The sequence below is a fragment of the Paracoccus sp. J56 genome, assembly GCF_019633685.1.
Classification (GTDB): Bacteria; Pseudomonadota; Alphaproteobacteria; order Rhodobacterales; family Rhodobacteraceae; genus Paracoccus; species Paracoccus kondratievae.
The window spans coordinates 111,405-167,015 of sequence record NZ_JAFL01000004.1; the positions used below are offsets into that span (position 1 = coordinate 111,405).

Sequence of the window (55,611 nt, forward strand, 5' to 3'; positions counted from 1 at the left end):
GCCCGATCGAACACACCGCACAATTGGCCGAATATATCGCCTCGGGTGAAAAGCCGCGCGAGAAATGGCGCATCGGCACCGAGCATGAAAAATTCGGCTACCGCCATTCCGACCATATGCCCCTGCCCTATGAGGCCCCGGCAGGACAACCCTCTGTCAAAGCCATGCTGGAGGGGTTGCAGGCGCGCTTTGGCTGGACCCCGGTACTTGAGGCGGACAACATCATCGGGCTGGAGCGTAACGGCGCCAATATCAGCCTGGAACCGGGCGGGCAGCTTGAGCTGTCGGGCGCGCCCCTGGAAACCATTCACCAGACCTGTGACGAGGTGAACCAGCACCTGGCCGAGGTCAAAAGCGTCGCCGACGATCTGGGCGCGGGCTTTATTGGTCTGGGCACAGCCCCGATCTGGTCCCAGGAACAGATGCCGATGATGCCCAAGGGCCGCTACCGGCTGATGACCGACTATATGGGACGGGTCGGGACGCTTGGTACGCAGATGATGTATCGCACCTGCACCGTGCAGGTGAACCTCGACTTCGCGTCCGAGGCCGATATGGTGCAGAAACTGCGTGTGGCGCTGGCGCTGCAACCCGTCGCCAATGCGCTTTTCGCCAATTCGCCTTTCCTCGACGGCAAGCCGAACGGCTGGAAAAGCTGGCGTGCGCATATCTGGCAAAACCTGGATGATGCCCGCACCGGGCTTTTGCCCTTCGTTTTTGAGGACGGGTTCGGCTATGAACGCTGGGTCGATTACGTTCTGGATGTGCCGATGTATTTCGTCTATCGCGACGGCAAGTATATCGACGCGCTGGGGCAGAGCTTCCGCGACTTTTTGCAAGGCCGTCTGCCAGCACTGCCGGGCGAGATCCCGACGCTGTCGGATTGGGCCGACCACCTGACCACCGTCTTTCCCGAAGCCCGGGTCAAGAAGTTCATCGAGATGCGCGGCGCCGATGGCGGTCCGTGGCGGCGGCTTTGCGCCCTGCCCGCACTATGGGTTGGGCTGATCTATGACCAGACGGCACTGGACGCGGCCTGGGATCTGGTCAAGGGCTGGGATCATGAAACGCGCGAGGCATGGCGGCGCGGCGCGGGCGTTCACGCGCTTGATGCCGAGGTGAACGGCACCCGGATGCGCGATCTTGCCCGCGAGGTGCTGAACATCGCCGAAGCAGGGCTTAAGGCGCGGGCACGGGCCGGTTCGGGCGGGCTGGTGCCGGATGAGACGCATTTCCTTAACACGCTCAAGGAAAGCGTCGAGAACGGCAAGGTCCAGGCCGATGAGCTGCTTGAGAAATATCACGGCGAATGGGCGGGCGATCTGAACCGCATCTACGCCGAATATTCCTACTGAGCCGATCTTCGTAAAAAAGAAGGGGCCGGGGTTTTCCCGGCCCTTTTGCATTGCTTGACCGTCGCCTCAGGCCTGCGGCTCACGCGGCTCGTTGCGGTTTTGCATGAACTGGTCGAACTCGGCCTTGTCCTTGGCCTCGCGCAGCTTCTGCAGAAAGTCCAGAAACTCGCGGTGTTCGTCCTCAAGCCGCTTCAGCGTTTCCTCGCGATAGGCGTCAAAGGCGCTATTGCCGGTCGGCGCAGAGAAACCGTGACGATAGCTGCGGGCAGAGTGGTGGCGATGGCGGCAGGAAAACATCCGTTTGCTCCAGATCATGTAACCCAGGATAGCCAGGCCCAGGGGCCAGCAGGCGACAAAGGCCAGGATCATTGCAGCGATCCAGGCGCCCTTTCCGCGCTCGTCCAGCCAGTCCCGGACGCCGGCGAGCACTGCCCCTATCCGGTCGAAGACAGAAGGGCGCGGGGCTATGTAGGTGTTCATTGCGGTCCCTTTCCAATGTAAATGTTAATTACATTTACATAGATGGCGCGCAACGAGCCCCGGTCAAGACTTTCGGCTAATTTTTTTCACTCAGGGATGACGCCCAGACCGCGCAGATAGATCAGCGCCCCGCTTTCCAGCATATCCGCAGGCGCAACGGGCGAACGTGAGCCGGGCTTGCCCCGGCCAAACAGCTCGACCACGCCGTGGCTCAGCGCCCAGATATGATCGGCGACCATGCCGGGCGGTGGGCGGCGACCCTCGGGCAGCTGACGAAACAAAACCTCGGCACCACGCACCAGCATCCCACGCGCACGCTCGGACGCCTGCGCCAGTCCGGCATTACCCGCAATCGAGATACCGGATTCGAACATGGCGATGTAAAAGCCGCGCCTTTCAGCGGCAAAGCTCAGATAGGCCTGCCCCATGCGCAGAAAGGCGGTCAGCGGAGTCGGCCTGCCATTATCGAAAGCATCGTCCAGACGTTCCGAGAACTCATCGAACCCTTGCCGCGCAACCTCTTCCAGCAATTCGTCACGGCCAGAGAAATGGCGATAGGGCGCGGCGGCACTGACACCGGCCAGACGCGCAGCTTCGGCCAGAGTAAAGGCCTGCGGGCCCTTCTCTTCGATCAGCTGTACCGTGGCCTCGACAAGGGCCTGACGCAGATTGCCGTGATGGTAGGACGCGCGGGCCATGTCCGGCCCTTACATGCCTTCGCCGAAGTAATCCTCGACAAGGGCGGTCAGCGCATCGGCAAGCTCTTTCGCCTGTGCGCCGGTTGTCGTGACGCGAATGGCACTGCCGCGCGGAGCGGCCAGCATCAAAAGGCCCATGATCGAATCGCCTGCAACCGACATCCCGTCTTTTTCGACGGTCGCCCGTGCATCAAAACGCTCAACCGTCTCGACGAATTTTGCGCTGGCCCTGGCGTGAAGGCCCTTTTCGTTGATGATCGCCAGTTCGCGGGTAATCGCCCCGTTGGTCATATCATTCATGAAAAGGCACGTTTCGGGATGGGCAGCACATCGGCGGGCACGACGTCATAGCTGTTGATATACTTGCGGCCCGCATCCTTGGCCAGCGACACCGCATCGGCGACCGGCAACTTGCGCGACTTGGCCAGCTTGACCAGCATGGGCAGATTGGCCCCATAAAGAATGGCCCGGTTGCGCGCCGCACAAGCCATCAGCGACAGGTTCGAAGGCGAGCCGCCGAACAGGTCCGTCACCACGACCACGCCGTCGCCCGCATCCACCGCGTCGGCAGCGGCACATATTTCGGCCTGCTTTTCGCCACGGTCATGGTTTTCCTCGATCGCCACGGCCCTGATTCCGGTCTGGGGCCCCACAACATGTTCGACCGCCGAGAGATATTCCCGGGCCAGGCCCCCATGCGCCACGATGACAATCCCTATCAATTCGCCTCACCACGCACAGCCGTCAACCCTGCGCCCGGGCCGTGCGAGAGGCCAAAACCTGGCCATCATCCCAAGGTGCCGGCGCCTTTTCACGGCGTTCAAGTTCCCGATGTCTAATTGACACCTGCCAGCCTGCTTTCGCAAGCGCATCTGCCATTTTTTCCGCCATTGTGACAGAACGGTGTCGCCCCCCTGTGCAACCAAAGCCGATTGCCAGATGGGCTTTACCTTCCTCAAGATGGGCAGGCAGGGTAAAAAGTGCAAGATCACGGACGCGACGGAAGAATTCGTCGAATCGCGGATCGGCCATCACATAGTCCTGAACAGGCGCATCACGCCCGTCCAGAGGTCGCAATTCCGGCTTCCAATGCGGGTTCGACAGAAAGCGACAGTCAAACATCATGTCGACGCCGCGCGGCACGCCCCGCTTGTAAGAAAATGACTGGACCGAGACGGTCAGCCTGCGTCCCGGCTCGGTCTCGAACCAGCGCGACAGCTCGGCCTTGAGATCATGCGGCGACAGCTCTGATGTATCGACCAGCACATCGGCGCGCGCCCGGATCGGGGCAAGCATGTCACGTTCAGCCACAATCGCTTCCAGCGGCGAGCCCTCAAGCCGCAGCGGATGGCGGCGGCGGGTCTCATTAAAGCGGCGCAGAAGCTGTTCGGTCGAACAGTCCAGAAACAGTACTTCGGGCGCATATTCGGGCAGCCGGGTCAGCCGGTCGATCAACTCGATAAGGTTTGAGACCGAAAAATCGCGGTTGCGCACATCCAGCCCCAGCGCCAGGGGCACAGGCCGCGCCGGGCCATCCAGCAGCCGGGGCACCAGCGACAGCGGCAGGTTGTCGATGGCCTCGTAGCCCAGATCCTCAAGCACGTTGATCGCGGTCGAGCGCCCGGCACCCGACGGGCCGGTGATCAGTACCAGCCGCTGCGCTTCTTCTTCATGGGTCTCGGTGGGGCTGTTGGCCTCCGGCATCGCTTGGCTCTTACCTCCCGTGCATATCCGTATCGGCCCTGCCGGCGATAAGATATTGCAGCAGCATCGGCGCAAGATGGACCTGCCCCGCGCCAAGGACAAGAGGCAAGCGGCAATCCATCAGCTCAATGTGGCGATCGGGCGGCAGGCGGTCGGGCTCGGGCCGCTCAAGATCCACCGCCAGTGCCAGTTCGACCGGGCCATGGGCCTGCGCATTCAGGATACCGACCCCGCGCGCCTCGATCCGGCCACGAATCGAATCGGGGGCATCGGCGATGATCCGGCCCTGCCGGACGTTCAGAATGGTGCGGTCATCGGCAACCAGCGCCGCGCCAAATGCCATCAACTCAAGCGCGAGCGTCGATTTTCCAGACCCCGAGGGGCCAAGGATCAGCAGCCCCCTGCCGGAATGGGCGATGCAGGACGCATGCAGGATCATCGCAGGCACCTCATTCGTCGGGGGCGAATCACCCCGGTTTTCGCGCGTGGACGGCTTGGCTTTGTGACGTTTTCTTATGGACAACTCTACGGCCGGGCAAATGATTGCGCTAACCTTTCCTGATTGCGCTAACCCTGTCCATAACTGCACTTTCGCCGGGGAAATGCCGTGTTATAGGACGCGCAACGGCCGGTTGCCGGCCCGGAATTAAGCAGGAGCACAGGTGCCATGACCGAACCGCGCGTCAATCCGAATTGCCGTCTCGAAGACCAGGGAATCACGGGGCTCGGCAAAGTCCACTACAACCTGCTCGAACCGGCGCTGATCGAAGCTGCGATCCAGCACGGCGAAGGCAGGCTGGGTCTGGGCGGCACGTTCCTTGTCTCGACCGGCGCCCATACAGGCCGCTCGCCCAAGGACAAACATGTCGTGCGCACCCCTTCGGTCGAAAACACCATCTGGTGGGAAAACAACCGCCCGATGGAGCCCGAGGCCTTTGACCGCCTGCATGCCGATATGCTTGAGCATATGAAGGGCAAGGAATACTACGTTCAGGACCTCTACGGCGGCGCGGATCCTGCCCTGCGCCTTGACGTGCGGGTCGTGACCGAACTGGCCTGGCACGGGCTTTTCATCCGCCATCTTCTGCGCCGCCCCGAACTGGCCGAGCTTGCAAGCTTTGTGCCCGAGTTCACCATCATCAACTGCCCCAGCTTCAAGGCGGATCCGGCGAAACACGGCTGCCGCTCGGAAACGGTGATCGCGCTGAACTTTGACAAGAAGCTGATCCTGATCGGCAACACCGCCTATGCCGGCGAAAACAAAAAGTCGGTCTTTACCCTGCTGAACTACATCCTGCCGGAAAAAGGCGTGATGCCGATGCATTGCTCGGCCAACCACGCGATCGGCAATCCCGATGACTCGGCCATCTTCTTCGGCCTGTCGGGCACCGGCAAGACCACGCTGTCGGCCGATCCTTCGCGCACGCTGATCGGCGATGACGAGCACGGCTGGTCCGACCACGGCATCTTTAACTTCGAGGGCGGCTGCTACGCCAAGACGATCAACCTGTCGGCCGAGGCCGAGCCCGAGATCTATGCCACCTGCTCGAAATTCGGCACCGTGATCGAAAACATGGTCTTTGATCCGGACACGCTGGAGTTGGACTTCGAGGATAACTCGATCACCGACAACATGCGCTGCGCCTATCCGCTGGACTATATCTCGAACGCCTCGGCAAGCTCGCTGGGTGGTCAGCCCAGGAACGTGATCATGCTGACCTGCGACGCCTATGGCGTGCTGCCGCCGATCGCGCGGCTGACCCCGGCGCAGGCGATGTATCACTTCCTGTCGGGCTTCACCTCCAAGACCCCGGGCACCGAGGTCGGTGTGACCGAACCGACCCCGACCTTCTCGACCTGCTTCGGCGCGCCCTTCATGCCGCGCCGCCCCGAGGTCTATGGCAAGCTGCTGCAGGAAAAAATCGCCAAGACCGGCGCAACCTGCTGGCTGGTCAACACCGGCTGGACCGGCGGCGCTTTCGGCACCGGCAAGCGCATGCCGATCAAGGCTACCCGTGCCCTGCTGACCGCTGCGCTGGACGGTTCGCTGAACAATGCCGAATTCCGCAAGGACCCGAATTTCGGCTTCGAAGTTCCGGTCTCGGTCCCGGGCGTCGAGGACAAGTTGCTTGATCCGCGCCAGACCTGGACCGATCCTGCGGCCTATGATGCCCAGGCACGCAAACTGGTCAGCATGTTCAGCGACAACTTTGCCCAATACGCCGACAAGATCGACGACGACGTTCGCGCCGCCGCCATCGGCTGAACACTGACGGCGAAAGTCTGACAGGGAAAACAACAAGGGGCGGTCCACCGGGCCGCCCCATTCATTATCAGATCGCTGCGAGGTCTGGCGCGTTTCAGCGCTGGCGGCGGACGCGGCGGCGTTTTTGCGCGCGCTTGATTTCAGCCAGCCGGGCCTGGGTCGCACGCTTGCGCATCGGCCCTTTGCATGCGCCGCGACGGCCGCTCTGCGGCAGCGGCCGACCCTCGACCTCCAGCAACTCAAGCATCAGACCGCCGGTCACCGGCACCGCCTCGGAAAGCCGGACGGTGACCCGCTGACCAATACCGATCTCCAGCCCCGTCTCTGACCCCATGAGCACCTGCGCATCGGGGTCATAATGGAAATACTCTCGCCCGATCTCGCGGATCGGCAAAAGCCCGTCCGCCCCGGTTTCGTCCAGCCGTACGAAAGCGCCGAACCGCTGCACGCCACTGACCCGACCGGTAAACTCGGCCCCCACCCGATCAGCCAGATAGGCCGCAAGATAGCGGTCAGTTGTGTCCCGCTCGGCCGCCATCGAGCGGCGCTCGGTTTCCGAGATATGTTGCGCTGTCTCGGACAGTCGCTCGATATCCTGCGGCGACAGCCCGTCAGCGCCCCATTTATGGCCGGTGATCAGTGCGCGATGCACGATCAGGTCCGAATAGCGACGGATGGGAGAGGTGAAATGCGCATAGGATCGCAGCGCCAGTCCAAAGTGACCAAAATTCTCGGGGTGGTAATAGGCCTGCTGCATGGAACGCAGCGCAGTCATATTGATCAGCTCATCGAACTCTGATCCCTCGGCCTGTTCCAGCAGCCGGTTCAGATGCCGGGTCTGCAGGACCTGTCCACGTGCAAGGGTAAAGCCCGAAGCCTCGGCCACCTCGCGCAGCGCATCAAGCTTTTCCACCGTCGGCTCTTCGTGCACGCGATAAAGCAGCGGACGGCGCAGACGCTCAAGCTCTTCGGCGGCGGCGACATTGGCCAGCACCATGAATTCCTCGATCAGCCGGTGCGCGTCAAAACGTTCGCGGAAGTTGACCGATTTGACACGCCCGTCAGCAGTCAGCTCGATCCGACGCTCGGGCAGGTCAAGTTCCAGCGGCTGGCGACGCTCACGCGCGGCCTTCAGCAGCGCATAGGCAGCCCAAAGCGGGCGGATCACACTGTCGATCAGCGGGCCGGTCTGCTCATCAGGGTTGCCGTCCGCCGCTGCCTGCGCCTGCTCATAGCTAAGGCTCGCGGCCGAACGGATCATGCCGCGATGAAAACTGTGGCTGACCTTGTTGCCCTGCGCATCCAGCCGCATACGCACGGCGATCACCGGCCGGTCAATGCCTTCATGCAGCGAACAAAGATCCCCTGAAAGGACGTCGGGCAGCATCGGCACCACCCGGTCAGGGAAATAGGTCGAGTTGCCGCGCAGCCGTGCCTCACGATCAAGGGCCGAGCCGGGGCGGACGTAATGCGCCACATCGGCGATGCCGACCCAGATTGTCGCACCGCCGTCCTCATGCGTCTCGGCCATGACGGCATCGTCATGGTCGCGGGCATCAACGGGATCAATGGTGACAAATGGCAAATGGCGCAGATCCTCGCGTGACTTCATGGTCGCGGGGCTGGCGGCATCCGCCTCGGCGATCACGTCGTCGGGGAAATCATCGGGAATGCCGTGCTGATGGATGGCGATCAGGCTGACCGCCCTGGGCGCCGAAGGGTCGCCCAGCCGTTCGACGATGCGTGCCATGGGCAGGCCAAGACGGCCGCGCGGGCCGACCTGTTCGGCCTCGACCAGTTCGCCGCTTTGCGCACCATGGGCGTCGCCGGGGCGCACCTGCCATTCCTTATCCTGCCCCTTGTCGATGGGCAGAATACGCCCCCCCGCCTCGGGACCGCCCGCCGAGGCGCGAAAGATGCCGACGATGCGGTGCTGGACCGTGCCGATGCGGCGGATCAGCCGGGCCTGATAATCATGATCCTCGCCCCGGGTCTCGATCAGCCGGGCTAGGATGCGTTCACCCGGCGCGACCGCCGGGTCGGATTTAAGAGCTGCGTACAGGATGCGCGGCATCGGCCCCTCACCCTGCCACTCCAGCGGCCTGGCAAAGATGTCGCCATCGCGATCAGGCGGCAAAAGCTGCACCACCGTCACCGGAGGCAGACGCTCGGCATCATGGTAATGGCGGCGGCGGCGTTCTAGCAGACCGTCGGCCTCAAGCTCTTTCAGAATACGCTTGAGCTCGATCCGCGCCGCCCCCTTTATCCCAAAAGCCTTGGCGATATCGCGCTTGGCGGTGGCGTCCGGGTGGGCGGACACCCAGTCGAGAATCTCTTGCCGGGAAGGTAGCTGTGCCATGCCGTCACGCTATCACGCCGAAAGCTTGGGCGGCAGAGGCAAAAAGCGCACCTGCACCGATCAGATGCGAATGAGATCCGCCGCCTCGCGCACCACCGGATCGGCCTCGGCACCGGCACGGATCTGTTCGACAAAGTCCTGACGCATGCGGGGCGACCAGGAATCGTTGATATGGGCGGCGACAGCCTCAGGCGCGGGGCGATCAGGCTGGCTGCGAAAGAAATCTGCCATCTGGGTCGCCATGCGGATCAGCTTGTTATGGGTCATGGTCTCGGTCATCTCAAACCTGAACTTCCGGCGATACGCCAGGGGTGGGTGTAAAGATCAAAACTGTCCTGCCGCGAGCGTGCGATCAGCGTGATGCCCGCGCGTTCAGCCCAGTCAAGCGCAAGCGCGGTCGGGGCGCTTGCACCGATTAAAACGGGCGCACCGATACGGGCAGCCTTTTGCACCAGATCGACCGACAGGCGCGAGGACATGACAATCGCACCCTGCCCCGCCGCCTGTCCCGCAACGGCAAGGGCACCGGCCAGCTTGTCCAGCGCATTGTGACGGCCAACATCTTCGCGGGTGATGGCGCGGGCACCATCCCAAAAGGCCGCGCCATGAATCGCCGGGGTCTGGCGGCGCAGGATCTGCCCTTCGGTCAGCGCGGCCATGGCCTCTGCCACCTGTTCGGGCGGCATAGACCAGTCCGAACTGACGGGCACGATCTCGGGCAAAGCTGCCTCGATACTGTCCACGCCGCACAGCCCGCAACCAACCGGGCCAATCATGCTGCGCCGACGCTCGGCCAGTCGTGCTGACAGGCCGGGACGCAGCCACAGCCGTGCCTCGCATGCGGGAAAGCCGCGGGCCGGGGCCTCGGCTTCGTCAAACCCCTCGACATCCTCGGGCGAGGCGATCAGCCCCTCGGTCAGCGCAAACCCCAAAGCAAAGTCGCGCAGGTCATGCGGCGTCGCCATCAGCACCGCCTGACTCATGCCGTCGATGACAATGGCGACGGGGCATTCCTGCGGCGCCGGGGGCGGTGCGGCCTGATGCCAGCCGCCCTGCCAGCGCAAAACCCCGTTCACGTCCCGCATCCGGTCCGGAACCTTGTCATTCCGCTGCGGTGGGCAGGATACGACGCGCGAGTTCGGAATGGTGACGATACTCCTCTTGCCACTCCGACGGGCCGTTCGAGGGACTGACCTGCACGGCGGTCACCTTGAACTCGGGACAGTTGGTGGCCCAGTCGGAATTGTCCGTAGTCACCACATTGGCCTGAGTCGTCGGGTGATGGAAGGTGGTATAAACCACCCCCGGCGCCACCCGCTCGGTGATATGGGCCCTTAGCGTCGTCTCGCCCGAGCGTGAGGCCACCCGCACCCAATCGCCTTCGCGAATACCGCGGTTTTCGGCGTCCGAGGGGTGGATCTCCAGCAGATCCTCGGCGTGCCAGACCACGTTTTCTGTACGCCGTGTCTGCGCGCCGACGTTGTACTGCGACAGAATGCGCCCGGTCGTCAGCAACAGCGGGAAACGCGCACCGGTCCGCTCTTCGGTCGCGATATACTCGGTATGGACGAACTTGCCCTTACCGCGCACGAAACCGTCGATATGCATCAGCGGCGTGCCCAGCGGGGCATTTTCGTTGCACGGCCATTGCACCGAACCAACCCGGTCAAGCAGGTCATAGGTCACGCCCGAGAAGCTGGGCGTGGTCAGCGCGATCTCGGCCATGATCTCGCGCGGGTGGGTATAGGACCAGTTCGCGCCCATCCGGTTCGCAAGCAACTGGGTGACTTCCCAGTCCTCGTATCCGTTGCGCGGCGTCATGGCGCGGCGAACCATGTTGATGCGCCGTTCGGCATTGGTGAAGGTGCCGTTCTTTTCAAGGAAGCTCGAACCCGGCAGGAAGACATGGGCGTAGTTCGAGGTCTCGTTCAGGAAAAGATCCTGCACGATGACGATATCCATCGCCTTCAGCGCCGAGGTGACGTGGTGGGTGTCGGGGTCCGATTGGACGATATCCTCGCCCTGGCAGTAAAGACCACGGAAACGGCCGGCCAGCGCCTCATCAAACATGTTGGGGATGCGCAGGCCCGGTTCAGGCGACAGCTCGACCCCCCAGACACGTTCATAAATCGCCCGCGCCTCGGGGTCCGAGACATGGCGATAGCCCGGATATTCATGCGGGAAGCTGCCCATGTCGCAAGAGCCCTGCACGTTGTTCTGACCGCGCAGCGGGTTCACGCCGGTGCCGGGGCGACCGATGTTACCGGTCAGCATGGCAAGATTCGCAATCGCCATCACCGTGGTCGAGCCCTGCGAATGCTCGGTCACGCCAAGGCCGTAATAGATACTTGCCCGCGGCGCGGCGGCATAGGCACGGGCCGCCTTGCGGATCAGTTCGGCCGGGACTTTGGCCAGTTTCTCGACCTCTTCGGGCGCGTGGCGCGGGTCCCTGAGGAACTCGGCATAGGCCAGGAATTCATCCCAGTCGCAGCGCGTGCGGATAAAGCCCTCGTCATAAAGCCCCTCGGTCACGATCACATGCGCGATCGCGGTCAGGACGGCGACGTTGGTGCCCGGACGCAGCGGCAGGTGCAGCCCCTCGCCCATATGCGGGGTCTTGAGCAGGTCGATCTGACGCGGGTCAATTACGATCAGCCCCGCGCCCTGCCGCAGCCGCTTGCGCAGGCGCGAGGCAAAGACCGGGTGCCCGTCGGTCGGGTTCGCACCGATGATCAGTGCCAGATCGGTCTCTTCGACCGAGTCGAAATCATGCGTGCCCGCCGATGTGCCAAAAGTCGTCTTCAGCCCGTAGCCGGTCGGAGAATGACAGACCCGCGCGCAGGTATCGGTGTTGTTGTTAAGAAAGACGGCGCGCGCCAGTTTCTGCACCAGATAGGTTTCCTCATTGGTGCAGCGCGACGAGGTGATGACACCGATGGCGTCGCGTCCATGGTCCTGCTGGGCCTGGCGCAATCGGCTGGCGGCGAAATCCAGCGCCTCATCCCAGGTGACGACACGCCAGGGGTCGGTGATCCGTTCACGCACCATCGGCTGTGTCTGGCGTTCACGGTGGGTTGCATAGCCCCAGGCAAAGCGACCCTTGACGCAGCTATGGCCATGGTTGGCCTTGCCGTCCTTGCCTGGCACCATGCGCACGACCTCTTCGCCGCGCATATGGGCATCGAACGAGCAGCCGACCCCGCAATAGGCGCAGGTCGTCTTGACGATATGCTCGGGCGTTCCGATCTGGATGACGCTGTTTTCGATCAGGGTCGCAGTCGGGCAGACCTGCACACAGGCCCCGCAACTGACACAATCCGAAGACAGGAAACTGTCGGACCCCATCCCGGCCGAGACGCGGCTGTCAAAGCCCCGCCCCTCGATGGTCAGCGCAAAAGTACCCTGCACCTCTTCGCAGGCCCGGACGCAACGCGAACAGACGATGCATTTCGCCGGGTCGAAGGTGAAATAGGGGTTCGACTGATCCTTGGGCCGGTATTCGGGGTTCGGCCCCTCGGCATCGCGGCGGGCAAAATGGTTCTTGCCCGGCTCATAACGCACTTCGCGCAGACCGACGGCCCCGGCCATGTCCTGCAATTCGCAATCGCCATTAGCGGCACAGGTCAGACAGTCCAGCGGGTGATCGCTGATGTACAGCTCCATCACGCCTTTGCGGACGCGGGCGACATCATCTGTCTGGGTATGGACGACCATGCCCTCGGCCACCGGGGTGGTGCATGAGGCAGGCAGACCCCGCATCCCGTCGATCTGCACCACGCACAGCCGGCATGAGCCAAAGGCACTGACATGATCCGTCGCGCACAGTTTGGGGACCGAAATCCCAGCCACGGCAGCAGCGCGCATGACACTGGTACCCGCAGGAACGCTGACGGAAATGCCGTCCACGGTCAGGTTGACAGTGACATCGGATTTGACCGCCGGGGTACCCATGTCGCGGTCGGGAATGATAAAGTCCTTCATTCGGCGGCCTCCCTGCGGGGCTCGCGGCGCCCGCTGAAATCCTCGGGGAAATGGGTCAGCGCGGACATGACCGGAAAGGGCGCAAAGCCCCCCAGCGCGCAAAGCGATCCCCATTTCATCGTGTTGCAAAGATCGGTCAGGATCGCGATCCCCGTTTCATCGCCCTGGGCAATACGGTCGATCGTCTCGACCCCGCGGATCGAACCGATACGGCAGGGCGTGCACTTGCCACAGCTTTCGACGGCGCAGAACTCCATGGCAAAGCGCGCAAGCTTCAGCATATCGGCAGTGTCGTCAAAGACGGTGATGCCGGCGTGGCCAAGCAGCCCCTCTTTGCTCGCAAGCTCTTCATAGCCAAAGGGCAGATCGAAATTCCAATGCGGGATATATGAGCCAAGCGGTCCGCCGACCTGCGCCGCCTTGACCGGCCGGCCCGAGGCTGTGCCGCCGCCGATCTCTTCGATGATCCGGCGCAGGCTCATGCCAAAAGCGACCTCGAACAGCCCGCCATATCTGACGTTGCCAGCCAGCTGGACCGGGATCGTACCCTTTGAGCGACCGACGCCCAGCCGGGCATATTCCGCCGCACCATGGGTAAGGATCCACGGCACCGAGGCCAGCGAGATCACGTTGTTCACAACCGTCGGACGGCCAAGGAAACCTTCCAGCGCCGGAATCGGCGGCTTGGCACGGACGATGCCGCGCTTGCCCTCAAGGCTGTTGAGCAGGCTCGTTTCCTCGCCGCAGACATAGGCTCCGGCGCCGACGCGCACCTCCATGTCATAGGCATGGCCCGAGCCAAGGACAGACTGGCCCAGAATTCCCGCCTGCCGCGCCCGAACGATTGCAGCCTGCATCAGCCGGATCGCATCGGGATATTCGCTGCGGATATAGACATAGCCCTGAACCGCACCGACCGCGATGCCCGCGATCGTCATGCCCTCGATCAGGACCAGAGGATCGCCCTCCATCAGCATACGGTCGGCAAAACTGCCCGAATCGCCCTCATCCGCATTGCAGACGATGTATTTGCGAACGGCCTTGGCACCCGCCACAGTCTTCCATTTGATGCCGGTCGGGAAACCTGCACCACCACGGCCGCGCAGGCCGGATTCGGTGACCTCATCAACGATCTTTTCCGGACCGACGCTGATCGCGCGACGCAGACCTGCAAGGCCACCATGGGCCTCATACTCATCGACCGACAGAGGGTCGATGACGCCCACGCGGGCAAAGGTCAGCCGGGTCTGTGCCTTCATCCATGGCAGTTCCTCGACCGGCCCCAAGGCCAGCGGATGCTCGGAACCGGTGCGGATCGCCCCGGCAACCGAGGCGGCATCCTCCGGCATCACCGGACCATAGCCATAGCGCACCCCATCACGCTCGACCTCGACCAAAGGCTCAAGCCAGACCATTCCGCGGGTACCGTTGCGGGTGACGGTGAATTCGCGCGAAAGCGCCTCGGCGACTTCGTCAGCACCAAGAGCCCTTGCAGCAGCGTCGAGAGGAACCCAGACTCTCATGCCCCTGCCTCCGCCACCAGTTTCTGCACCTTGGCCAGATCGGCGCGGCCAAGCAGCCGGTCGCCCATCTGTGCCGACGGCGCACAGGCGCAAAGCCCAAGGCAGAACACCGGCTCAAGCGTCAGCCGCCCGTCGGGCGTCGTCTCATGCCAGTCAATCCCCAGCGCAGCACGGACCTCATCGGCCAAAGCCTCGGCCCCCATCGACTGGCAAGCCTCGGCCCGGCACAGGCGCAGGACATGCCGGCCATGCGGATGATCCCGGAAATCATGATAAAAGCTGACCACGCCATGCACCTCGGCACGGGTCATGCCCAAGGCCTCGGCGATGACCGGCTGCGCGGCCTCGGGGACATGGCCCCATTCGGCCTGAATGTCGTGCAGAATGGGCAGAAGCGGCCCCTCGCGGCCCTTATGGGCGGCGATGATCTCATCAAGGCGCAACAGGAAATCAGCGTCAATCGCTGGTACAGTCATGGCTGGGTCGTCCGGGCTCATCAATTTTGTCCAGACTAAAGCCCGACGATAGACAAAACAATCGTGATATACCGTCTATTGATCGAATGTATCTATTGATGCGGTAATACGAAGCAGCGCCTCGACCAGCGGCGGATGCGGCTCGCGGCTGGCAACCACCAGACCAACCATATGCCCTTCGCCAGTCAGGTCGCGGGCGCGCACGCCCTCGGGCAAGGGCAGGCCCCGTGCCAGCGCCCGGGGCAGGATCGCAGCCCAGTCCCCGGTCGCCACATGCGAAAGAATTGCCAGCATCGAGGTCGATTCGACCCGTGGCAGCGCATCCGCCCCCGCCTCGACCAGATGGCGGGTGACGATGCGACGGTTCTGCATGTCGGGCGTCAAAAGGCACAGCGGCCGCGTCGCCGCCTCGGCCCAGCCGACCGGACTGCCAAGTTCGCTGCGGTCAATCAGGCAGTAGGTCTCGCGATAAAGTGGCAGGCTTTGCACCCGGCCCAAAGGCTCACTGTCGAGGTAGGTCACACCGGCATCAAGTTCCAGCGCCTCGATCTGCTCGCGGATTTCGTCCGAACTGCGCGACAGGATCGAGACCCCGGCATTCGGGTGGCGGCGCAGGAATGGCCCGGTCAGCTCGGCGATACGCGGCATGGCAGTCGGGATGACGCCGATGCGCAGCCGGCCCGAGACGCCCTTGCGACTGGCCTCCATCTCGGCCTGCATGGCGCGGGCGTCGGCGACGATGCGGCGCGCCCAGCCAAGGACCCGTTCGCCTTCGGGCGTCAGACCCTGAAAGCGCGAGCCCCGGCGCACAAGCTGCACGCCCAGCTGTTCTTCAAGCGCGCGGATGGCGGATGACAGGGTCGGCTGGGTGATGCCCAGCGATTCGGCGGCGCGGCCAAAATGCTTTTCCCGCGCCAGCGCCATGAACATGGAGAGCTTGTCGATCACGAAAACCGCCCTCCCGGCTGCTGCCTGAACACCAAAGGCCGGAGCAACGCCCGGCCCGGCAGATCAGACGATTTCGACGGCGTATTTCTCGATCACCGTATTGGCCAACAGACCCTCGCACATGCGCGCGACCTCGGCCTTGGCTGCCTCGGCATCGGTGGCAGCCAGGTCCAGCTCGATCACCTTGCCCTGACGCACGCCCGAGACGCCCTGAAAACCAAGGCCGCCGAGGGCGTGGCGGATGGCCTCGCCCTGCGGATCCAGAACGCCATCCTTAAGCATGATGGTGACACGGGCTTTCATCGGCGGGCCTTTCAGTTGATAAGCGTCGGTTTGGTCAGCGAGGCGGTGTTGGCGGGCATCAGGCCCAGCCGGCGGGCCACCTCGGTATAGGCATCGGTCAGGCTGCCCAGATCGCGGCGGAACACGTCCTTGTCGAGCTTTTGCCCGGTCTTGACGTCCCAGAGACGGCAGGAGTCGGGGCTGATCTCATCGGCGACGACAAGACGCATGAAATCGCCGTCCCAGATGCGGCCGATCTCGATCTTGAAGTCGATCAGTTTGATGCCGACACCAAAGAACACGCCCGAGAGGAAGTCATTCACCCGCAGCGCCAGCGACACGATATCGTCCAGGTCCTGCTGGCTCGCCCAGCCAAAGGCGATGATATATTCCTCAGAGACGAAGGGGTCGCCCAGCTCATCATTCTTGAAGCTGTATTCGACGATAGGCCGCGGAAGCTGCGTGCCTTCCTCCATCCCCAGCCGCTTGGCAATCGAGCCGGCGGCGAAATTGCGCACGATCACCTCAAGCGGGATGATCTCGACCTGACGCACCAGCTGCTCGCGCATGTTGATGCGGCGGATAAAGTGATTGGGCACGCCGATGCTGGTCAGCCCGGTCATAAAGAACTCGGACAGGCGGTTGTTCAGCACCCCCTTACCCTCGATCGTCGCCTTCTTCTGCGCGTTGAAGGCGGTGGCGTCATCCTTGAAATACTGGATGAGCGTTCCCGGCTCGGTGCCCTCATACAGAATCTTGGCCTTGCCTTCGTAGATTTTCTTGCGCCTTGGTGCCATGCTGCGCGTCCCCCGTCCGCAAGGTGAGAATTCCTACCCGCGCTATAGGCCAGAATGAGGGTCAGGGGCAATACGGGCTTGCGATGGGGCGCGCGCATGGGCATATCCAGCAAAAAGAACCACGGGATCACCCCTAGCCGGAGGCCGCCATGACTACCTTTGACGACCGCGAGCGCGCACATGAGGCGAAATTCGCCCATGATGCCGAACTGAACTTCAAGGCCGAGGCGCGGCGCAATCGCCTGCTTGGCGAATGGGCGGCCGGTTTGCTGGGCAAGACGGGCGACGACGCCCGCGCCTATGCGCTGACCGTGGTCAGCTCGGATTTCGATGAGCCGGGCGATGAGGATGTCTATCGCAAGCTTGCCGCCGATCTGGAAGGCAAGGCAGATGAGACGACCATCCGCACCAAAATGGCCGAACTGCGCGTTACCGCCCGCCAGCAGATCATCAAAGAGCTGTAGGACGAGATATCACCACAGCGCCCCGATTCGCGGGGCGCTGTGCATATTCAGGACAAGGCGGCCTCGACCCGGGGATAAAGCCGCCACATTGTCACCCCGCGCAGCGCATTCAACCCCATCAGCGCCGCCCATAGGCCGTGATTGCCGAAAAGCGCGGGCAGCAGCGTCACCAAAGCCGCGTAAACCCCGACCGACACCAGCATGGCATTGCGCATCTCACGCGTGCGGGTCGCACCGATGAACACCCCGTCAAGCATCCACGAAGCAATGCCGATCACCGGCGCGGCGATCAGCCATGGCAGATAATGCCGTGCCTCTGCCCGCACCTCGGGCGAGGTGGTGAGCAGGTCGATGATCGCCGGTCCGAAAAGCAGAAAGGTCAGCGACAGGATCAATGCCCCGGCGACACCCCAGCCCGAGGCGACGCGCACCGACTGGCGCAACCGGTCCAGCCGCCGCGCCCCGACCGCCTGCCCGACCAGCGATTCGGCCGCAAAGGCGAAACCGTCCAGCCCATAGGCGACGATTTCCAGAAACTGCAAAAGCACCTGATTGGCAGCAAGCGTCACATCTCCGCGCCCTGCCGCCATGAACATGAAGGTGGTGAACGACCCCTGCAGCAGTACCGAGCGGATCAGGATATCGCCGTTCACGCGCACCAGTTCTTCGATCCGGTCGCGGGCCATAAGCCCGGCCCGCCGTACGGCGGCACGGATGGCGTGACGCGCAAACCACAGGCCAAGCGCCAGCCCCGACCATTCGGCAATCAGGGTCGCGCCGGCCACACCGGGCACACCCCAGCCAAGACCCAGCACGAACCACAGATCCAGCAGGATATTCAGCCCGTTCATCACCAGTTGCAGGACCAGCACCGACCGGGTCCGCTCGGTCGCGATCAGCCAGCCGGTGATGGCGTACAGCGCGATGGTGGCCGGGGCCCCCCAGATCCGCAGGCCAAGATATTGCCGCGCCAGTGCTTCGACCTCGGGCGAGGCCGGGGCAAGGCGAAAGGCCCCGGCAAAAAGCAGCCCTTGCAACAGGATGAATACCAGCCCGGCGATGATTCCGATTCCCAGCGCCCGCAACAGATGCGCGCCGGCCTCGCCCTCATTCCCTGCGCCATGGGCCTGGGCGACAAGGCCCGAGGTCCCCATACGCAGAAAGCCAAAGATCCAGTAGATCGAGGCAAGAATCACCGCCCCCAGCCCCACCGCGCCGATGGGCGCCGCCTCTCCCAGCTGGCCGATAACGCCGGTATCGACGGCGCCAAGGATCGGAACGGTGGCGTTGGAAATCACCACCGGCAGGGCGATCGACAGCACACGGCGATGCGAAACTGGCCTGTCCGCGCCGGTCATGCCGCTGGCTGGCAAGGTCTCAACCATGAGGTCAGCCGTTCTGCGGCATCAGAAAATGACCGGTCGCCTGGGCAAAAAGCTTGCTGCGATGATCCTGCCAGGCCTCGACATGCACGCTGGCATAGCGCCGGCCCGAACGCACCACCCGCGCCCGCGCATAGGCGTCACGCGGCAGGCCGGAACGCAGGTAATCCACTGTAAAATCAATGGTCTTTGGCAGGCGCGGCAGGCTTTCCGGCACGGCGGCATCAGGGGCGATGCGGCCCTGTTCCATGTCCTCCCAGATCGCGCTCCAGGTCAGTTCGACGATGGCGGTGACTTCCAGAAAGGCAGCCGTGACGCCGCCGTGGATCGCGGGAAGCATCGGGTTGCCGATCAGCTTTTCGTCAAAGGGCAGCACCGCCGTCAGCTCATCTCCGCGCCGGTCAAAGGTGATCCCCAGCCAGCGGATATAGGGCACGCTGTTGACCAGCGCGTTCAGCGTGCCGTTGCGCCGCGACTTGATCGCGTCGAGGGGTTCGTTCCGGCCCGCCATGTTACCTCTCGATGGTAAAGGCCCCGGTGGCGGCAGCCACAGGGCGCGATTCGTCGTCATCCATCGCCCAGGCACGCACAAAAGCGACCGAGCGGGTGACGTGATAGCATTCAGCGCGGGCGCGGATGGTCTGACCGGGCGTTGCCGCGCGCATATAGTCGATGCGCAGGTCGATGGTCGCGGTCGAGCGCGCACCTGCGGGATGGGCCATGACCGCCGCGCCGCTGCATGTGTCCATCAGCGCAGAAATCACGCCACCATGAATGACCCCGCTGTCAGGGTCGCCAACCAGATCCTCGCGCCATGGCAACGAGATTTCGGTCCCTTCGGGTGACAGCTTGTCCAGGCTCATGCCAAGCGCGCGGGCGTGCGGGATTATCTCGATGAACTGACGCGCGATCCGCCGGCGTTGTTCAGGATCGTCCTCGGGTGACGCTCCGTTCATGCTTCGTGCCTCCTGATTGGGGTGAGGTGAATGGTAGCAGCACGCCACCGCCAGACAAGCCCGGCCGCGCAATGGTTGAGTTTGGCCAACCCCGGCGCTAGGCTGACCATGATCCGATTACGGGGTTCGACAGATGTCCGATGGCGACCAAAGCGAATACATAGGTTTCAAAGAGATGTGCGCACGTTTCGACGTGACGCCGCGGACGCTGCGCTATTACGAATACATAGAATTGCTCAGCCCGCGCAAAGAAGGCCGCTCGCGATTTTACGGCCCGCGCGAAATCGCACGGATGAAACTGATCCTTCGCGGTCGCCGCTTTGGCTTCTCGCTTGAGGATATCCGCCAGTGGCTGCTTATCTATGGCGAAAAGGGCACCCGCGAACAGTACCGGGTCTGGATCGAACTTGCCGATCGCCAGCTTGAGGTACTGGCCCAGCAGCGCGACGAGCTTGAGACCTCGATGACCGACCTGCGCGCCCTGCGCAACGAAACGCTGGCCATTCTCGAAGGCATGGAGGCCGATGAGAAACCCGCCGGAGAGGCGCAGACCGGCTGAGCACTCTCTGACGCCACGTCGCACCTTACGTGCACGTCAACCTGGCCTATATTCAGATCAGGTGACTGCGAGGGAAAGGACCGGACGTGAGCGAAGCGCCGATGACCATTCGCCAGATGTGCGACGCCTTTGGCGTCACGCCGCGTACGCTGCGCTTTTACGAATCGCGCGAATTGCTGTTCCCCGAGCGGCGCGGCCAGCAGCGGCTTTACAGCCGCGCAGATCGTGCCCGGCTGACCCTGATCCTGCGCGGCCGCCGCTTTGGCTTTTCGCTCGAACAGATCCGGCAGTTGCTGGAACTGTACGACCCGGCCGAGCGCAACATCACCCAGACCGAGGCCGCGCTTGGCGCAGCGCGCGAGCGGCTGGCTGACATGGAGCAGCAGCACCGTGAACTGGGTGAAGCCATGTCCGAATTGCGCCAGCAGATCGCCGATGGTGAGCTGTGGCTGAACAACCTGAAATCCGACGCCTGACGTCGAACCCCTGGGAGGACCGATGACAACCTATTCCGCCCCCGTCCGTGACATGCAGTTCCTGCTGCATGACGTTCTCGAAATCTCCAGGCAAGAGCTTCCGGGCCACGACGAGCTTGACCGCGACTTTACTCAGGCCGTGCTGGAAGCAGCCGGCAAGATTGCCTCCGAGGTGCTGGCCCCCCTGAATGCCACCGGTGACCGCGAAGGCTGTCGGCTGGAAAATGGCGTCGTCCACACGCCGAAAGGCTTTGCCGAGGCGTTCCAGCAGATGCGCGAAGGTGGCTGGACCGCGCTCGACTGCGACCCCGAATATGGCGGTCAGGGCATGCCCTATGTGATCGGCCTTGCGGCGGGCGAGATGTTTTCGGGCTCGAACATGGCCTTTACCATGTATCAGGGCCTGACCCATGGCGCCTATTCCGCCATCCGCGCCCATGGCACGGATGAGCAGAAGGCGACCTATCTGCCCAAGATGGTCAGCTGCGAATGGACCGGCACCATGAACCTGACCGAGCCGCATGCCGGTACGGATCTGGGCCTGCTGCGCACCAAGGCCGAGCCGCAGCCGGACGGCAGCTATCTGATCACCGGGCAAAAGATCTTTATCTCGGCCGGCGACAACGACCTGTCGGAAAACGTCATCCATCTGGTGCTGGCCAAGGCTCCGGGCGGCGGTCCGGGTACCAAGGGCATCTCGCTGTTCATCGTGCCCAAGTTCCTCGTCAATGAGGACGGTTCGCTGGGCGAACGCAACAAGCTGTCGGTCGGCAATCTTGAAGAAAAGATGGGCATTCACGGCAATGCCACCTGCGTCATGAACTATGACGGCGCCAAAGGCTGGCTGCTGGGCGAGCTGCACAAAGGCATGCGCGCCATGTTCACCATGATGAACGAAGCCCGTATCGGCGTCGGCCTGCAGGGTTATGCCGTGGCCGAGGCCGCCTATCAGAACGCCGTCGCCTATGCGCGCGAGCGTCTGCAAGGTCGTGCCGCGACCGGAGAGGCCAATCCAGGGGGCCCGGCCGATCCGCTGATCGCCCACCCCGACATCCGCCGCAACCTGATGGACCAGAAAAGTTTTCTGGAAGGGGCGCGCGCACTGGCCTTTTGGGGCGCGCATCTGATCGACCGCGCCGTGATCGGCAATGACAAAGAGGCGCATGACCTCATCTCGCTGCTGACCCCGGTCATCAAGGGCTTCCTGACTGACAAGGGCTTTGACGTGGCGGTCCAGGCCCAGCAGGTCTTTGGCGGCCACGGCTATATCGAGGAACAGGGCATGTCGCAGTTCGTCCGCGACACCCGCATCACCATGATCTACGAGGGCGCGAACGGCGTGCAGGCGCTTGACCTCGTCGGTCGCAAACTCGCGGCCGAAGGCGGCAAGCCGATCATGGGTTTCTTTGACATGATCCGCCAGACCATCAAGGCGCATGAAGAGGATGAGACGCTTAAGGCCGATTTCCTCGACCCGCTCAAGGCGGCCTCGAAAGATCTGCAGGCGGCGGCGATGTTCTTTATGGAACATGGGCTCAAGAACCCCAATGCCGCGCTGGCCGGGTCCTATGACTTCATGCATCTTTTTGGCCATGTCGCGCTCGGCCTGATGTGGGTGCGCATGGCGGCTGCTGCACGTGCGGCGCTTGCCGCCGGGACCGGCGACGCGACCTTCTATGAGACCAAGCTCGCCACCGGGCGCTATTACATGGCGCGTCACCTGCCGATGACCGCGACGCATCTGGCGCGCATCCGCACGGGTGCTGATCCGGTAATGGCGCTGACGGCTGAGCAGTTCTGAAACAGACGGCCCGGCGCGGGGCAGCAGGGACAAGGGGCCAGCGCCCCGGCCCCGGACCCGCGCCAGCCACGCACCTAATGCCTTGTGGGAGGGAAAGGAGACAGGATGCCAGCACTGCTTTACTGTTTTGGGGAATCGGGCCACTCTTACAAAGTGGCGCTGATGATGCAGCTGACCGGCTATCCTTGGCAGCCGGTCTTTGTCGACTTTTTCAACGGCGCATCGCGCAGCCCCGAATACCGCGCCCTGAACGAAATGGCCGAGGCTCCGGTCTTTGCCGAAGACGGGCTGACCCTGACCCAATCAGGTGTGATCTTGCTGCATCTTGCGGAAAAGACCGGCCAGTTCCTCGGCGAGGACCGTAACGAAATCATGCGCTGGCTGTTTTGGGACAATCACAAAGGTTCGTCGCAATTCGGCGCATTGCGCTTTTTGATGAATTTCCTGCCCCCCGACAAACGCCCGGCCGAGGTTATCGCTTGGCTGCAGGGTCGCTGCCGGGCGGCGCTCAGGACGCTGGACGCCCATCTGGCCGGGCGCGAATGGCTGGCAGGGGACGCGCCAAGCATCGCCGACCTCTCGTGCTGCAGCTATCTCTTTTATCCCGAGCCCTTCGGCTTTGACCGCGCCGATTGGCCCCATATCGACGCCTGGCTGACGCGCATTTCGGCGCTGCCGGGCTGGAAACACCCCTATGATCTGATGCCCGGCAACCCCGCGGACCGGGCCGCGAAGGAGGAAGCATGACCGAAGCCTATATCTATGACGCCGCCCGTACCCCGCGCGGCAAGGGCCGCCCCGACGGCAGCCTGCACGAAGTCACCTCGGTCGCGCTTTCGGCCCGGCTGCTGAACGCGATCAGGGAACGCAACGGCTTGACCGGTCATGCGGTCGAGGACGTGATCTGGGGCAATGTCACCCAGGTCAAGGAGCAGGGCGGCTGCCTTGCACGCTCGGCCGTCTTGGCCTCGGATCTGGACGAGTCGATCCCGGGCCTGTCGATCAACCGTTTCTGCGCCTCGGGCATGGAGGCCGTGAACATTGCCGCAAACCAGATCAGGGGCGGCGCAGGCCAGGCCTATATCGCCGGCGGGGTCGAGATGATGGGCCGCGTTGCCATGGGCAGCGACGGCGCCGCCATCGCCGTCGACCCCAGCCTGACCTTCCCGACTTATTTCGTCCCGCAGGGGATCAGCGCCGATATCATCGCCACCGAATACGGCTTTTCGCGCGAACAGGCCGACAGCCTTGCCGTTGAAAGCCAGCGCCGCGCAGCACAGGCCTGGGCCGAGAACCGCTTTGCCAAGTCGATCGTGCCGGTCAGGGACCAGAACGGACTGACCATCCTTGACCGCGACGAATACATGCGGCCCGGCACCACGCTTGAGGATCTGGGCCGGCTTAAGGCCAGCTTCAAGGAAATGGGTGAGATGATGCCCGGCTTCGACAAGGTGGCAACGCTGAAATATCCCCACCTTGACCATATCGAGCACATCCACCACGCCGGCAACAGCTCGGGTATCGTGGACGGCTCGGCTGCTGTGCTGATCGGCAATGCCGAGTTCGGCAAGGCTTACGGGCTAAAGCCCCGCGCCCGCATCCGCGCCACTGCCAAGATCGGCACCGACCCGACGATCATGCTGACCGGCCCTGTGCCAGTGACGGAAAAGATCCTGAAAGACAGCGGCATGGCGATCAGCGACATCGACCTGTTCGAGGTGAACGAGGCGTTTGCCGCGGTCGTGCTGCGCTTCATGCAGGCCTTTGACGTCGACCCCGCCGTCGTCAACGTCAATGGCGGTGCGATTGCTCTTGGCCACCCGCTGGGGGCGACCGGAGCCATCATCATCGGCACGCTGCTTGACGAGCTTGAGCGTCAGGACAAGACGGTGGGCCTTGCCACACTGTGCATCGCGTCCGGCATGGGCGCGGCCACCATCATCGAGCGCGTCTGAGGGAGGTAAGGATGACCGATTTCACCATGCAGAAAGACGCCGACGGCGTCGCCATCGTCACCTGGGACGTGCCCGGTAAGTCGATGAACGTGCTGTCTCTGGACGGCGCGGCTGAACTGAATGCATTGATCGACGACGCGCTGGCCGATGAAGCGGTCAAGGGCATCGTCATCACCAGCGGCAAAAAGGACTTTGCCGCCGGCATGGACCTGAACGTCATCGCAAGCATGAAAGAGGGCGGCGCTCAGTCAGTCTTTGACGGGGTGATGACGCTGCACCACCTGCTGCGCAAGATCGAGCTTGCGGGTATGGACCCCAAGACAAAAAAGGGCGGCAAGCCCATCGCAGCAGCCCTCCCCGGCACGGCCCTGGGGATCGGGCTGGAGCTGCCGCTTGCAACCCATCGCATCTTTGCCGCCGACAATCCCAAGGCCAGGATCGGCCTGCCCGAGATCATGGTCGGCATCTTCCCCGGCGCTGGCGGAACCACCCGGCTGGTGCGCAGGCTTGGCGCGATGGGCGCGGCTCCCTTCCTGCTGGAAGGCAAGCTTAGCGACCCGGCCAAGGCCAAGGGCGCGGGGCTGATCGACGAGGTGGCCGCCGATCCAGTCGCCGCTGCGCGTGAATGGGTGCTGAAGGCCAGCGACACCGATCTGGTCAAACCCTGGGATGCCAAAGGCTACAAGATGCCGGGGGGTGAACCCTATCACCCGGCGGGCTATATGACCTTTGTCGGCGCAAGCGCGATGGTCCATGGCAAGACGCTGGGGGTCTACCCGGCCGCCAAGGCCCTGCTCAGCGCCGTCTACGAAGGGGCGATGGTGCCCTTTGACACGGCGCTGAAGATCGAGGCGCGCTGGTTCACCAATGTGTTGATGAACCCCTCGTCCACCGCGATGATCCGCAGCCTCTTCATCAACAAGGAGGCGCTGGAGAAAGGCGCAAACCGTCCCGATGCCCCCGATCAAAGCGTGAAAAAGGTCGGCATCCTTGGCGCGGGCATGATGGGCGCAGGCATCGCCCATGTCTCGGCCATGGCTGGGATCGAGGTCGTGCTGATCGACTCGGCCCAGGAGGCGGCCGAGCGTGGCAAGGCCCATTCCGCCGGTCTGCTTGACAAGGCAATCAGCCGCCGCAAAGCAACCGAAGAGAAAAAGGCCGAGGTCCTTGCCCGCATTACCCCCACCACCGATTACGCCGCCCTGCAAGGCTGCGACCTGGTGGTCGAAGCGGTGTTCGAGGACCCCTCGGTCAAGGCTGAGGTGACGAAAAAGGCCGAGGCCGTGCTGCCCGCCGAGGCGATCTTTGCCACCAACACCTCGACCCTGCCTATCTCGGAACTGGCCAAGGCCAGCGCGCGGCCTGATCAGTTCATCGGCATCCACTTCTTCAGCCCGGTGGACAAGATGGCTCTGGTCGAGATCATCAAGGGCAAAGAGACCGGCCCGCGCGCCGTCGCCAAGGCGCTGGATTTCGTCCGCCAGATCCGCAAGACGCCGATCGTCGTTAATGACGCGCGCTTCTTCTATGCCAACCGCTGCATCATCCCCTATATCAACGAGGGGATCCGCATGGTGGCCGAGGGCGTCAGCCCGGTGCTGGTCGAAAACGCCGCCAAGATGATGGGTATGCCGCTGGGCCCGCTGCAACTGGTCGATGAGACCTCGATTGATCTTGGCGTCAAGATTGCCAGGGCAACCCGCGCAGCCATGGGCGACGCCTATCCCGACGGTGCCGTGGATAAGGTGATCTTCAAACTGGCCGAGCAGGGTCGGCTGGGCCGCAAGGCCAAGGCGGGCTTTTACGACTATGATGAGGCCGGCAAGCGTCAGGGTTTCTGGTCAGGGCTCGCCTCGGATTGGCCCGAAGCCGATGCGCAGCCCGAACTGACCGAGATCCAGCACCGGCTGATGTTCGTGCAGGCGCTCGAAGCGGTGCGCGCGCTTGAGCAGGGCGTGCTTGAGGACATCCGCGAAGGCGATGTCGGCGCGATCCTTGGCTGGGGTTTTGCACCCTGGTCAGGCGGCCCGTTCAGCTGGCTCGACATGCTGGGCGCGCCGCGTGTGGTCGAAATCGCCGACGCGCTTGAGGCCAAGTTCGGCCCGCGTTTTGCCGCGCCGCAACTGCTGCGCGACATGGCGACGAAAGGCGACAGCTTCTACGGACGCTTTGGCGCTGGCAAGAAGGCCGCCTGAGACTGAAAAAGGGGCAGAGGCGACAACGTCCCTGCCCCTTTCCCTTTACCCCTCTGCGAGGACCGCTTCAGATCAGCCCCTCGGCCCTGAAGGCCGCGCGCAGATCGCTTTCAGGCCGCGCGCCGACATGGCTGATGACCTCGGCCGCAGCGATACAGCCCATGCGTCCCGCCGCCGCCAGATCCGCGCCAATCGCCAGACCATAGATCAGGCCCGCCGCGAACTGGTCGCCCGCTCCGGTCGCATCCACCGGCACGATACGGTGCACCGGCGCGCTTACCCGTTCATCCCCACGGATCAGGATCGCATCCTCGCCCGAGCGGGTACAGATCACGGTGTGGCAATCGGCGCTTGCCTGCCGCAGCGCCTCTTCCAGATCCTCGACCTCATATAGCGACTGCCATTCATGCACGTTGCCGATGACGTAATCCATCGGTCCTGCCACCAGACGACGGAAATCGGCGCGATGCCGATCCACGCAGAACGGATCGGACAGCGCAATTCCCGCCTGCCCACCCGCCTTGTGACAAGCATCGGCAGCCTTCAAGAACGCTGTTTTCCCGGGGTCCTTGTCAAACAGATAGCCCTCAAGAAACAGCCAGTCCGCGCCGCTAAAGACTGACGGGCTGACATCATCCGCCCCCAGCTCGGCCGAAATTCCCAGATAAGTGTTCATCGACCGCTCGCCATCCGGGGTGACAAAGATGATCGAACGCGAAGTTGGCAGCACATCCCCCGCAACCGGCGGGTTGACGAAAACCGTGCCCTGCTGCTCGGTCTGTTCGGCATAGCTCAGGCCCAGAGGATCGCTTGCCACCTTGCCGATAAAGGCGGTGCGCAGTCCCAGCATCCCCAGCCCGGCCAGCGTATTCGCAACCGAACCACCTGGCACCAGCCGCGCCTTGCCCGCCTGCGGATCGGCCGATTGCGCCGCCATCAGGAACTCGGACCGCTCGCGGTCGATCAGTTGCATGATGCCCTTTTCCACCCCCAGCCGGGCCAGCGTGTCCTCTGAGGTCGGCGCAATCACATCCATGACGGCATTGCCGATCCCGATTACATAGGGGGTGGTCATCCGGTCTTCTCCTCATAGGGGCAGAGATCTTCGATTGGGCAGATCCGGCAACGCGGACGCCGCGCCTGGCAGATATAACGGCCATGCAGGATCAGCCAGTGATGGGCGTTCTGCTGAAAGGGCACGGGGACGTTATCCTCGATCGCGCGCTCGACCTCGGACACGTCGCGGCCGGGGGCGATATGCGTGCGGTTCCCGACACGAAAGATATGGGTATCGACCGCCTGCGCAGGAAAGTTAAAGACACTGTTCAGCACGACATTGGCGGTCTTGCGCCCGACACCGGGCAGGGTCATCAACGCCGCCCGCGATTGGGGCACCTCACCGCCGTATTCGTCGATCAGGCGCTGCGACAGGGCGATGACGTTCTTGGCCTTTTGCCGATAAAGGCCGATGGTCTTGATTTCTTCGGTCAGCGCCTCAAGGCCCAGATCCAGCATCTGCCTGGGCGTGCTGACCTGCTGAAACAGCCGCCTGGTTGCCTTGTTCACGCCGACATCGGTGGCCTGCGCCGACAGTGCGACCGCGACAAGCAGGGTAAAGGCGTTGGTATATTCAAGCTCGGTCACCGGCTGCGGATTGGCCTCGCGCAGTCGCGAAAAGATTGCGACCTGCGTCGTATAGGGCAAAGCCGGGGGAAGACGGGGGGTGGTGCTGCGTGCCATGGCCTTCAGATGCCCTGCCCCGCGCTTATGCGCAAGCATTCGTGCATGGATTTGCGCCACGTCTGCGCTACTCTGCCGCAAAGACAGCAGCGAGGCAGCGATGACGGCAACGCTCTTTCCTCTCACCCCGCCCGAAAACGGGCTGCGAGTGACGATCACGACCCAACCGGCAGAGGATCCGGGCGTGGTTTTGTGCCACGGACGGTTCAAAACGCCGCTTGGCACAGTAATCGCCTATGGCGCGGCCGGCGCCCTTTGGGGGCTCGGCTTTGCCGGTCCCCTGCCCGAGACCGAGGTTGAGGCCGATCTTTCCTCCCGCTGGCCCGGCGCACGGCCGGTTCCCGCCCCCGAGGCGCTTGAGCCCGCAATAGACGCGCTGATTGCAGGTGCAGGAGAGATCACCGTGCGTCTGAGCGGCACCCCTTTTCAGCTGCAGGTCTGGCAGGCGTTGACCCAGGTGCCGGCCGGGCAGGTCATCAGCTATGCCACGCTGGCCGAACGAATTGGCCGTCCCCGGGCCCTGCGCGCAGTCGGCACCGCTGTCGGGCAGAACCCGGTCTCATGGGCGATCCCATGCCACCGCGTGACCCGCACCGGTGGCGCCATCGGAGGATATCATTGGGGCGAGGCGGTAAAGCGCGCACTTCTTACGCGCGAGGGTGCGAAAATCGCTCCTCTCGCCATCGCTGTTTTGTGAGTGCAGGCCAGCGATTTTGCACGAGTTTCTCTGGTCTTGGCATGGAACTCATGCCAAGTTTCAATCGTTTGGGCATCAGATGCCGGATCAGTCCGGCCAGGTCGTAAGGACAGGCGGCTGTGGATCGCCCCGAAAAGAAAGGTAATAAAATGAAGACCCGTATTTCGCTGCTTCTCGCCTCGGCCGGCGCGCTTGCCATCAGCGCCTGTACACCGGGCGACCGCTATGGCCAACCTCAGCAGATGAACCGCGCCCAGCAGGGTGCCATCGCCGGCGCCGTGGTCGGCGGCGTTCTGGGCGCTACCCGCGACAAGGATAAGAACAACCAGGGCATGGACGCGATCAAGGGCGCCATCGTCGGTGCCGCGGTCGGCGGCGTGGGTGGGGCGATCCTCGACCAGCAGCAGAAATCCCTGCAACAGCAGCTGAACAACCCCAACATCCGCATCGTCAACAACGGCAGCTATCTGACCGTAGTGATGCCGGAATCGACGCTGTTTGCCACCGACTCGGCAGCGGTTGGCGCGCAGGGTCAGAACGACCTCTACATCATCGCACGCAACCTGAACCAGTATCCGAACAGCCGCATTCAGGTCGTCGGTCATACCGACAGCACCGGTTCGGCCGCCTACAACCAGGACCTGTCCGAGCGCCGGGCGCGTTCGGTCGCTGGCATCCTGACCGCTGGCGGCGTGTCGCAGGGCCGCATCGCGACCTCGGGCCGCGGCGCTACCCAGCCGGTGGCCTCGAACGACACCGCAGCAGGCCGGGCACAAAACCGCCGCGTCGAAATCCTGATCACCCCGACGCGCTGATCCATCGCCAGGGTAAAGATCGGGCCGGCAGCCGCAAGGTTGCCGGCCCATTCATTTTCAAACGACCGTATCCGCCACCAGCCCGGTGCGTGGACAAGGAAAACCCCGAGACGCTAACGCGCCCCGGGGTTCAGTCACTGTCCCTGAGGATGCTCGAAGGCACCCTTCTCGTTCAATTCCGTGGCCTCAGTTCAGCCGCCGGGCAACCTCTTCGATGGCCTTGTCGATACCGGCGCTGCGCTCAGCCGGGCTGACCTGCTGACCAAGGATCTCGGCCGCAGCGGTCACCGCAGTCTGGATCGCGCGATCACGCACAGCACGCACAGCATCGGCTTCGGCGCTGGCGATCTGATCTTCGGCCGCTTTCAGGCGGCGCTCGATGGATTGCTGCAGCGCTTTCTTGGCCTTGTCGGCCTCGCTCACCGCCTCGCGGCGTGCATTGGCGACAATCTCTTCGGCCTGGCCCTTAACTTCGCGCTGGCGGCGCTCGTAGCTTGCATAGATCTCCTGCGCTTCTTCACGCAGGCGCCGGGCTTCGGCCAGATCGTTGCGAATGCCTTCGGCGCGCTTGTCCAGCAGGCCGCCGACAGTCTGCGGCACACGGAACCAGAGCAGGATGCCGACAAAGACCAGGAAGGCCAGAGTAACGACGAAATCGGTATTGCGCAGCGAGAAGAACGGACCCGAAGCCGCAAGCGCCGGGGTTCCCATCAGCGCAAAGAGCACGCTCAGACGTTTCATTGCAGCGCCCCTTTCAACCGCTGATCGACAGCCGTGTCGACCAGGTTTTGATCGACCTTGCCGCCAAGATGCTCCACCAGCGCTGCCGTCACCTCGCGGGCAACAGAGCGCGCATCCTCAACCGCCGAAGCGCGGATCTCAGAGATGCGCTTTTCGGATTCTGCCGCGCGGGCAGCAATTTCCGCATCGGCATGGGCGATGGCAGCATCCAGCTCTTTCTGGATCTCGGCCTTGTTGGCAGCGATGATCTTCTGCGCCTCGGCCCGGGCATCGGCCAGAGCCTTGTCATAGGCAGCCTCGGCCTCTTTGGCCTTTTGCTTGAATTCCTCGGCAGCCATCAGGTCGCCGGTGATGGCGCCTTGACGATCCGAAAGAACGCCGCCGATGCGCGGCAGCGCGATCCGCGACAGCACCCAGTAAATCACGGCCAGAATGACCAGCAGCCAGAAAATCTGGTTGCCAAAGGTCGTGATATCCAGTTGCGGCATGCCGGGGGCGCTGGCGGCATGGCCAGCCGCAGCATCCGCGGCATTGGCAACGGCATGGGCTGCTTCGGCACCATGACCCGCCGCCTCGGCGGATTCGGTGATTACCACCGTTTCAGTTTCTTCGACCACGACAGGCGCGGTCTGTTGCAACAGGCTGAACATATCCTACCCCATGCCGGTCGTTTCACAATCGGGTGGGCGCCTGTAGCCCCCACCCAACCGCAAGGATGGCAAAAGGATCAGACTGCGAACAGCAGCAGCAGAGCGACCAGGAACGAGAAGATGCCCAGGGCTTCCGCAAAGGCCATGCCGATGAACAGGGTGGCGGTCTGCGAGGCAGCGGCCGACGGATTGCGCAGGGCGCCCGCCAGATAGTTGCCGGCGACATTGCCCACCCCCATGGCGGCGCCCGCCATGCCGACGCAAGCCAGACCGGCGCCGAGGTACTGTCCCAGTTGACCCAGATTTTCCATGTTCATGCTCCTTGAGGCTTTGGAAAGGGTTTCGATTCAGACCCGAGGCTGACCCGGCGCTTAGTGCGCCGGATGCAGCGCGTCCTTCAGATAGACGCAGGTCAGGATGGTGAAGACATAGGCCTGGATCAGCGCAACCAGCACCTCAAGCCCATAGACAGCGGTGATGGCCAGCACCGAAAGCGGCGCAATGGCAGAGATGGCGGCAAAGGCGGCAAAGACCTTGATCACCGCGTGGCCGGCCATGATGTTACCAGCAAGACGGATCGAATGGCTGACGGGGCGCACAAAGTACGAGATCAGCTCGATCACCGCCAGCACCGGGCGCAGCGCCAAAGGCGCAGAGCTGACCCAGAACAGGCCCAGGAAATGCGCGCCGTTCTTGACAAAGCCCAGAATGGTGACGCCCAAAAAGACCAGAACCGCCAGAACCGCCGTCACAGCGATATGCGAAGTCGGCGAAAAGCTTTTCGGCAGCAGGCCCAGGAAGTTCGTGAACAGGATGAAGCAGAACAGCGTCATCACATAGGGGAAGTACTTCAGCCCGTCCTTGCCGGTTACGTCCTCGACCATTTTATGGACCATGCCGTACAGCAGCTCGGCGATGGACTGGACGCGGTTCGGCACGATGGCGCGCCCACGGGTGCCAAAGACCAGAAGGGCGGTGATAGCGGCAGCCGCCAGCGCCATCCACAGGGTCGCATTGGTCGGCGTGTACCAGTTTACCGAACCTTCGCCAAACAGCGGTTTGATGACGAACTGATCCATCGGATGGAAAACCAGACCACCTGCTTCTTCTTCTGCCATCGTCATTCACCCTTGTCGTCGCCGGGAGGCCCCGGTGGCTTGCCTATGTCTTTCGCGGTCCGCATCATGGTCTTGATACCGGCTGCCAGGCCCAGCAGCACAAAGACCACCATGAAGACCGGTCGCAGGCCGGTCAGATAATCCAGCCCGTATCCGATCATGAAGCCGATGCCCAACCCTGCCACCAGCTCCGTCACCATGCGCCAGGCCAGATTGGCCTGACTGAAATGTTCTTCCCCGCGCAAGGGCAGCTTTGCTCCGGCTTTCTTGCCCAACCGGGCCTCCAGCTCGCGCAGCCGCTCTGCGTCCCGGGCTCGCGCAGCGTCATGGTCGTGTTCGGCCACGGCTCACACCCCCGTTATCGGTTGGCGCGGTGATAGGGACTTGCGCCCCATGAGTCAAGCAAGCGAGGCACATTTATAACACATTGAAAATACTGCATTTGATTAGCCTGCCATCCGGCAAGCATCCGACAAAAACATGATCTTGCCGTTGCCAGTCGATCCGCCGCATATTCAACCGGCAAGTTGAACAAGGCCCATGTCCGCAGCACAGCCCAGCCTCGACGCGATCTTTGCCGCCCTCGCCGATCCGACGCGCAGGGCAATTCTTTCGATGCTGCTCGAAGATGACATGGCCGTCACCGATGTCGCGGCGCCCTTTCAGGTCAGCCTTGCGGCGATTTCAAAGCACCTCTCGGTACTGGCTGCTGCCGGTCTGATCCGACAGGAGCGGCGCGGACGGATCATCTGGTGCAAGCTCGAACCCGACGGGCTGCGCAGCGCCTCGGTCTGGATGCAGGGCTTTGGCCAGTTCGAACCGGTGGATCTGGATGATTTCGAACGGTTCCTGCACCAGACGCTTTCGCAAACTGGTGAAGGCAACCCGGAATAGCCCTCGCACCTCAAGACGGATGGCCAGGCGGCAACCGCCCGTTGCCGCGGACAAATAAGGCTTTCAATTTCCTTATTTTTAAGTTGTATTTACCAAGTTTGTACAACTTTAGATTGTGAATTGGTTTATGGAATACCGCATCATCACGGCAACCTTCGAGGTTCCGGTTTACACCAACCCCAACGTGACCGGTGCGGAAAAGAACCTGCCCTTCCTGAACCGCAGCAACATCAGCTTCGCATCGGCCGAGATGGGGGAACTGAGGATCGAGGATGACGATCCAGAGTTTGGTTATCTCTCGCGCGGTGGCTCCGGGCTATATTACAACGATCCGGGCGATGGTCAGACGCTCATCGAAACCACGACCTTTGGTCAAGGCGACAAGCAACAGACACTGGACGCAGGCACCCGCATATCCTTGCAAGAGACATCAATCCTGCGCGATGCGGATGGAAACGAGTTTTATGTTTTCTTCCCGAGCTATGTCGGAGAAGGACCGGACGGAAAGCCTCTGAACTCGGGCTACCCGATCGAGGCCGGTGGCCGTCATACCGTGATGATCCTTCCCCGGATGCGTCAAACCACCGGGGGAGAGGACTACTGGCCAAAGTTCCGCCCTGATGGGACCTATAGATATGTCGGCAAAAGGGTCATGGGCGCTACAACTTCGGCGCTGCCTTATGACCCCACCATGCAAGGTGCGCCCTGTTTCACCCCCGGCACACTGATCGAAACCCTGTCCAGCCCGCGCACGGTCGAGACTCTGGCCCCAGGTGATCTGATCCTGACACGCGACCACGGCTTTCAACCCCTGCGCTGGATTGGCCGTGTGCGGCTGGATGGCAAAAGGTTGGACCTGTGCCCAAACCTGCGCCCGATCCTGATTTCCCAAGGCGCGCTCGGCCCCGACCTGCCCCAGCGTGACCTGATCGTTTCGCCTCAGCATCGCGCCCTGCTGCGCTCGGCCATCGCGCGGCGGATGTTTGATGCCGAAGAAATCCTTGTTGCGGCTACCCATCTGACCGCGCTCGACGGCATCCGCCCGCTTTGTCCAAAAGATGGCGTATCCTATCTGCACCTGCTCTTTGACCGGCATGAGCTGGTGCTGTCAAATGGGTGCTGGACAGAATCATTGCTGACCGGACCGCAGGCACTGCGCGCGTTTTCATCCGCCGCGCGGCGCGAGATTTTCGCGCTGTTTCCCGAACTTACGGTGGGCCATTTCCCTCCCGCTGCCCGCCCCGTCGCGCCGGGACGTAAAGGCCGCCAGCTTGTCCAGCGACATATGAAGAACCGCCGCGCCTTCTTGCCAACCTAGGCCGCCAGGATGGAAAAAGGCCGGGTGCGATCCCCGGCCTTTGCAGTGTCATTTCACGGTGATGCGGCCATCAAGCCTTGGCGCGAAATCCGGCCCCTGCCTGGCCAGATATTCTGCCAGCACATCGGCAAGATCAGGCCCAAAATCATAGGCATTCATAGCGTTATCGGCAAAGACCTTATAGCCGTCACCGCCAGCGCGCATATAGTTCTGGGACACGACACCATATACCGCCTCCGGGTTGATCGGCACCCAATCCGAGCCTTCGCGCACCAGCACATTGCTGATCCGGCTTCCGACCGGGGCCGAGGGGTCCAGCGTGTATTTCAGCCCCGAGACCTGAGCAAAGCGCCCCGCCGCCTCTTCGATCTGGCTCGCGCCATTTTCCAGCGCCGCAACCACATCAGAACCTTTCAGCTGAAAGGTCGAAAGCGTATTCTGGAACGGCAGTACCGACAGCACATCGCCCATGGTCACCGCCCCCGCCGGGATCGAGGCGCGCAACCCGCCGCCGTTCTGGATCGCAATGGTGATGCCCTGATCCTTGACACGCGCCAGCATCGCATCCGCGACCACATTACCCATTTCGCATTCACGGACACGGCAGGATTCGCGGCTGCCGTCGATGGGTGCCTTGATCTCGGCCACGTGCTTTTGCTTGAGCTGTTCGATGGGCGCAGCCATTTCCTTGACGCGAGCGGCAAGCTTTTCGTCGGGCACGACCGAGTTATCCAGCAGGACCGGCTGGCCCTCGGCCTTGATCAGCTTGCCGTTGTCGTCCCAGGTCAGAACCAGATGACCCAGATACTTGCCATAGGCATAGGCGGTCGCGACCGGCACCTCAGCCCCATCAGCGCCCTTCACCATTGTCGGATAGGGACCCTCGGCCCCTTCGACCTGACCAAGCAACGTGTGGCTGTGCCCGCCGATCACCGCATCGATTCCCACCACTTCGGCAGCGAACTCCTGATCACGCTTAAAGCCCGTATGGGTCAGGGCGATGATCTTGTTGACGCCCTGATCGGTCAGTTCCTGCACATCAGCCTTCAGGCTATCCATGTCATCCATGAAAATGACCTTATCGCCGGGCGAAGCGGTCTCCGGGGTGTCCATCGCCAGAGCCGAAACGATGCCGATCTTTTCGCCCCCGATCTCTAGCGTCAGCATATCGTCAACCTTGTCCTTCAGCTCGGGCGATTGGGACAGATCAAGGTTGCCCGAGATCACGGGAAACTTCGTTCCCTCGGCCAGAATCTCCAGCCCAGCCGGTCCGTCGTCAAACTCATGATTGCCGACTGCCATGGCGTCAAAGCCGATCGCGTTCATGAACTCGACCGTGTCCTTACCCTTATAGGTGGTATAGAACAGGCTGCCCTGATACTGATCGCCCGCATCCAGCACGATGACATTCTGCCCCTCGGCCTTCAGCTCATCGCGAAGCTCGCGGATCTTGGATGCCAGCCGCGCCACGCCGCCGAAACACTCGCCCTTGGCCTCGGTCTCAGCATCGCAGGTACTGTCATAAGCGTTGATCGGCTCGATTCGGCTGTGAAAATCGTTAATATGCAGCACGTGCAGCGTATAATCCGCCTGCGCCGCGCCCGAAGACAGCGCAACGGCCGCTGCCGAAACCAAAAGCCAGCGTTTCATCTCGTTCCCTCTCACCCCGAATGTCCGAATGAAACGCAGATTGGGGGATGGCCGCGGCTCCGTCAATTGACGATCATGTTGGCTGACAAGCCGCAGGCTCAATGGCGCTTGACGGGCCGCACGGTGCAACGCATGAACCCACCATGCTGGTTTACAAGATCTTTCACGCGGCCGAGTTTCAGGCCTTCACGCATCAGGGCCATAGCCTTGGCGCACCCGTGGATCTGGCCGATGGTTATATCCACCTGTCAACTGCAACACAGCTTCCCGGCACGCTGTCGCGTCACTTTGCAGGCAAAGACGGGCTGCATCTGCTGGCTCTCGATTCCAGGGCGCTGGACGCGCTGCGTTGGGAACCATCGCGCGGTGGTGATCTGTTCCCGCATCTCTACCGCGAACTCAGGGCCAATGACGTGCTGTGGAGCCGCCCCCTGCCTCTCGGCCCCAGCGGCCACGATATCGGAGATATCACATGAACCTCATCGAGCGGATGGGCCTTGCCGCATTGCATCGCCTCGACCCCGAGCGTGCGCATGATCTCTCGATCCTGGCTCTGCGAAAGGGGCTGGTGCCGCTGCCGGGCCAACCCGTCACCTCTGGTCGGCTGCGACTGCGCCTTGCCGGGCTCGATCTGCCGAATCCGGTTGGGCTGGCGGCGGGCTATGACAAGAACGCCCGCGCTCTGCCAGCGCTGATGCGGGCGGGCTTTGGCTTTATCGAGGTCGGCGCCGCCACTCCGCGCGCCCAGCCCGGCAACCCCCGGCCACGGCTCTTTCGGCTAAGCGAAGACCGCGCTATCATCAACCGCTTTGGCTTCAATAACCAAGGCGCTTCGGCAATTGCCCAACGACTTGCCGCGCGCCCGTCGGGCATTCCGGTCGGGCTGAACATCGGGGCTAACAAGGACAGCATCGACCGCAGCGCCGATTTTGCTGAGGTCGTGCGCATCAGTGGCGCCCATGCCGATTTCCTGACCGTCAACGTCTCATCGCCGAACACTGAGAAACTGCGCGATCTGCAAGGGGCCGAGGCTCTTGCGGCGCTGTTGCAGGGCGTGTTGCAGGCACGTGACAGCCTGAAAAACCGCCCGCCTGTATTCATCAAGATCGCCCCCGATCTGGACAATGCCGCGATTGCCGATATCGCGGCCGTGGCGCTGGCCGCGCCCGTCGATGCGATCATCGCCACAAATACCACACTGACCCGCGATGGCCTTAGCTCACCCCACGCGCCCCAAGCGGGCGGCCTGTCAGGCGCGCCGCTGTTCGAACGCTCGACCCGCGTCCTCGCCCGCCTCTACCGCGAGACACAGGGACGGGTGCCGCTGATCGGCGTGGGCGGAATCGGCTCGACCGAACAGGCATGGCAAAAGCTGCGCGCCGGAGCATCGGCCGTACAGATCTACTCGGCGCTGATCTATCAGGGCTTTTCCCTGGCCAGCCGCATTGCGCGCGAACTGGATCAGCGGCTCGCACGCGAAAACATCACCCTGTCCGAGCTGACCGGCAGCGGCAACGCCGACTGGCTTTAGAACAGGTCTTCCTGACCCAAAAGCTGGTTCATGGAATTCGAAGGCTCCGGGCAGCCGGCGTCGCCGACGATCCGTGCCGGCACGCCCGCCACAGTCTTGCAAGGCGGCACTTCGCTCAGCACGACCGAACCGGCGGCGATGCGCGAGTGATGGCCGACGCGGATATTACCCAGCACCTTGGCCCCGGCCCCGATCATCACACCATTGCCGATCTTTGGATGCCGGTCGCCATCCTCCTTGCCGGTGCCGCCCAGCGTCACCGAATGCAGCATCGAGACATCATTGCCGACCTCGGCCGTCTCGCCGATGACGATGGAATGGGCGTGGTCGATCATGACGCCCGTCCCGATGCGTGCTGCCGGGTGGATATCGACGCCAAAAACCTCCGAGCAGCGCATCTGCACGAAATAGGCCATGTCGCTCCGGCCCTGCTGCCACAGCCAATGCCCGATGCGATAGGCTTGCAGCGCCTGATAACCTTTAAAGAACAGGATCGGCTGCATCAGCCGGTGGGTAGCCGGATCACGGTCATAGACCGCCAACAGATCGGCCTGCGCCGCCGAGGAAAGCTCGGGCGCACGGGAAAAAGCGTCGTCCGCAATCTCGCGCAAGATCTGCTCACTCATCTCGCGCGAGGCAAGTTTCAGCGAAAAACGATAGGCCAAAGCCGCCTCAAAGGTGGCGTGGTGCAACAGCCCGGCATGGATCAGCGCCCCCAGCAGGGGTTCGTCGCGCACGGCGATCCGCGCTTCGCGCTGGATACGGCCCCAGACCGAATCGCGCGGGGCGTCCCGCGCGTCCGATAGCGGCTCGATCATATCTTTCTGCAGGTTCATTCAGGCGCGCCCGTCAGTTTCATTCACCGAGTCTAGCGGAAACCGACGGGCGCGAAAAGTCTGCTCAATCCGGCAGCCGCAATTCCCACCAATGCAGGACGACACGCACCTTGCCACCAGCGAACTGGCCGCCCTTTGCAGTCAGCCTCAGTGGCACAGGCTCCCAGAACACCATGGGTGGCGACAAAAGCCCCCGCGCCCATGAGCCCTGCGCCTTGCCAAGCTCCTGGCCAAACCGGACAAGACTGTCTGCATTGCCCGGCGTGCCCAGCGACCATGAGGTCGCGCCACCCGTGATCCCCTCGATCACCCGCGCCGTCGCGCCGATGACCAGCGCCCCCGCGGGAATGAACATCGCCGTATCGAATGAGGGGCCCTGCCCCAGCGCAACATCCTCGGACAGCTGCCGCGCAAGCAGCCCCGAACCATGGCGGCCCAGCGTCACCGCACCCGGCACCCAGTGTGAACCGTCATGGATCGCCGTCACCCCTTCATCGGCAATGATCGCGCGGCGGCCAAAGCCCGGCTGAACAAAGATCCAGCCTCCGTTTGCGCCAATGGCGATCTTGCCGCCCTGCCCCTCCCAGGCGTTGACCGCACCTTGCGGCACACCCCAACACAGCCCTTCGGCCACCGTATCGGGCGGATTGATACGCGTCACGCTTTGCATGACCAGATCGACCTGACCGTCCAGGCGCATCAGCGCCTCGTTGACGGTGACATGTTTTTGCGCCTGCGCCGGCATCAGCAGCGGCAGGTCGCAGTTGGCGGTCGTATTCTCAGACATGGATCATCCTTTTTGCATAGGGACCCGCTCCGAACAGGTCGGAAAGCTGGGCAACCTCAAGGGCAAGGCCGCCTCCTGTTGCGGCCTCGGCCCAAACATCCGCGGGTACCGTCCAGCGCGGCTCATCGACCACGGCACGTGCCAGTACATGCCCGTCGTCCCGAACCAGCCGGACCAAGTAACGCTCCTGCGTCTCGCCCAAGGGAACGTCAGCCCCCTCCCAGCCGTCGCCCTGTATCCGCGTGCGGCGGATCCAGGTCGCAACCCGGCCGCGCATCTCCAGATGACAGGGCGACAGCGGCCGCAGCCCAGCGCCTCGGAACGCCATGGCGATATGGCGATAGCTCGGATCATCGGGAGCACGCACCGCCGGACCGACACGCCAGTGACGCAGCTGATTGCGGGCCGAGGGCGGCAGATCCACCTGCTGCGCCGCACCATCCAGTAAGACAACAATGCTGCCCACAGGCCAGACCAAGGGCATAAAGGCATCTGTACCCGCCTGCCCGCGCAGCCGGGTCGATATCTCCCACAAACCGGCCGAGATCAGGCGCGCCTCGGCAAACTGCAAAAGCTCCCACCCCTCGGGCGAACCGTCGCCGATGGCCAGCAGGTTCGCCCCCGCCATCAGCGCCTCCTCTGAGGCCGAGCGCAGATTACCCCCCTTGACCCTCAGACGCAGTGCGGGGCCACGGTCCCAAACCCCGGGCCGGGCCGCAGCAAGCGGGTTTTCAGTACGCCCCATAATCGAAGGCTCAGCAAGCGTCAGGTTCAACCGATACCCGCCGGTTTTCTGCGCCGAGTCCCAGACCGCTGCCGCCCCCGGCCATGGCGTCGCCGTCACCGCAAGATGCGGCGCATGGGGCGCCTCGTCCCCGCGCAGCAACGGCAGATCCAGAAACACCGGCCAGACCGGGATCGGCGGGACAAAGGGACGCAGGACCGTCTCTCCTCCGGCGACCCGGGCGGGACGATAGACCCCCGGTTCGACCCGCACCGCATCGACGGTGATCGCACCCGCCCGCTCGACACGGTCGATGCGCCAGCGTTTCGTCTCGGCCCGGGGTTCGGCCAGCCGCACCACATCACCCGGCCCCAGATGCCCCAGCGAGGGCGGCAGGGCAAGGCGCACCCCGTCCCGCGCAACCGCTGCCTCTGCCAGCCAGCGCTCGGCCAGCGCCCGACCTTCGCCGCGTGTCAGCGACATGGCCAGCTCACTGTCCGAGACCGGCAGGAATTCTGCCCCCGGCATCATCGTCTCAGCCGTGCGCACGGCATAATCACCCCCGGCCTCGACATGGGACAGACGGATACGACCAACCATCTCGGCATCGGCGGCACGCCGGACCTCGACAGACTGGACCTCCTCGGCCAGCGCCATGTCATCGGGACCAAGCTCGGCATCGACGCGCGCGCCGCGCATGACAAAGCGCAGGACACCGTCACGTTCGACGGCATCGAACCCATGCGCCAGCATCAGGGGCTGCAATGCCGCGCGACCGCTTTCAGAACCAGAAAGCACATATCCCCGCACCAACCCCCGCAAGCCCTCGACGTCAAAAGCCCGCACGCCTGCCCCATGGCAGATCTCGGCCACGACATCGGCCAGAGGCACGGCACCAGCACGACCGTTCAGCCAGTGACCCCGCTCCCATGCCGGGCCATCCGACCACAGGTCGGTACGGGCGGGAAAGGCCGGATAGGGCCGCGCGTCCCAGCACCAGACATGCGCGCGATCCATGTCGATCATCCGGCCTGCACCCGTCCGGCCATAGGCGGCACGGGCAGGGTTGTTGGCCGGGTCGGACCAGTACTCGGTCATCGCCCGTATATAGGCCGCCTGAATCACGTCATCCCGCCGCCCGTCCGAGAAGTGGGGCAACATCGATTCCGAACTCATCGCATCAAGGAACTTGTTGGGCTGGTTGGTGCCCTTATCCAGCGCGGCACAGCCCATCTCGGTAAACCAGACCGGCTTGCTGCGCGGCACCCATGCGGTGGGCCTGGCCTGCCGCACGCCTCTGATGCGATCGTGATGGCGGTTCTGCCACCAGCCATGGATATCCTTGTAGCGCCAGATCCAGTGCTCGTGATGCGCCCCGTCCTCGATCAAGGTGCGACGCTGCGCCTGCCGGTCGGCATCACTGGCGTAATACCAGTCGTAACCCTCTCCCCCCGCAACATTGCCGCGCAGATAGGCGGGATTGTCGATGCGGCCGAAATGGACGTCCAGATGGTCCTCACCCTCGCGCCAATCCGACAGCGGCATGTAATTGTCGATACCGATGAAATCGATGTTCCTGTCCGCCCACAGCGGGTCCAGATGGAAATGTACATCGCCGTTGCCGGGGTGATGGCCGAAATATTCCGACCAGTCAGCGGCATAGCCGATCTTGACCCCCTGTCCCAGAATGGCACGCACATCGGCCGCCAGCCGGCGCAGCTCATCGACCGCAGGGAATGAGTGGCCCGACCCCATGATCGTCGTCAGACCTACCATCTCCGAGCCGATCAGAAAGGCGTCGATCCCCCCTGCAGCCGCGCATAGATGGGCGTAGTGCAGGATGAACCGGCGATAAGACCACTCCTGCGGCCCATTGTAGGAAATAACCGTGCCATCGCGCGAGAAATGCCGCACCTCGGCAGAGCCGAAAAATCGCCTCACCTCGGCTTCAGCCGTCTCCGTGCCCGCGGGACTGCCATCGCGGCCCGCGGCGATACTGGTGGTGATCCGGCCCCGCCATGGCATGACCGGCTGATGCACAGCGCCGCTCCACGGGTCGGGGCGACGGTTGCCTGCCAGCTGCTCCATCAGGATGAACGGATAGAACACCCCCTTCCGGCCACTTGCAGCAATCGCCCGCAGCGCCTCGATCACCGAGGCATCGGCCGGAGTGCCCCCATAGATCGGCCGGTCGTTCACGCGCGCGACCTCACCCGCCTCACCCCGCCCGATGCCGCCAGCGCGCCAGGCCATCTCACGTCCGTCACGGCTGCGATCTTCGACTTTTGGCTGCACGCGGCATTCACCCGCGCGCAGGTCATCGCCAAACCATGACACCACCAGCGAGACCGAACCGACATTCGGCAACTCGCGCCCCAGCGTCCGCATCGAGGCGCGGAAATCGCTCGCAGCCAAAGGTGTGTTGTGGTTGATGACCTGCGTCTCGCCCAGGCCCAGATCCAGGCTGACCGCCGTGGTAGCCAAAGAGTACTCTCCGGTACCGGGGATCATTGCCACTGCCTGCACCTCACGCGACAGGCCGCGACCGTCCTTTGCTGCCCGGGTCACCTCGAACGAAAGCTGCGGAACGCGGTTGCCCCATTTCTCAAGCGCCAGCTCCTCGAAGACGACATAGGCAATGCCGCGATAGGCGGGGGCATCATCCCCCTCCTGCGCGGCAATGGCCGGGTCGGGAAGCTGATCTTCGTCCCCCGGATACACCCGCATGTTCAGATCATCGGCCGAGACCTCCTCTCCATCCGCCCAGACCCGCCCGACACCAAGGATCGGCCCCTCGCACAGTGCAAGGGCAAAGCTCAGCCGATAGCCGATCTCGGTCACACTGGGACCCGAGCCCTTGCCACCGCCATGTTCACGCCGGGTCTCGACCACGGGACCGGCCCAGATCGCGTGCCCGGGCAGCCGCATCTGGCCCCACAGCCTCGGGATCGAGGTTCCCTCGCCCGCAGTCTGAATGCGCAGCCGGTCCACGCGCCCCGTCTCAACCGCCTTCGAGCCACCGCCCAAAAGACGCTGATCAATCACCCGCCCCAGCGTCGCCCCGACCGCCCGGCCAATTACCGCGCCCGAAAGCCCCAGAACCGTGCCGCCAAAGCCCGAACCCAGCGATGCCCCGACCGCCGCCAGCAGAATCGTCGCCATTGCGCCCTAACCTTTCCCTCAAAGAGGCGGAAACCGGAAACGTCCCGCAATCCGCGCCCGCCACGGCGCCGACAGCGGACTGTCCACCACCCCATGCCGGTCATAGGCATGGATGAAACGCGCCTCTGCACCAATTTCCGCCAATATTCCCAGATGCTTGGCGATAGCCCCGGCCCTCATGCGAAAGACCAGCACATCGCCCGGCTGCTCATCTTGGGCGGGCAGCAGATAGCGCCCCGCACCACCCAGGATAAGCTCGGTCCCGCCGACCTCACCCCAGTCGGGGGTATAGGCCGGCATAGGCTCGGGGTCGGTCCCGTAAAGTTCGCGCCAGATACCGCGCACCAGCCCCAGACAATCCGCCCCCGCCCCCCCGAACCGATCCTTGATGAACATAGGGCGTGCCGATCCACGCCCGCGCGGCCGCCACCGCCGCCAGTCCCGCAGCCACGCTCATCGGTTCACCTTGGGCGCGATCAGCCAATCCTCAGGAGGCAAATGAGGAAAGCCGCGAAAGTTCAGGTAATTGAGGAACTTCATCCGGCAAGTCTCGCCGCGCTTGTCGCAGCCGGCCACCAGCCGCACGCGGTCCCCGGCGACGGGTTGAATGCCCAGCGCCGTCCACAATTCAACCGCACGCCGGTTGCCCGGCTGGGCAACATCCGCCTTGACCATGGCCGACAGCCCCTCGGCAGCACCGGACAGCATGATCAGCCGGCCGTGCTCGAACCAACCCGGATCATGGCCCGCAATACCCGAAAGCGTCAGCCGCCCGCCCTCATCGGCCAGTACCACGCCTTCGGCCGAATAGCCGGGCTTAGACAGATCAAATCGGCATTTGCCGTCGCCCAGCACCGCCGAGCAGCGCGGGTGATAGACCCGGCCCTGCGTCTTGTTCAAAGGTTCGGAAAGTCCGCGCAACTCGGCACTAAAAGCCGCGCCACTGCGCACTACCTCGCCCAGATGGCCACGAAAGATCAGCTGCCGGTTAGCAGCGTTAGACCAGTCCACCTCCCACAGGCGAACCTCGGCACTGTCCCAGCGCCCGGCCATCAGGTCCTGCTCGGTGATCGCGGCATCCGACAGCGCGCCCATGGCTTCGCTGTTGTCAACCGACAGGCCAAGGCCCTGCACCAATGCCCGCGCACTCAGCCCTGAATCAGGGCGGAAGGTGATATCCTCAAAGCCCAGTTCCCGGTCATGATCGGTAAAGCCAAGCTCCAGCCCGTCGCGCCGCCGTACCGCCCATGCGCGCGCAATTGTCCCGCTCATGGCCGCACCTCCACCACCGGGACCTGAGGCAGCTCGCCCGCCTGAAACGAAGCGACCGACACCGCGATACGGTCGGCGTCAAAGCGCACCGGTACGTCGAACTCGAACCCCGCGGTCACTACGGCATCCGCCTCGGGCGGCGCGGCAAAGGTAATGATCCCCGTGGCCGTATCGACCTCGAAATCGACGCCCTCGCGCTTTTCGACATGCCCCACGCCGGCACGCACCGTGCCCTCGACAGGCTTGATCACCGGGCGCCGATAGCGACCGACCCCCGAGGCATATGCTTTGCACAGCGCAAATTCACGCTGCATCCCATCGCCGATCCCGATCTCCTGATCCTGAAAGGTGACCTCGGCACTTGGGATGCATGACTTGTAATCGGCCCAGTCCTTCCAGCGGAAACCATGCATCTGCCCCGCCCGCGCCTCGAAAAAGGCAATCAGCGCCGCGACATCGTCAAGCGAGCGCAGGCCAAGCCCCGCATCATAGCGCCGCCGCGAATGCGCCCATGGGGTGCGGCGCTCTTCGTAACCGTTGGTCAGCGCGACGATCTCGGTGCGCCGCTCAGGCCCCCCGACCGAGCCAAAGGAAAGGCTCGCCGGAAATCTGATCTCATGAAATGCCATTGCTCACCCGTTTCTTTCCCCGCGCGCCAGAATGCGGCCAAGCTGCGCGGCAATCTGGCTTTGACTACGCTGGAACCCCGCGACATCGGGGGTCGAGACATTGAAGGTCACATTCACCGGCCGCCCGCCGCCCGCCGCCGCGACACCCAGCCGACCATCAGCACTGCGGCGCAGGGGCATGATCGCCTCGGGTCCGGCCTCGCCCATCAGCCCGGTCGCGCCGCGCATTGGGAAAAAGGTCGGCTGACTGACCACGCCACCCCGGGCAAAGGGCATGACCCGACCCTGCACAAAGGCCGCGCCATCCCGAAAAGGCAGCACCGCCGAGACCATCCCGTTCACACCCTGCGCGATGGCTCCGGCCAGCGCCTGTTCGACCGGCTTCATCGCCAGGGAAAAGGCGGTATCCGCCATGCTGCGCGCGATGCCTTTCAGAGCCTCGCTCAGCTTCATGCCGTCAAAAACCAGTCCCGAGAACGCACGGCGCAGCCCGGCACCGATGCCAAAGGCCAGCGTGCTGGCCTCGCGGTTGGTGTAAAGCATGGTCTCGCGCAGGCGGGCCAGTTCAGCGTCAAAGGCTGCCGTCAGCCGGGCATTCTCGTCCAGCCCCTTGACCAGCGCCTCTTGTTCGTCCTCGTCGAGCGGGCCAAGCCCGTCCCTGTTCGTCACCACCGCCGCCTCCTTTTTTCTCATGCTGACCGACAGGCCGGTCAGGATAGCGCGCGGCCAGTTCGGCCAGCCACTCATGTCCCCTCGATCCGAAAGGCGCGCGACAACAGCGCCGCCGCCGCATGAGCAGCCGCGACCGGCCCGCCACGCAGATCGGCCAAGGCCAGATCATCCATGCCGCCCGTCCAGCCGCCGCCGCGCAGACCCGCAACCAGAACCGCCATCACGTCACGACTGGAAAAGCGGCCACCCTCGAACCGCTCGACCAGCGCGATCATGCTTTCGGCGCCCAGCTCGGCCTCAAGCGCAGCCAGCGCGCCCAGGGTCAGTCTTGCGACATGGCGCTGACTGCCCAGCCAGATCTCGACCTCACCCGCAAGCGGGTTGATGCCGTCAAAGCGCGACAAAGCTGATCGGGCCCGCGCTTGCCAGGGAAATCTCATAGGTTGCCTCGCCATTGTAACTACCCGCATATTCCAAAGCCGTGATCTGGAACGCCCCCTCGACCGTGCCGAAATCCGGGATCACCACCTGAAAGCGCGGCACCTCGCCATCAAAAAAGGCCTGCCGCGCACGCTCATCCGTCGTGCCATCACGGAACACACCCGAGCCCGAGATGCTGGCCGAGCGCACCCCCGCACCCGCCAGCAGTTCGCGCCAGCGACCCTCGCTTTCCAGGCTCGTCACATCCACAGTCTCGGCATTGAAACCCAGCCGGGTCGCCCGCAGGCCGGCTATGGTTTCGAAATGACCGTCGCCGGTCATATCCATCTTGATCAGCAGGTCGCGTCCGTTCTGAACCGCCATCACCGTTTCTCCTCATCCAAGGTCGATGCGCGCGCGAAAGGTCAGATCGACCCGCCGCCCCGCGCCTTTTTCCGTCCGTCGTGCCCGGGCACGCAGGAACCACAGCCCCGCCAGATGGCCACACCCGATGGTCATGCCCGCACTTTCCAGTGCGTCGCAGACCGCAGCAGCAGCCGCCTTGACCGTCGCGAAACCGCCGGTCTCATCAGCCCCCGACAAGACCGAGACGGTCAGGTCATGCACTGCCCCCGCCCCGGTCATGTCGCCCGCATCGCGCGCTTCTTCGGGACCCAGCGCGACATGAACCCCTGCCGGGGCCGAAACCGGCATCGCGTCATAGATCGCGTCCCCGACCAGTTCGCGCAGCGCCGCATCATCGCGCAGCACCTGATAAACCGCCGCCTGCAAGGCAGCCGTTGCCCGGTAGCTCATGCCGGAATCTCCTCTTGCGCGATACAGACCAGCCAGCGCCCCCCGGGGTCGCTTTCGGCGACTGCGTCGATGCGAAAGCGCCGCGCCTGCGCGCCCTCACCCAGTCGCAACCTCTGCCCGGGGCGCGGGCGGCGCGTATCGCCCGCAGGCGCTGCCCTGACGGTGATCCGCCAGGTCACGACGCTCTGCGTCCCCAATGCGGCGACACGTTCACCACCCGCGCCCGAGCGCATCTCGGCCCAGATCCGCCCGACCTCCTGCCAGGACTGGCGAAAGCCGCCCATCCCGTCGGGCAACCGGGCCGAGGATTCCACGACCAGCGGCACTGTCATGCGTGGCGTGCTCATGCACCGCCACGCGAATTGCCGCGCCCTCCCAGCACCCGGACAGAGCGCCAGCGTTCAATCAGCACACTGACATCGAAAGGCAGCGCACTCTGGGTGCCCTCAAAACTGCGGTCCTCGTGATAATGCGCAGCCAGCATCAGCGCCGCCTGCGCCAGATCAGCCGGAACCCGGGACCAGTCAGCCCCGAAACCAGCCAGAAAGCTGATCGTCACGCATCCCCCGTGCGGGACAGATGGCAGAAAAACGCCCACCGGCTTCAGCACCGGTCGTTGCATATCCCGCACCAGCCGATAGCGCGCAGGATCAAGCACCGTCCCTGCCCCCGTGGCGTCAAGGATCTCAACCCCCTCGACCGCCTCGACCGGGGCCAGTGGCAGCGGCTGGCCCTGCGTATCTCGCCACCGCTCCAGCTGCAGCCGAAACCGCCGCGTCAGCAGCACCTTGCCGGTACGCGCCTCGATTGCGGCAATGGCAGCGCGCAGATAGCCCGCCAAAGCCGCGGTCTCGGCCACATCCTCAGCACCAGGCCCGCCAAAACCACAGCCCAGCCGCAAGTGATTGCGCAACACCGCGACGGGCAGCGCCTCGGCTACAGGCGCTGTCACTTCCTCAAGCATCATCTTCTATTCTCCCATTCGCTGGGGTGCCGCATCCTCGGGTCACGAAAGGGGCCGCGCCGCTGCCCGCCCTCGCGCGCGCGGACAGTTGCACTTGCCGGTAAGGCGGGCATGAAATCCGCGCGGCCCCGCTTCGGCCCTGGATCAGCCGAAGATCATCAGCTTGATGGCGCGGGCATCAGTGACGCCGCCGCCAACGCGCTTGGTGGCATAAAACAGAACATGCGGCTTGGCCGAGAACGGGTCGCGCAGGACGCGCAGATCGGGACGCTCGACGATGGTATAGCCGGCGCGAAAATCACCAAAGGCGATCGCAGCAGCGCCACGGGCGATATCAGGCATCTCTTCGCAGATCAGCACCGGATAGCCCAGCAACTGCGCCGGCTGCCCCAAAGCCAGCGAGTCCGTCCACAAAAACCGGCCATCGGCATCGCGCATCTTGCGCACCGCCGCAGCGGTCTTCGAGTTCATGACAAAGCTTGCATTGGCCCGATATTGCGCGCCCAGCGAATAAACCAGGTCGATCAAAGCATCTGCCGGATTCCCTTCGGCAAAATCTCCATCACCACCTGACAGCAAGGTTCCGATCCTGGAATCACCAGCCTCATGATGGGGCGCCGTAGCATGGGTCAGGAATCCCTTGGGCTTGTTGATACCGTCGCCTTTGACAAAGGCTGCTGCCTCCGCTCGGGAAAATTTGTCGGCAATCCGACCGGCAAGCCAGCTTTCGACGTCAAAGGCACTGTCGTCCAGCAGGCGCTGGCTCGCCTTGGGCATGGCAGAAAGCTCGTGCACCGGAATCACGACCCGCTGAACGGTCGGCGTACCCGTTTCTGCCTGAGCGGTATCCTCGCTCGCCCAACCATGGGCGATATCGCCCATATCGACCAGCACCTCATAGCTCGCCGATTCCACTGTCACGACATTGGCAATCCGTCGCAACGAGGCGGTGCCGGTCAGAACGTCCTGCACCTGCATCGCCACGGTCGGAGCAACAAGGAACCCGCCATCCGAGGTCGAGGTCATTGCCTTACCTTCCAACGGCAACCCGCGCAGCGCCGCATCGTCCCCATGGCGGACATAGGCGTCAAACGCCTTTTGATAGGGCGCGCCCTGATCGGCCTCAGCCGACAAAGGGGCACGCGCCCGGGAAATGCTCTTGCGGTCCATGATGGTCATGCGATCTTCCTGTACTTTCAGTTGTTTCTGAATGTCTGAGCGAAACTGCTTGAGTTCATTTACGAATCCCAGCATTTCAGCCCCCAGTTCTCCGGGCAGTTCTGTCCCGGCCGCGGCTTTCACCTCAGTCATGCTCCCCTCCATTTGGATGAAATCATTCGGCGCGCAGCGCCTGCGTTGCGGCCCGAAAAGCCGCTGCCAGTTCGTCGATCCCGCCTGATTTTCGGCCCACCTTTGCCTCGGCAAGCATGGGAAAGGTGACCAAGGACACCTCCCACAGCTCGACCTCGGTCAGCCGCCGCCGGCCCTTGGCATCACGCTCGGCCGAAATGGTGCGATAGCCGATCGACAACCCGTCGATGGCACCAGCAGCGATCAGCGCCGCCGCCTCGCGGGCCTGGGCAATGTCGGGCAAAAGCCTACCCGCGACCCACAGACCCTGCTCGTCCTCTCGTATCTCGTCCCAAACGCCGATCGGCCGGGTCGGGTCATGCTGCCACAGCATCCGCACACGGTCGCCGCGCGCGGCAAGCCGCCTCAGGCTTTCGGCATAGGCCCCGCGCAAGACGACATCGCCGCCCTGATCCGTAACGCCGAACAGGCTGGCATAGCCCTCGATCCGCGTACCGTCCAAGATCAGGGACGATCCCGCCGCAAACTTCAACTCCAGCCCGTAATCCTTTGAATTCACGCTATCCCCCTTTTGGCGTAAAGGTCATGATCGATTGCACGGCCTGGGTCAGGATCACCGCGACAACGCCATAGACCGTCATCCATAAGCGCCGCTCCAGCCCTTCGATCAGCGCCTCGATCCGCTCCAGCCGGCGCTCGACCTGACCAAACTGCAGCGCCATGATCCGCTCTTGGGTGTTGAGGCGCTGGTCATGCCAGTCAAAGGGCTCCTTGACGAAACGCGAGCCCTCCATCCTAGTCCTCCTGCGCAGGCGGCAGGCCCAGAACCGCACGCTTTTCCGCCTCGCTCAGAAAGGTCGCCTCGCCGACACGCCGCCATTGGGCGTCGCGTTCCTCAGCAAGCGCAGGCACCTGATCCGGATCGGCACGCAAGTCGATCTCATTGCCCAGATGCTCGGACAGCCACCACGCCACGGCACTCGCCACGCGCGAGACCAGAGGCAGAACCGTCAGCCGATAAAACGCCCGATGCGCCTCGGCGTAGTTGGCATAGGTCGCCTCGCCCGGAATACCGATCAGCATGGGTGGCACGCCAAAAGCCTGTGCAATCTCGCGCGCAGCGGCCAGCTTGGTCTGATGAAACTCCATGTCCGAGGGGGAAAACCCCATCGGCTTCCAGTCCAACCCGCCCTCCAACAGCATCGGTCGACCGGCATTTCGGGCGCCCTGATGATGCATCTCCATCTCGGCAACCAACCGATCATACTGGTCGGGCGACAGGTTCCCCTGCCCATCTGCACCGCGATAGACGATAGCGCCGGAAGGCCGCGCAGCATTATCCAGCAAAGCCTTCGACCAGCTCGAAGCGCTGTTGTGGACATCGACAGCCACCGCAGCCGCCTGCATCGGCGACAGCCCATAATGATCGTCCAAAGGATGAAAGCTGCGGATATGGCAAATCGGATCGGGACTACCCGCCATATCGAACCGAACCTTGCGGCCACCCACACCATATTCATAGGCGATGGGCCAACCATCCGGCCCCGGCACCACCGCCATCCGATCAGCGCGCAAGACATGCAGCTCCGCAGGCAGGCCTTTGGGCCCCATACCGACCGCCTCCAGATAACCGTTACCGCTTAACAGGATCTGGCCATAAAGCGCCTCGAATATCTCGGCACGACCCTGCGCCGGATTGGGCCTGCGCAGCAGATCCAGCACCGGATGCACGTCATAACGCCGCTCTCGGTCCTGACAGATCAGCGGCACCGCAGCCGCCGCTTCGGCAATCAGCCGCACGGCTCGGAAACCAACCGGATTGCCGATGAACCCGGCATTGGTCAGGCTGACCGTATCACGCGGGGACCAGACAACCCGACCTGACCCCGCTGCCAACGCCACTACCTTACCGGCGGCGCTGGCCTTTTTCTCGACTGCGGTGGTTGGCCGCGCCGATACCCCATTCCGCCCGAACCAGGGAAATGCCATAGGCTCCTCCTGAAAATCCCAAGAAAAAAGGGCCGCTGACCGCGACCCTCACGAGCCCCATGGCCCGTTCTTCCGTGTCCAAATATCCATGCGACAGCCCCGCAAAAGCGGCGCCGAAGCCGCTAGAGCGCGCGTACCGCAGGACGCGTATAATGCGCCGCCGGCTCAATCATCAGCTCGTGAATAGCCCAGACCAGAGCATCCAGACGATCCGGTGAGCCCTTGCCACCATAGCCCGCGACGGTCATGCGGCACATCTGATCTTCAAGGATCCCCAGGCCGCGCAGGTGGTAAACCCGCCCCTGCTCATAAAGCGCCGCGACCGGCTCGGCCCGCAACCCCTTGCCCCGCCCGGCACGCAAGGCGCGAAAGGGCACCAGCGGGTCGATCTGGCGCAAAACACTTTCCACCAGATCGCCGCCCTGATTGACCTCGGCCACCAGCCGCTCGCCGCCATGCCGCTCCATCGCCTGAATTGCCGCCCGCGCCCAATCAGACGGCCCGCCCCGGACCGAGGCATCCTCAAGCACATAGGCCCGCCAGTCGGTCACCGGCCCCTCGGCCACCACCCCGGCGACGACGATGCCGCATTCATCAGCGCCAGCCCCGCCCGTCACCGCGGGATCGACCGCAACCACGATACGCGATAGCGTCGGGGCCGCATCGACCCTGCACCGTTCAAGCATCGAATTCGTCCAAAGCGCGCCCTCGACATCTTCAAGAAGCAGCCCCTCAAGCTCCTGCCGCCCAAGCCGTGTGCCCGCATAGCGCGCCTCGACCTCGGCAAGAAAGCTCTCGGCCAGATAGGCACGGTTGGCATCGGTCGGCGCATGGGTGGTGACGGTCGAGGCATTGTCCAGAATCCGCTTCAACACCGGGACATTCTTTGGCGTCGTCGTCACCACCTGCTGAGGGTGTTCCCCCAGACGCAGGGCAAATTGCAGCATGTCCCAGGTCTCCTCGGCCTTCTTCCACTTGGCCAGTTCATCGACCCAGGCGGCATCGAATTGCGGACCACGCAGCGCCTCGGGCTCATGCGCCGAATAAACCTGTGCGGTGGCGCCATTTGCCCAGACCAACCGCCTCCGTCCCGCCTCCCACACCGGACGGCGATCCGGAGGCGAGCAGGCCAAAATCCCCGACTCGCCAAAGACCATGACGTCACGGGCCTGATCAAAGGTCTCGCTAACCAGCGCAAGGCGACGGGCACGGCCCGGCGCATCTGGGGTAGCTCCTTCAACCTGCATGCGCACCCATTCGGCACCGGCGCGGGTCTTGCCCGCGCCGCGTCCCCCCATGATCACCCAGGATTTCCAGTCGCCCTCGGGCGGCAACTGATGCGGCAGCGCCCAGAACTCGAACAGCCAGGGCAGTGCCGCAAGGGCATTGTCGCCAAGGCTGCCCAGGAATTCGTCAACCTCCTCCTGCGCGGCGCAGGCAAGCCAGGCGGCGCCCGATCTCATCGCGTGCCGCGACAAGGTCAAGCGTTCCCGCGCCGACCTGTCCGGCAGCTTCCTTGCGAAGCTTGTCAACCTTGCTCCTTTCCTCCAGCACCAGTTGGGTCGCGGCCCTCAGGTCGCGCACCATCCGGACGGATTCCTTCAACTCGTCCATCTCGCCGGCCTGAATCTTGGCCCGCAATCGGGCAAGATCCGCCGCATAAGACCGGAACAGCCCATCCGCGATCGCAAGCACATCCATGTCAGGCGCCGCAGCAGCGCCGGGCACGAAAGGCCCTTCCGGTGCCTCCGGCCCCGGATCGAAATTCATCGTCATTCCTGATCGTCCTGCCCTCGTGTGTCTGTCCGCACGAGCAAGAAATGAAAAAAGCGGCCTCGGGTCATCCGACCCGGCCGCTTGCCCACCTCTCCCAGCATGGGTAATTTCTACTTTAGGGCGTTCGCAAAGTCAATAAAAACCCATTGGTTGCGTTCGGCATCTCAAAATAAATCAATGAAAACAACAGGATGGGCCGCGCAACGCCTCAGCGCACGCAATATGCAACGGGGGCGAAAACGCCCCCGTCAACTGCCGAATCTAGTCACCCTGAACCGGGGAAAGCGGCTGTCCGCGCTGACGCTCGATCTCACGCCACCGGGCAACATTGCTGTTGTGCTCTTCCAGCGTCCGGGCAAAGGCGTGACCACCCGAACCGTCCGCGACAAAGAAGACGTAGTCCGTATCCTCGGGGTTCAGCGCTGCCTCGATGGCAGCCCGGCCCGGATTGGCGATCGGCGTCGGAGGCAGCCCGTCCACCTGATAGGTGTTATAAGGCGTGCGCCGCCGCAGCTCAGAGCCGCGAATACCGCGATCAAGAACCCCTTTGCCGCCAGTGATGCCGTAGATCACGGTCGGGTCGGTCTCCAGCCGCATTCCCTGGCGCAACCGGTTCACAAAGACACTGGCGACCACGCGACGCTCTTCCGGGATCCCGGTTTCTTTTTCGATAATCGAGGCCATGATCAGCGCCTCTTCGGGCGAAGCATAGGGCAGATCCGGCGCCCGCGCCTCCCACGCCGAGGCCAGGATCGACGATTGCCGCCGCGCCATTTCGGCCAGCAGGGTGGCGCGATCCGCACCCTTTTCGACATCATAGGTGTCGGGCGCGAGGCTGCCCTCGGCAGGAAGCCTGCCAACCTCGCCGCCCAGGAAACCTGCTTGCTTCAGACCCTCGGCCACCTGCCAACTGGTCACGCCCTCCGCGACCGAAATACGCAGCCGCGCGTCCGGCTTTTGCTCGGCGGCGGCAATGACCTCAGGTGCAGGCTCGGTGGCGGGGTTGTATTTCGCCTGTTCGGCAAAAACGCCAGTTTCGGAATCCATGTCCCGCAGGATCACCGAGTTTTCGCGCACACCAATGCGGAACACGACCTCGGTGCCACAGGTGCTGGGGCCGCCTGCGGTAATGACGCGAGAGATTTCGGCCATGCTGGCCTGCGGAGGGACCAGATACGAGCCGAATTTCAGATTGCGCGACTTGCCTTCATAATCAGCGCCGACCCGAAAGACATAGGCGTTCGAGATCACGCCCTGTTCGGCCAGCTGCTGACTGATCGCGTTCAGGCTGGCGCCAGGCGCGACACGCACGCAAGCAGCCACGGCGCTTGGGCCAGGCCGGTCGTATTCATGCTTGCCCCAGGCGACCGCGGCCGCTACCGCGATCAGCACCACAATCAGCAGTGTCAGGAAGTTCGACGCGATATGGCGCCAGATCATTCCTTGACCCGTCCCATCACCAGGCTGGCGTTGGTGCCGCCAAAGCCAAAGCTGTTCGACAGCACGTAATCCACCTTGCGGCGCACAGCAGCATTGGCGGCCAGATCGACGGGCGTTTCACGCGCCGGATTGTCAAGGTTGATGGTCGGCGGACAGATCTGGTCACGCAAGGCGAGAATACAGAAGATCGCCTCGACCGCGCCTGCCGCGCCCAAAAGATGGCCGGTGCTCGACTTGGTCGAGGACATCACCACATTGCCAGCCGCATCGCCAAGCAGCCGCTCGACCGCGCCAAGCTCGATCACGTCGGCCATGGTCGAGGTGCCATGCGCGTTGATATAATCCAGATCGCCCGGCTTGATACTGGCACGAGCCAAGGCATTGGACATGCTGCGGAAACCGCCTTCGCCATCCTCGCTTGGCGCGGTGATGTGATAGGCGTCGCCCGACAGACCATAGCCCAGAATCTCGGCATAGATATGCGCGCCACGGGCCTTGGCGTGCTCGTATTCCTCAAGCACCAGAACGCCCGCGCCTTCGCCCATGACAAAGCCGTCGCGATCCAGGTCCCAGGGCCGCGAAGCCGCCTTCGGATCAGCCTCGCGCTTGGTGGACAGTGCCTTGCAGGCGTTGAAGCCGGCGATGCCGATCTCGCAGATCGGGCTTTCGGTGCCGCCAGCGATCATAACGTCAGCGTCGCCCAGGGCAATCAGCCGCGCCGCATCACCGATAGCATGGGCGCCGGTCGAACAGGCGGTCACTACTGCATGGTTCGGCCCCTTGAAACCAAAGCGGATCGAGACCTGCCCTGAAACAAGGTTGATCAGCGCCCCGGGAATAAAGAAGGGCGACACCCGTTTCGGTCCGCGCTCTTTGATCAGAACCGCAGTTTCGGCGATCGACTGCAACCCGCCGATGCCCGAACCGATCAGCACGCCGGTACGCTCGCGGTCAGTGTCGTTTTCGGGCACCCAGCCGGAATCGCGGACGGCCTGCTCGGCA

At 63.5% G+C, this 55,611-nt stretch carries 60 protein-coding genes and 1 pseudogene (2 of these 61 running past the window's edge); 15 read left to right on the forward strand and 46 right to left on the reverse strand.

Annotated elements, in window-relative coordinates; all coding sequences use genetic code 11:
* On the forward strand, positions 1-1,355 hold the 3' portion of the coding sequence (locus M511_RS04410; RefSeq protein ID WP_010394011.1) for a glutamate--cysteine ligase. 25 nt of this gene lie to the left of the window's left edge; 1,355 of the gene's 1,380 nt are visible here — the last part of the coding sequence; its start codon lies beyond the left edge, outside the window; it ends in the stop codon at positions 1,353-1,355.
* Between the two features lie 66 nt (positions 1,356-1,421).
* Here M511_RS04410 and M511_RS04415 read toward each other — a convergent pair whose 3' ends face one another.
* The 6 genes from M511_RS04415 to M511_RS04440 all read right to left on the reverse strand — a co-directional run bounded on the left by M511_RS04415 (position 1,422) and on the right by M511_RS04440 (position 4,676).
* Entirely contained in the window at positions 1,422-1,835 is a 414-nt protein-coding gene (locus tag M511_RS04415) for a DUF2852 domain-containing protein (RefSeq protein WP_010394014.1), read from the reverse strand.
* Between the two features lie 86 nt (positions 1,836-1,921).
* Positions 1,922-2,533 carry a TetR/AcrR family transcriptional regulator gene (locus M511_RS04420; protein ID WP_010394016.1) on the reverse strand — a complete coding sequence of 204 codons (612 nt, stop codon included), beginning with the start codon at positions 2,531-2,533 and terminating at the stop codon, positions 1,922-1,924.
* Positions 2,534-2,542: 9 nt separating this feature from the next.
* Entirely contained in the window at positions 2,543-2,833 is a 291-nt protein-coding gene (locus M511_RS04425; protein ID WP_010394018.1) for an HPr family phosphocarrier protein, read from the reverse strand.
* The gene (locus tag M511_RS04430) at positions 2,830-3,255 is read right to left on the reverse strand and encodes a PTS sugar transporter subunit IIA (RefSeq protein ID WP_029371582.1); all 426 of its coding nucleotides are present in this window, start codon (positions 3,253-3,255) and stop codon (positions 2,830-2,832) included. The genes M511_RS04425 and M511_RS04430 overlap by 4 nt, the downstream gene beginning before the upstream one ends.
* A gap of 22 nt (positions 3,256-3,277) precedes the next feature.
* Positions 3,278-4,237, reverse strand: a complete 960-nt coding sequence (rapZ, locus tag M511_RS04435; RefSeq protein WP_085501463.1) for an RNase adapter RapZ — start codon at positions 4,235-4,237, stop codon at positions 3,278-3,280.
* Positions 4,238-4,247: 10 nt separating this feature from the next.
* On the reverse strand, positions 4,248-4,676 hold the full coding sequence (locus M511_RS04440; RefSeq protein ID WP_085501464.1) for an HPr kinase/phosphorylase: 429 nt from the start codon (positions 4,674-4,676) through the stop codon (positions 4,248-4,250).
* Positions 4,677-4,904: 228 nt separating this feature from the next.
* Between M511_RS04440 and M511_RS04445 the strand changes: the two genes are divergently transcribed.
* Complete coding sequence (locus M511_RS04445; protein ID WP_010394022.1) at positions 4,905-6,503, forward strand: phosphoenolpyruvate carboxykinase; 1,599 nt, start codon at positions 4,905-4,907, stop codon at positions 6,501-6,503.
* Between the two features lie 94 nt (positions 6,504-6,597).
* On the opposite strand, the gene rnr is transcribed toward M511_RS04445, so the two are convergent.
* The 9 genes from rnr to purC all read right to left on the reverse strand — a co-directional run bounded on the left by rnr (position 6,598) and on the right by purC (position 16,869).
* Positions 6,598-8,862, reverse strand: a complete 2,265-nt coding sequence (rnr, locus tag M511_RS04450; RefSeq protein ID WP_085501465.1) for a ribonuclease R — start codon at positions 8,860-8,862, stop codon at positions 6,598-6,600.
* Positions 8,863-8,922: 60 nt separating this feature from the next.
* The gene (locus tag M511_RS04455) at positions 8,923-9,141 is read right to left on the reverse strand and encodes a formate dehydrogenase subunit delta (protein WP_010394025.1); all 219 of its coding nucleotides are present in this window, start codon (positions 9,139-9,141) and stop codon (positions 8,923-8,925) included.
* A complete protein-coding gene (fdhD, locus tag M511_RS04460; protein WP_085501466.1) occupies positions 9,138-9,947 on the reverse strand; it encodes a formate dehydrogenase accessory sulfurtransferase FdhD in 810 nt (269 codons plus the stop codon). The genes M511_RS04455 and fdhD overlap by 4 nt, the downstream gene beginning before the upstream one ends.
* Positions 9,948-9,963: 16 nt before the next feature.
* Positions 9,964-12,843: a formate dehydrogenase subunit alpha gene (fdhF, locus tag M511_RS04465; protein ID WP_085501467.1), complete on the reverse strand. Its 2,880-nt coding sequence runs from the start codon at positions 12,841-12,843 to the stop codon at positions 9,964-9,966.
* Positions 12,840-14,366: a formate dehydrogenase beta subunit gene (locus M511_RS04470; RefSeq protein WP_085501468.1), complete on the reverse strand. Its 1,527-nt coding sequence runs from the start codon at positions 14,364-14,366 to the stop codon at positions 12,840-12,842. Before M511_RS04470 ends, fdhF begins: the two co-directional genes overlap by 4 nt.
* A complete protein-coding gene (locus M511_RS04475) occupies positions 14,363-14,842 on the reverse strand; it encodes a formate dehydrogenase subunit gamma (protein ID WP_010394031.1) in 480 nt (159 codons plus the stop codon). Before M511_RS04475 ends, M511_RS04470 begins: the two co-directional genes overlap by 4 nt.
* Positions 14,843-14,917: 75 nt before the next feature.
* A complete protein-coding gene (locus M511_RS04480) occupies positions 14,918-15,790 on the reverse strand; it encodes a LysR family transcriptional regulator (RefSeq protein WP_010394032.1) in 873 nt (290 codons plus the stop codon).
* Between the two features lie 63 nt (positions 15,791-15,853).
* Positions 15,854-16,093, reverse strand: coding sequence for a phosphoribosylformylglycinamidine synthase subunit PurS (gene purS, locus M511_RS04485; RefSeq protein ID WP_010394034.1), 240 nt, complete (start codon positions 16,091-16,093; stop codon positions 15,854-15,856).
* Positions 16,094-16,104: 11 nt separating this feature from the next.
* Positions 16,105-16,869, reverse strand: coding sequence for a phosphoribosylaminoimidazolesuccinocarboxamide synthase (gene purC / locus M511_RS04490; protein ID WP_010394036.1), 765 nt, complete (start codon positions 16,867-16,869; stop codon positions 16,105-16,107).
* A 149-nt stretch (positions 16,870-17,018) separates the two neighbouring features.
* Here purC and M511_RS04495 point away from each other — a divergent pair, with 149 nt between their 5' ends.
* Positions 17,019-17,333 carry a DUF1476 domain-containing protein gene (locus M511_RS04495; protein WP_010394038.1) on the forward strand — a complete coding sequence of 105 codons (315 nt, stop codon included), beginning with the start codon at positions 17,019-17,021 and terminating at the stop codon, positions 17,331-17,333.
* Positions 17,334-17,380: 47 nt separating this feature from the next.
* On the opposite strand, the gene M511_RS04500 is transcribed toward M511_RS04495, so the two are convergent.
* From M511_RS04500 to M511_RS04510, 3 genes are read right to left on the reverse strand one after another with little or no spacing between them, the layout of a single operon-like run.
* A complete protein-coding gene (locus tag M511_RS04500; RefSeq protein ID WP_085501469.1) occupies positions 17,381-18,718 on the reverse strand; it encodes an MATE family efflux transporter in 1,338 nt (445 codons plus the stop codon).
* Between the two features lie 4 nt (positions 18,719-18,722).
* Positions 18,723-19,226 carry a PaaI family thioesterase gene (locus tag M511_RS04505; protein WP_010394040.1) on the reverse strand — a complete coding sequence of 168 codons (504 nt, stop codon included), beginning with the start codon at positions 19,224-19,226 and terminating at the stop codon, positions 18,723-18,725.
* Position 19,227: 1 nt separating this feature from the next.
* The gene (locus M511_RS04510; RefSeq protein WP_085501470.1) at positions 19,228-19,671 is read right to left on the reverse strand and encodes a PaaI family thioesterase; all 444 of its coding nucleotides are present in this window, start codon (positions 19,669-19,671) and stop codon (positions 19,228-19,230) included.
* Positions 19,672-19,804: 133 nt separating this feature from the next.
* Here M511_RS04510 and M511_RS04515 point away from each other — a divergent pair, with 133 nt between their 5' ends.
* The 6 genes from M511_RS04515 (at position 19,805) to M511_RS04540 (ending at position 26,657) form a co-directional block, all read left to right on the forward strand.
* Positions 19,805-20,230 (forward strand): MerR family transcriptional regulator, encoded by a 426-nt coding sequence (locus tag M511_RS04515; RefSeq protein WP_010394044.1) that lies wholly within the window; start codon positions 19,805-19,807, stop codon positions 20,228-20,230.
* 86 nt (positions 20,231-20,316) lie between these two features.
* Positions 20,317-20,706: a MerR family transcriptional regulator gene (locus tag M511_RS04520; RefSeq protein ID WP_010394045.1), complete on the forward strand. Its 390-nt coding sequence runs from the start codon at positions 20,317-20,319 to the stop codon at positions 20,704-20,706.
* A 22-nt stretch (positions 20,707-20,728) separates the two neighbouring features.
* Entirely contained in the window at positions 20,729-22,507 is a 1,779-nt protein-coding gene (locus M511_RS04525) for an acyl-CoA dehydrogenase C-terminal domain-containing protein (protein ID WP_010394046.1), read from the forward strand.
* Between the two features lie 105 nt (positions 22,508-22,612).
* Complete coding sequence (locus M511_RS04530; protein WP_010394048.1) at positions 22,613-23,254, forward strand: glutathione S-transferase family protein; 642 nt, start codon at positions 22,613-22,615, stop codon at positions 23,252-23,254.
* Positions 23,251-24,462 carry an acetyl-CoA C-acetyltransferase gene (locus M511_RS04535; protein WP_085501471.1) on the forward strand — a complete coding sequence of 404 codons (1,212 nt, stop codon included), beginning with the start codon at positions 23,251-23,253 and terminating at the stop codon, positions 24,460-24,462. Before M511_RS04530 ends, M511_RS04535 begins: the two co-directional genes overlap by 4 nt.
* A gap of 11 nt (positions 24,463-24,473) precedes the next feature.
* The gene (locus tag M511_RS04540; protein WP_085501472.1) at positions 24,474-26,657 is read left to right on the forward strand and encodes a 3-hydroxyacyl-CoA dehydrogenase NAD-binding domain-containing protein; all 2,184 of its coding nucleotides are present in this window, start codon (positions 24,474-24,476) and stop codon (positions 26,655-26,657) included.
* Between the two features lie 67 nt (positions 26,658-26,724).
* Here M511_RS04540 and M511_RS04545 read toward each other — a convergent pair whose 3' ends face one another.
* A complete protein-coding gene (locus M511_RS04545; protein WP_085501473.1) occupies positions 26,725-27,732 on the reverse strand; it encodes an adenosine kinase in 1,008 nt (335 codons plus the stop codon).
* On the reverse strand, positions 27,729-28,397 hold the full coding sequence (gene nth, locus M511_RS04550; RefSeq protein WP_085501508.1) for an endonuclease III: 669 nt from the start codon (positions 28,395-28,397) through the stop codon (positions 27,729-27,731). Before nth ends, M511_RS04545 begins: the two co-directional genes overlap by 4 nt.
* A 148-nt stretch (positions 28,398-28,545) precedes the next feature.
* Here nth and M511_RS04555 point away from each other — a divergent pair, with 148 nt between their 5' ends.
* Positions 28,546-29,094, forward strand: coding sequence for a methylated-DNA--[protein]-cysteine S-methyltransferase (locus tag M511_RS04555; protein ID WP_237701485.1), 549 nt, complete (start codon positions 28,546-28,548; stop codon positions 29,092-29,094).
* Positions 29,095-29,243: 149 nt separating this feature from the next.
* Complete coding sequence (locus M511_RS04560; RefSeq protein ID WP_010394062.1) at positions 29,244-29,909, forward strand: YiaD family glycine zipper/OmpA-like lipoprotein; 666 nt, start codon at positions 29,244-29,246, stop codon at positions 29,907-29,909.
* Positions 29,910-30,095: 186 nt separating this feature from the next.
* On the opposite strand, the gene M511_RS04565 is transcribed toward M511_RS04560, so the two are convergent.
* From M511_RS04565 to M511_RS04585, 5 genes are all read right to left on the reverse strand, one after another.
* Positions 30,096-30,650 (reverse strand): F0F1 ATP synthase subunit B, encoded by a 555-nt coding sequence (locus tag M511_RS04565; RefSeq protein WP_010394063.1) that lies wholly within the window; start codon positions 30,648-30,650, stop codon positions 30,096-30,098.
* On the reverse strand, positions 30,647-31,300 hold the full coding sequence (locus tag M511_RS04570) for a F0F1 ATP synthase subunit B' (RefSeq protein ID WP_010394065.1): 654 nt from the start codon (positions 31,298-31,300) through the stop codon (positions 30,647-30,649). The genes M511_RS04565 and M511_RS04570 overlap by 4 nt, the downstream gene beginning before the upstream one ends.
* A gap of 77 nt (positions 31,301-31,377) precedes the next feature.
* Positions 31,378-31,611 carry a F0F1 ATP synthase subunit C gene (locus tag M511_RS04575; RefSeq protein WP_010394077.1) on the reverse strand — a complete coding sequence of 78 codons (234 nt, stop codon included), beginning with the start codon at positions 31,609-31,611 and terminating at the stop codon, positions 31,378-31,380.
* A 60-nt stretch (positions 31,612-31,671) separates the two neighbouring features.
* The gene (locus M511_RS04580) at positions 31,672-32,418 is read right to left on the reverse strand and encodes a F0F1 ATP synthase subunit A (protein WP_085501474.1); all 747 of its coding nucleotides are present in this window, start codon (positions 32,416-32,418) and stop codon (positions 31,672-31,674) included.
* A gap of 2 nt (positions 32,419-32,420) precedes the next feature.
* Positions 32,421-32,762, reverse strand: coding sequence for an AtpZ/AtpI family protein (locus tag M511_RS04585; RefSeq protein ID WP_085501475.1), 342 nt, complete (start codon positions 32,760-32,762; stop codon positions 32,421-32,423).
* 196 nt (positions 32,763-32,958) lie between these two features.
* On the opposite strand from M511_RS04585, the gene M511_RS04590 reads away from it, so the two are divergent.
* Both M511_RS04590 and M511_RS04595 read left to right on the forward strand, forming a co-directional pair.
* The gene (locus M511_RS04590) at positions 32,959-33,312 is read left to right on the forward strand and encodes an ArsR/SmtB family transcription factor (protein WP_010394084.1); all 354 of its coding nucleotides are present in this window, start codon (positions 32,959-32,961) and stop codon (positions 33,310-33,312) included.
* Between the two features lie 127 nt (positions 33,313-33,439).
* Complete coding sequence (locus M511_RS04595; RefSeq protein ID WP_085501476.1) at positions 33,440-34,630, forward strand: Hint domain-containing protein; 1,191 nt, start codon at positions 33,440-33,442, stop codon at positions 34,628-34,630.
* 48 nt (positions 34,631-34,678) lie between these two features.
* Here M511_RS04595 and M511_RS04600 read toward each other — a convergent pair whose 3' ends face one another.
* Positions 34,679-36,280, reverse strand: a complete 1,602-nt coding sequence (locus M511_RS04600) for a bifunctional metallophosphatase/5'-nucleotidase (protein ID WP_085501477.1) — start codon at positions 36,278-36,280, stop codon at positions 34,679-34,681.
* A gap of 143 nt (positions 36,281-36,423) precedes the next feature.
* Here M511_RS04600 and M511_RS04605 point away from each other — a divergent pair, with 143 nt between their 5' ends.
* Positions 36,424-36,756, forward strand: coding sequence for a DUF952 domain-containing protein (locus M511_RS04605; protein WP_240547524.1), 333 nt, complete (start codon positions 36,424-36,426; stop codon positions 36,754-36,756).
* The gene (locus M511_RS04610; protein WP_085501479.1) at positions 36,753-37,811 is read left to right on the forward strand and encodes a quinone-dependent dihydroorotate dehydrogenase; all 1,059 of its coding nucleotides are present in this window, start codon (positions 36,753-36,755) and stop codon (positions 37,809-37,811) included. The genes M511_RS04605 and M511_RS04610 overlap by 4 nt, the downstream gene beginning before the upstream one ends.
* Here the strand turns inward: M511_RS04610 and cysE are convergent.
* The 20 genes and pseudogenes from cysE to fabF form a co-directional block, all read right to left on the reverse strand.
* Entirely contained in the window at positions 37,808-38,647 is an 840-nt protein-coding gene (gene cysE / locus M511_RS04615) for a serine O-acetyltransferase (RefSeq protein ID WP_010394094.1), read from the reverse strand. The genes M511_RS04610 and cysE overlap by 4 nt on opposite strands.
* A gap of 64 nt (positions 38,648-38,711) precedes the next feature.
* On the reverse strand, positions 38,712-39,434 hold the full coding sequence (locus tag M511_RS04620; RefSeq protein ID WP_085501480.1) for a DUF2793 domain-containing protein: 723 nt from the start codon (positions 39,432-39,434) through the stop codon (positions 38,712-38,714).
* Positions 39,427-43,320: a baseplate multidomain protein megatron gene (locus M511_RS04625; protein ID WP_085501481.1), complete on the reverse strand. Its 3,894-nt coding sequence runs from the start codon at positions 43,318-43,320 to the stop codon at positions 39,427-39,429. The genes M511_RS04620 and M511_RS04625 overlap by 8 nt, the downstream gene beginning before the upstream one ends.
* A gap of 18 nt (positions 43,321-43,338) precedes the next feature.
* Positions 43,339-43,777 (reverse strand): annotated as a pseudogene (locus M511_RS04630) (NlpC/P60 family protein).
* Entirely contained in the window at positions 43,774-44,592 is an 819-nt protein-coding gene (locus M511_RS04635; RefSeq protein ID WP_085501482.1) for a DUF2163 domain-containing protein, read from the reverse strand. Before M511_RS04635 ends, M511_RS04630 begins: the two are co-directional and overlap by 4 nt.
* Positions 44,589-45,221: a DUF2460 domain-containing protein gene (locus tag M511_RS04640; RefSeq protein ID WP_085501483.1), complete on the reverse strand. Its 633-nt coding sequence runs from the start codon at positions 45,219-45,221 to the stop codon at positions 44,589-44,591. Before M511_RS04640 ends, M511_RS04635 begins: the two co-directional genes overlap by 4 nt.
* A gap of 3 nt (positions 45,222-45,224) precedes the next feature.
* Entirely contained in the window at positions 45,225-45,914 is a 690-nt protein-coding gene (locus M511_RS04645) for a phage tail tape measure protein (RefSeq protein ID WP_085501509.1), read from the reverse strand.
* A gap of 50 nt (positions 45,915-45,964) precedes the next feature.
* Positions 45,965-46,297, reverse strand: coding sequence for a gene transfer agent family protein (locus M511_RS04650; RefSeq protein ID WP_010394111.1), 333 nt, complete (start codon positions 46,295-46,297; stop codon positions 45,965-45,967).
* Positions 46,284-46,697 (reverse strand): phage major tail protein, TP901-1 family, encoded by a 414-nt coding sequence (locus M511_RS04655; RefSeq protein ID WP_010394113.1) that lies wholly within the window; start codon positions 46,695-46,697, stop codon positions 46,284-46,286. Before M511_RS04655 ends, M511_RS04650 begins: the two co-directional genes overlap by 14 nt.
* Positions 46,698-46,709: 12 nt before the next feature.
* Positions 46,710-47,129: a DUF3168 domain-containing protein gene (locus M511_RS04660; RefSeq protein ID WP_085501484.1), complete on the reverse strand. Its 420-nt coding sequence runs from the start codon at positions 47,127-47,129 to the stop codon at positions 46,710-46,712.
* Entirely contained in the window at positions 47,126-47,476 is a 351-nt protein-coding gene (locus tag M511_RS04665) for a head-tail adaptor protein (protein ID WP_029371603.1), read from the reverse strand. Before M511_RS04665 ends, M511_RS04660 begins: the two co-directional genes overlap by 4 nt.
* Entirely contained in the window at positions 47,473-48,096 is a 624-nt protein-coding gene (locus tag M511_RS04670; protein ID WP_085501485.1) for a head-tail connector protein, read from the reverse strand. Before M511_RS04670 ends, M511_RS04665 begins: the two co-directional genes overlap by 4 nt.
* Positions 48,097-48,237: 141 nt before the next feature.
* Positions 48,238-49,404: a phage major capsid protein gene (locus M511_RS04675; protein ID WP_029371604.1), complete on the reverse strand. Its 1,167-nt coding sequence runs from the start codon at positions 49,402-49,404 to the stop codon at positions 48,238-48,240.
* A 22-nt stretch (positions 49,405-49,426) separates the two neighbouring features.
* Positions 49,427-49,963 carry an HK97 family phage prohead protease gene (locus M511_RS04680; RefSeq protein ID WP_085501486.1) on the reverse strand — a complete coding sequence of 179 codons (537 nt, stop codon included), beginning with the start codon at positions 49,961-49,963 and terminating at the stop codon, positions 49,427-49,429.
* 1 nt (position 49,964) lies between these two features.
* Positions 49,965-50,198 (reverse strand): GTA head formation protein, RCAP_rcc01685 family, encoded by a 234-nt coding sequence (locus M511_RS04685; RefSeq protein WP_010394124.1) that lies wholly within the window; start codon positions 50,196-50,198, stop codon positions 49,965-49,967.
* A gap of 1 nt (position 50,199) precedes the next feature.
* A complete protein-coding gene (locus M511_RS04690; protein ID WP_085501487.1) occupies positions 50,200-51,393 on the reverse strand; it encodes a phage portal protein in 1,194 nt (397 codons plus the stop codon).
* Positions 51,394-51,515: 122 nt separating this feature from the next.
* Entirely contained in the window at positions 51,516-52,856 is a 1,341-nt protein-coding gene (locus tag M511_RS04695) for a DNA-packaging protein (RefSeq protein ID WP_085501488.1), read from the reverse strand.
* Positions 52,807-53,169, reverse strand: coding sequence for a hypothetical protein (locus tag M511_RS04700; protein WP_010394130.1), 363 nt, complete (start codon positions 53,167-53,169; stop codon positions 52,807-52,809). The genes M511_RS04695 and M511_RS04700 overlap by 50 nt, the downstream gene beginning before the upstream one ends.
* 261 nt (positions 53,170-53,430) lie before the next feature.
* Positions 53,431-54,609: an endolytic transglycosylase MltG gene (gene mltG, locus M511_RS04705; RefSeq protein WP_010394132.1), complete on the reverse strand. Its 1,179-nt coding sequence runs from the start codon at positions 54,607-54,609 to the stop codon at positions 53,431-53,433.
* Positions 54,606-55,611 carry the 3' portion of a beta-ketoacyl-ACP synthase II gene (gene fabF, locus M511_RS04710; RefSeq protein ID WP_085501489.1) on the reverse strand. The gene runs 257 nt beyond the window's last position, so the window shows 1,006 of its 1,263 coding nt (coding positions 258-1,263); its start codon lies off the right edge, out of view; it ends in the stop codon at positions 54,606-54,608. The genes mltG and fabF overlap by 4 nt, the downstream gene beginning before the upstream one ends.

Coding starts and splice junctions, on each gene's coding strand:
- M511_RS04415 (WP_010394014.1), bottom strand. CDS start 1,835: ATGAACACCTACATAGCCCCGCGCCCTTCTGTCTTCGACCGGATAGGG.
- M511_RS04420 (WP_010394016.1), bottom strand. CDS start 2,533: ATGGCCCGCGCGTCCTACCATCACGGCAATCTGCGTCAGGCCCTTGTC.
- M511_RS04425 (WP_010394018.1), bottom strand. CDS start 2,833: ATGAATGATATGACCAACGGGGCGATTACCCGCGAACTGGCGATCATC.
- rapZ (WP_085501463.1), bottom strand. CDS start 4,237: ATGCCGGAGGCCAACAGCCCCACCGAGACCCATGAAGAAGAAGCGCAG.
- M511_RS04440 (WP_085501464.1), bottom strand. CDS start 4,676: ATGATCCTGCATGCGTCCTGCATCGCCCATTCCGGCAGGGGGCTGCTG.
- M511_RS04445 (WP_010394022.1), top strand. CDS start 4,905: ATGACCGAACCGCGCGTCAATCCGAATTGCCGTCTCGAAGACCAGGGA.
- rnr (WP_085501465.1), bottom strand. CDS start 8,862: ATGGCACAGCTACCTTCCCGGCAAGAGATTCTCGACTGGGTGTCCGCC.
- M511_RS04455 (WP_010394025.1), bottom strand. CDS start 9,141: ATGACCGAGACCATGACCCATAACAAGCTGATCCGCATGGCGACCCAG.
- fdhD (WP_085501466.1), bottom strand. CDS start 9,947: ATGCGGGACGTGAACGGGGTTTTGCGCTGGCAGGGCGGCTGGCATCAG.
- fdhF (WP_085501467.1), bottom strand. CDS start 12,843: ATGAAGGACTTTATCATTCCCGACCGCGACATGGGTACCCCGGCGGTC.
- M511_RS04470 (WP_085501468.1), bottom strand. CDS start 14,366: ATGAGAGTCTGGGTTCCTCTCGACGCTGCTGCAAGGGCTCTTGGTGCT.
- M511_RS04475 (WP_010394031.1), bottom strand. CDS start 14,842: ATGACTGTACCAGCGATTGACGCTGATTTCCTGTTGCGCCTTGATGAG.
- purS (WP_010394034.1), bottom strand. CDS start 16,093: ATGAAAGCCCGTGTCACCATCATGCTTAAGGATGGCGTTCTGGATCCG.
- purC (WP_010394036.1), bottom strand. CDS start 16,869: ATGGCACCAAGGCGCAAGAAAATCTACGAAGGCAAGGCCAAGATTCTG.
- M511_RS04495 (WP_010394038.1), top strand. CDS start 17,019: ATGACTACCTTTGACGACCGCGAGCGCGCACATGAGGCGAAATTCGCC.
- M511_RS04500 (WP_085501469.1), bottom strand. CDS start 18,718: ATGGTTGAGACCTTGCCAGCCAGCGGCATGACCGGCGCGGACAGGCCA.
- M511_RS04505 (WP_010394040.1), bottom strand. CDS start 19,226: ATGGCGGGCCGGAACGAACCCCTCGACGCGATCAAGTCGCGGCGCAAC.
- M511_RS04510 (WP_085501470.1), bottom strand. CDS start 19,671: ATGAACGGAGCGTCACCCGAGGACGATCCTGAACAACGCCGGCGGATC.
- M511_RS04515 (WP_010394044.1), top strand. CDS start 19,805: ATGTCCGATGGCGACCAAAGCGAATACATAGGTTTCAAAGAGATGTGC.
- M511_RS04525 (WP_010394046.1), top strand. CDS start 20,729: ATGACAACCTATTCCGCCCCCGTCCGTGACATGCAGTTCCTGCTGCAT.
- M511_RS04530 (WP_010394048.1), top strand. CDS start 22,613: ATGCCAGCACTGCTTTACTGTTTTGGGGAATCGGGCCACTCTTACAAA.
- M511_RS04535 (WP_085501471.1), top strand. CDS start 23,251: ATGACCGAAGCCTATATCTATGACGCCGCCCGTACCCCGCGCGGCAAG.
- M511_RS04540 (WP_085501472.1), top strand. CDS start 24,474: ATGACCGATTTCACCATGCAGAAAGACGCCGACGGCGTCGCCATCGTC.
- M511_RS04545 (WP_085501473.1), bottom strand. CDS start 27,732: ATGACCACCCCCTATGTAATCGGGATCGGCAATGCCGTCATGGATGTG.
- nth (WP_085501508.1), bottom strand. CDS start 28,397: ATGGCACGCAGCACCACCCCCCGTCTTCCCCCGGCTTTGCCCTATACG.
- M511_RS04560 (WP_010394062.1), top strand. CDS start 29,244: ATGAAGACCCGTATTTCGCTGCTTCTCGCCTCGGCCGGCGCGCTTGCC.
- M511_RS04565 (WP_010394063.1), bottom strand. CDS start 30,650: ATGAAACGTCTGAGCGTGCTCTTTGCGCTGATGGGAACCCCGGCGCTT.
- M511_RS04570 (WP_010394065.1), bottom strand. CDS start 31,300: ATGTTCAGCCTGTTGCAACAGACCGCGCCTGTCGTGGTCGAAGAAACT.
- M511_RS04575 (WP_010394077.1), bottom strand. CDS start 31,611: ATGGAAAATCTGGGTCAACTGGGACAGTACCTCGGCGCCGGTCTGGCT.
- M511_RS04580 (WP_085501474.1), bottom strand. CDS start 32,418: ATGGCAGAAGAAGAAGCAGGTGGTCTGGTTTTCCATCCGATGGATCAG.
- M511_RS04590 (WP_010394084.1), top strand. CDS start 32,959: ATGTCCGCAGCACAGCCCAGCCTCGACGCGATCTTTGCCGCCCTCGCC.
- M511_RS04595 (WP_085501476.1), top strand. CDS start 33,440: ATGGAATACCGCATCATCACGGCAACCTTCGAGGTTCCGGTTTACACC.
- M511_RS04600 (WP_085501477.1), bottom strand. CDS start 36,280: ATGAAACGCTGGCTTTTGGTTTCGGCAGCGGCCGTTGCGCTGTCTTCG.
- M511_RS04605 (WP_240547524.1), top strand. CDS start 36,424: ATGCTGGTTTACAAGATCTTTCACGCGGCCGAGTTTCAGGCCTTCACG.
- M511_RS04610 (WP_085501479.1), top strand. CDS start 36,753: ATGAACCTCATCGAGCGGATGGGCCTTGCCGCATTGCATCGCCTCGAC.
- cysE (WP_010394094.1), bottom strand. CDS start 38,647: ATGAACCTGCAGAAAGATATGATCGAGCCGCTATCGGACGCGCGGGAC.
- M511_RS04620 (WP_085501480.1), bottom strand. CDS start 39,434: ATGTCTGAGAATACGACCGCCAACTGCGACCTGCCGCTGCTGATGCCG.
- M511_RS04625 (WP_085501481.1), bottom strand. CDS start 43,320: ATGGCGACGATTCTGCTGGCGGCGGTCGGGGCATCGCTGGGTTCGGGC.
- M511_RS04635 (WP_085501482.1), bottom strand. CDS start 44,592: ATGAGCGGGACAATTGCGCGCGCATGGGCGGTACGGCGGCGCGACGGG.
- M511_RS04640 (WP_085501483.1), bottom strand. CDS start 45,221: ATGGCATTTCATGAGATCAGATTTCCGGCGAGCCTTTCCTTTGGCTCG.
- M511_RS04645 (WP_085501509.1), bottom strand. CDS start 45,914: ATGAGAAAAAAGGAGGCGGCGGTGGTGACGAACAGGGACGGGCTTGGC.
- M511_RS04655 (WP_010394113.1), bottom strand. CDS start 46,697: ATGGCGGTTCAGAACGGACGCGACCTGCTGATCAAGATGGATATGACC.
- M511_RS04660 (WP_085501484.1), bottom strand. CDS start 47,129: ATGAGCTACCGGGCAACGGCTGCCTTGCAGGCGGCGGTTTATCAGGTG.
- M511_RS04665 (WP_029371603.1), bottom strand. CDS start 47,476: ATGAGCACGCCACGCATGACAGTGCCGCTGGTCGTGGAATCCTCGGCC.
- M511_RS04670 (WP_085501485.1), bottom strand. CDS start 48,096: ATGATGCTTGAGGAAGTGACAGCGCCTGTAGCCGAGGCGCTGCCCGTC.
- M511_RS04675 (WP_029371604.1), bottom strand. CDS start 49,404: ATGACTGAGGTGAAAGCCGCGGCCGGGACAGAACTGCCCGGAGAACTG.
- M511_RS04685 (WP_010394124.1), bottom strand. CDS start 50,198: ATGGAGGGCTCGCGTTTCGTCAAGGAGCCCTTTGACTGGCATGACCAG.
- M511_RS04690 (WP_085501487.1), bottom strand. CDS start 51,393: ATGGCATTTCCCTGGTTCGGGCGGAATGGGGTATCGGCGCGGCCAACC.
- M511_RS04695 (WP_085501488.1), bottom strand. CDS start 52,856: ATGAGATCGGGCGCCGCCTGGCTTGCCTGCGCCGCGCAGGAGGAGGTT.
- M511_RS04700 (WP_010394130.1), bottom strand. CDS start 53,169: ATGACGATGAATTTCGATCCGGGGCCGGAGGCACCGGAAGGGCCTTTC.
- mltG (WP_010394132.1), bottom strand. CDS start 54,609: ATGATCTGGCGCCATATCGCGTCGAACTTCCTGACACTGCTGATTGTG.